The organism is Actinosynnema pretiosum, assembly GCF_024171695.1.
Lineage (GTDB): Bacteria > Actinomycetota > Actinomycetes > Mycobacteriales > Pseudonocardiaceae > Actinosynnema > Actinosynnema pretiosum.
Genome location: NZ_JAMTCF010000032.1, coordinates 1 through 57,671 on the forward strand (window position 1 = coordinate 1; position 57,671 = coordinate 57,671).

Annotated in this window: 52 protein-coding genes; 20 read left to right on the forward strand and 32 right to left on the reverse strand. The window is 74.3% G+C overall.

The window, feature by feature from the left end; genetic code table 11:
• Positions 1-259: 259 nt before the first annotated feature.
• Complete coding sequence (locus LV78_RS38725) at positions 260-409, forward strand: hypothetical protein (RefSeq protein WP_253851171.1); 150 nt, start codon at positions 260-262, stop codon at positions 407-409.
• Between the two features lie 65 nt (positions 410-474).
• Here the strand turns inward: LV78_RS38725 and LV78_RS38730 are convergent, their stop codons facing one another.
• The 5 genes from LV78_RS38730 to LV78_RS38750 form a co-directional block, all read right to left on the reverse strand.
• Entirely contained in the window at positions 475-1,647 is a 1,173-nt protein-coding gene (locus LV78_RS38730) for an ROK family transcriptional regulator (protein ID WP_253851172.1), read from the reverse strand.
• 195 nt (positions 1,648-1,842) lie between these two features.
• Positions 1,843-2,802: an NAD(+) diphosphatase gene (nudC, locus tag LV78_RS38735; RefSeq protein ID WP_253851173.1), complete on the reverse strand. Its 960-nt coding sequence runs from the start codon at positions 2,800-2,802 to the stop codon at positions 1,843-1,845.
• On the reverse strand, positions 2,799-4,187 hold the full coding sequence (locus LV78_RS38740) for a M16 family metallopeptidase (protein ID WP_253851174.1): 1,389 nt from the start codon (positions 4,185-4,187) through the stop codon (positions 2,799-2,801). Before LV78_RS38740 ends, nudC begins: the two co-directional genes overlap by 4 nt.
• Complete coding sequence (locus LV78_RS38745; RefSeq protein WP_253851175.1) at positions 4,184-5,470, reverse strand: M16 family metallopeptidase; 1,287 nt, start codon at positions 5,468-5,470, stop codon at positions 4,184-4,186. The genes LV78_RS38740 and LV78_RS38745 overlap by 4 nt, the downstream gene beginning before the upstream one ends.
• 224 nt (positions 5,471-5,694) lie before the next feature.
• Positions 5,695-6,570, reverse strand: coding sequence for an alpha/beta fold hydrolase (locus tag LV78_RS38750; protein WP_253851176.1), 876 nt, complete (start codon positions 6,568-6,570; stop codon positions 5,695-5,697).
• 82 nt (positions 6,571-6,652) lie between these two features.
• Between LV78_RS38750 and LV78_RS38755 the strand changes: the two genes are divergently transcribed.
• Positions 6,653-7,198 carry a CGNR zinc finger domain-containing protein gene (locus LV78_RS38755; RefSeq protein WP_253851177.1) on the forward strand — a complete coding sequence of 182 codons (546 nt, stop codon included), beginning with the start codon at positions 6,653-6,655 and terminating at the stop codon, positions 7,196-7,198.
• A 163-nt stretch (positions 7,199-7,361) separates the two neighbouring features.
• A complete protein-coding gene (locus LV78_RS38760) occupies positions 7,362-7,640 on the forward strand; it encodes an HU family DNA-binding protein (RefSeq protein WP_253851178.1) in 279 nt (92 codons plus the stop codon).
• Positions 7,641-7,708: 68 nt separating this feature from the next.
• Here LV78_RS38760 and LV78_RS38765 read toward each other — a convergent pair whose 3' ends face one another.
• Positions 7,709-9,346, reverse strand: a complete 1,638-nt coding sequence (locus tag LV78_RS38765; protein ID WP_253851179.1) for a DUF2207 domain-containing protein — start codon at positions 9,344-9,346, stop codon at positions 7,709-7,711.
• Positions 9,347-9,778: 432 nt separating this feature from the next.
• Here LV78_RS38765 and LV78_RS38770 point away from each other — a divergent pair, with 432 nt between their 5' ends.
• Complete coding sequence (locus LV78_RS38770; protein WP_253851227.1) at positions 9,779-10,738, forward strand: neutral zinc metallopeptidase; 960 nt, start codon at positions 9,779-9,781, stop codon at positions 10,736-10,738.
• 29 nt (positions 10,739-10,767) lie between these two features.
• The gene (locus LV78_RS38775; RefSeq protein WP_253851180.1) at positions 10,768-11,676 is read left to right on the forward strand and encodes a neutral zinc metallopeptidase; all 909 of its coding nucleotides are present in this window, start codon (positions 10,768-10,770) and stop codon (positions 11,674-11,676) included.
• Between the two features lie 48 nt (positions 11,677-11,724).
• Here LV78_RS38775 and LV78_RS38780 read toward each other — a convergent pair whose 3' ends face one another.
• Entirely contained in the window at positions 11,725-12,612 is an 888-nt protein-coding gene (locus LV78_RS38780; RefSeq protein WP_253851181.1) for a LysR family transcriptional regulator, read from the reverse strand.
• Between the two features lie 99 nt (positions 12,613-12,711).
• Here LV78_RS38780 and LV78_RS38785 point away from each other — a divergent pair, with 99 nt between their 5' ends.
• The gene (locus LV78_RS38785) at positions 12,712-13,443 is read left to right on the forward strand and encodes an SDR family oxidoreductase (RefSeq protein ID WP_253851182.1); all 732 of its coding nucleotides are present in this window, start codon (positions 12,712-12,714) and stop codon (positions 13,441-13,443) included.
• A gap of 85 nt (positions 13,444-13,528) precedes the next feature.
• Positions 13,529-13,897, forward strand: a complete 369-nt coding sequence (locus tag LV78_RS38790) for a tetratricopeptide repeat protein (protein WP_253851183.1) — start codon at positions 13,529-13,531, stop codon at positions 13,895-13,897.
• A 69-nt stretch (positions 13,898-13,966) separates the two neighbouring features.
• Here the strand turns inward: LV78_RS38790 and LV78_RS38795 are convergent, their stop codons facing one another.
• Positions 13,967-14,296, reverse strand: a complete 330-nt coding sequence (locus LV78_RS38795; RefSeq protein ID WP_253851184.1) for an MGMT family protein — start codon at positions 14,294-14,296, stop codon at positions 13,967-13,969.
• A 132-nt stretch (positions 14,297-14,428) separates the two neighbouring features.
• Here LV78_RS38795 and LV78_RS38800 point away from each other — a divergent pair, with 132 nt between their 5' ends.
• On the forward strand, positions 14,429-17,581 hold the full coding sequence (locus LV78_RS38800; protein WP_253851185.1) for an ATP-dependent helicase: 3,153 nt from the start codon (positions 14,429-14,431) through the stop codon (positions 17,579-17,581).
• 916 nt (positions 17,582-18,497) lie between these two features.
• Entirely contained in the window at positions 18,498-22,610 is a 4,113-nt protein-coding gene (locus LV78_RS38805) for a UvrD-helicase domain-containing protein (RefSeq protein WP_253851186.1), read from the forward strand.
• A 9-nt stretch (positions 22,611-22,619) separates the two neighbouring features.
• Here the strand turns inward: LV78_RS38805 and LV78_RS38810 are convergent, their stop codons facing one another.
• Together LV78_RS38810 and LV78_RS38815 are read right to left on the reverse strand one after the other, a co-directional pair.
• Entirely contained in the window at positions 22,620-23,165 is a 546-nt protein-coding gene (locus LV78_RS38810; protein ID WP_253851187.1) for a hypothetical protein, read from the reverse strand.
• A gap of 80 nt (positions 23,166-23,245) precedes the next feature.
• Positions 23,246-23,629, reverse strand: coding sequence for a DoxX family protein (locus LV78_RS38815; protein ID WP_253851188.1), 384 nt, complete (start codon positions 23,627-23,629; stop codon positions 23,246-23,248).
• 59 nt (positions 23,630-23,688) lie between these two features.
• On the opposite strand from LV78_RS38815, the gene LV78_RS38820 reads away from it, so the two are divergent.
• The 3 genes from LV78_RS38820 (at position 23,689) to LV78_RS38830 (ending at position 26,636) form a co-directional block, all read left to right on the forward strand.
• Positions 23,689-25,128, forward strand: coding sequence for a M20/M25/M40 family metallo-hydrolase (locus LV78_RS38820; protein ID WP_253851189.1), 1,440 nt, complete (start codon positions 23,689-23,691; stop codon positions 25,126-25,128).
• On the forward strand, positions 25,128-26,207 hold the full coding sequence (locus tag LV78_RS38825) for a potassium channel family protein (protein WP_253851228.1): 1,080 nt from the start codon (positions 25,128-25,130) through the stop codon (positions 26,205-26,207). Before LV78_RS38820 ends, LV78_RS38825 begins: the two co-directional genes overlap by 1 nt.
• A 105-nt stretch (positions 26,208-26,312) precedes the next feature.
• A complete protein-coding gene (locus LV78_RS38830) occupies positions 26,313-26,636 on the forward strand; it encodes a hypothetical protein (protein WP_253851190.1) in 324 nt (107 codons plus the stop codon).
• A gap of 7 nt (positions 26,637-26,643) precedes the next feature.
• Here LV78_RS38830 and LV78_RS38835 read toward each other — a convergent pair whose 3' ends face one another.
• Together LV78_RS38835 and LV78_RS38840 are read right to left on the reverse strand one after the other, a co-directional pair.
• Positions 26,644-28,038 carry a sensor histidine kinase gene (locus LV78_RS38835; protein ID WP_253851191.1) on the reverse strand — a complete coding sequence of 465 codons (1,395 nt, stop codon included), beginning with the start codon at positions 28,036-28,038 and terminating at the stop codon, positions 26,644-26,646.
• Positions 28,035-28,712 carry a response regulator transcription factor gene (locus LV78_RS38840; RefSeq protein WP_096491580.1) on the reverse strand — a complete coding sequence of 226 codons (678 nt, stop codon included), beginning with the start codon at positions 28,710-28,712 and terminating at the stop codon, positions 28,035-28,037. The genes LV78_RS38835 and LV78_RS38840 overlap by 4 nt, the downstream gene beginning before the upstream one ends.
• A gap of 112 nt (positions 28,713-28,824) precedes the next feature.
• Here LV78_RS38840 and LV78_RS38845 point away from each other — a divergent pair, with 112 nt between their 5' ends.
• Both LV78_RS38845 and LV78_RS38850 read left to right on the forward strand, forming a co-directional pair.
• Positions 28,825-29,295 carry a hypothetical protein gene (locus LV78_RS38845; RefSeq protein WP_253851192.1) on the forward strand — a complete coding sequence of 157 codons (471 nt, stop codon included), beginning with the start codon at positions 28,825-28,827 and terminating at the stop codon, positions 29,293-29,295.
• A gap of 738 nt (positions 29,296-30,033) precedes the next feature.
• A complete protein-coding gene (locus LV78_RS38850) occupies positions 30,034-30,324 on the forward strand; it encodes a hypothetical protein (RefSeq protein ID WP_253851193.1) in 291 nt (96 codons plus the stop codon).
• 109 nt (positions 30,325-30,433) lie between these two features.
• Here the strand turns inward: LV78_RS38850 and LV78_RS38855 are convergent, their stop codons facing one another.
• From LV78_RS38855 to LV78_RS38905, 11 genes are all read right to left on the reverse strand, one after another.
• The gene (locus LV78_RS38855) at positions 30,434-31,180 is read right to left on the reverse strand and encodes a sirohydrochlorin chelatase (RefSeq protein ID WP_372495047.1); all 747 of its coding nucleotides are present in this window, start codon (positions 31,178-31,180) and stop codon (positions 30,434-30,436) included.
• Positions 31,159-32,346: a uroporphyrinogen-III synthase gene (locus LV78_RS38860; RefSeq protein ID WP_372495049.1), complete on the reverse strand. Its 1,188-nt coding sequence runs from the start codon at positions 32,344-32,346 to the stop codon at positions 31,159-31,161. Before LV78_RS38860 ends, LV78_RS38855 begins: the two co-directional genes overlap by 22 nt.
• Positions 32,343-32,663 carry a nitrite reductase small subunit NirD gene (gene nirD / locus LV78_RS38865; RefSeq protein ID WP_308208809.1) on the reverse strand — a complete coding sequence of 107 codons (321 nt, stop codon included), beginning with the start codon at positions 32,661-32,663 and terminating at the stop codon, positions 32,343-32,345. The genes LV78_RS38860 and nirD overlap by 4 nt, the downstream gene beginning before the upstream one ends.
• Before the next feature lie 14 nt (positions 32,664-32,677).
• Positions 32,678-35,182: a nitrite reductase large subunit NirB gene (nirB, locus tag LV78_RS38870; RefSeq protein ID WP_253851197.1), complete on the reverse strand. Its 2,505-nt coding sequence runs from the start codon at positions 35,180-35,182 to the stop codon at positions 32,678-32,680.
• A gap of 351 nt (positions 35,183-35,533) precedes the next feature.
• On the reverse strand, positions 35,534-36,886 hold the full coding sequence (locus LV78_RS38875) for an MFS transporter (RefSeq protein WP_253851198.1): 1,353 nt from the start codon (positions 36,884-36,886) through the stop codon (positions 35,534-35,536).
• A gap of 165 nt (positions 36,887-37,051) precedes the next feature.
• Positions 37,052-38,488, reverse strand: a complete 1,437-nt coding sequence (locus tag LV78_RS38880) for an FAD-dependent oxidoreductase (protein ID WP_253851199.1) — start codon at positions 38,486-38,488, stop codon at positions 37,052-37,054.
• Between the two features lie 282 nt (positions 38,489-38,770).
• Positions 38,771-40,804: a molybdopterin oxidoreductase family protein gene (locus tag LV78_RS38885; RefSeq protein ID WP_344621322.1), complete on the reverse strand. Its 2,034-nt coding sequence runs from the start codon at positions 40,802-40,804 to the stop codon at positions 38,771-38,773.
• 143 nt (positions 40,805-40,947) lie between these two features.
• Positions 40,948-41,745: a TIGR02569 family protein gene (locus LV78_RS38890; protein ID WP_253851200.1), complete on the reverse strand. Its 798-nt coding sequence runs from the start codon at positions 41,743-41,745 to the stop codon at positions 40,948-40,950.
• Between the two features lie 477 nt (positions 41,746-42,222).
• Positions 42,223-43,395, reverse strand: coding sequence for an adenylyltransferase/sulfurtransferase MoeZ (gene moeZ, locus LV78_RS38895; protein WP_253851201.1), 1,173 nt, complete (start codon positions 43,393-43,395; stop codon positions 42,223-42,225).
• Positions 43,396-43,525: 130 nt separating this feature from the next.
• Positions 43,526-44,560 carry a DUF3152 domain-containing protein gene (locus LV78_RS41915; protein WP_253851202.1) on the reverse strand — a complete coding sequence of 345 codons (1,035 nt, stop codon included), beginning with the start codon at positions 44,558-44,560 and terminating at the stop codon, positions 43,526-43,528.
• Positions 44,561-44,630: 70 nt separating this feature from the next.
• Entirely contained in the window at positions 44,631-45,608 is a 978-nt protein-coding gene (locus tag LV78_RS38905; protein ID WP_253851203.1) for an alpha/beta fold hydrolase, read from the reverse strand.
• A gap of 168 nt (positions 45,609-45,776) precedes the next feature.
• Here LV78_RS38905 and LV78_RS38910 point away from each other — a divergent pair, with 168 nt between their 5' ends.
• Positions 45,777-46,421: a TetR/AcrR family transcriptional regulator gene (locus LV78_RS38910; RefSeq protein ID WP_253851204.1), complete on the forward strand. Its 645-nt coding sequence runs from the start codon at positions 45,777-45,779 to the stop codon at positions 46,419-46,421.
• 130 nt (positions 46,422-46,551) lie between these two features.
• On the opposite strand, the gene LV78_RS38915 is transcribed toward LV78_RS38910, so the two are convergent.
• Positions 46,552-47,451, reverse strand: coding sequence for an AurF N-oxygenase family protein (locus tag LV78_RS38915; protein WP_253851206.1), 900 nt, complete (start codon positions 47,449-47,451; stop codon positions 46,552-46,554).
• Between the two features lie 61 nt (positions 47,452-47,512).
• On the opposite strand from LV78_RS38915, the gene LV78_RS38920 reads away from it, so the two are divergent.
• Both LV78_RS38920 and LV78_RS38925 read left to right on the forward strand, forming a co-directional pair.
• A complete protein-coding gene (locus tag LV78_RS38920) occupies positions 47,513-48,292 on the forward strand; it encodes a TetR/AcrR family transcriptional regulator (RefSeq protein ID WP_253851208.1) in 780 nt (259 codons plus the stop codon).
• Positions 48,289-48,618, forward strand: coding sequence for a DUF4873 domain-containing protein (locus LV78_RS38925; protein ID WP_253851209.1), 330 nt, complete (start codon positions 48,289-48,291; stop codon positions 48,616-48,618). Before LV78_RS38920 ends, LV78_RS38925 begins: the two co-directional genes overlap by 4 nt.
• Before the next feature lie 180 nt (positions 48,619-48,798).
• Here the strand turns inward: LV78_RS38925 and LV78_RS38930 are convergent, their stop codons facing one another.
• On the reverse strand, positions 48,799-49,026 hold the full coding sequence (locus LV78_RS38930; protein WP_253851210.1) for a DUF3107 domain-containing protein: 228 nt from the start codon (positions 49,024-49,026) through the stop codon (positions 48,799-48,801).
• 42 nt (positions 49,027-49,068) lie between these two features.
• Positions 49,069-49,746: a ferritin-like fold-containing protein gene (locus LV78_RS38935; RefSeq protein WP_253851212.1), complete on the reverse strand. Its 678-nt coding sequence runs from the start codon at positions 49,744-49,746 to the stop codon at positions 49,069-49,071.
• A 332-nt stretch (positions 49,747-50,078) separates the two neighbouring features.
• Here LV78_RS38935 and LV78_RS38940 point away from each other — a divergent pair, with 332 nt between their 5' ends.
• From LV78_RS38940 to LV78_RS38950, 3 genes are read left to right on the forward strand one after another with little or no spacing between them, the layout of a single operon-like run.
• On the forward strand, positions 50,079-51,830 hold the full coding sequence (locus LV78_RS38940; protein WP_253851213.1) for a DEAD/DEAH box helicase: 1,752 nt from the start codon (positions 50,079-50,081) through the stop codon (positions 51,828-51,830).
• 40 nt (positions 51,831-51,870) lie between these two features.
• Positions 51,871-53,214: an Rv3212 family protein gene (locus LV78_RS38945; protein WP_253851215.1), complete on the forward strand. Its 1,344-nt coding sequence runs from the start codon at positions 51,871-51,873 to the stop codon at positions 53,212-53,214.
• Between the two features lie 15 nt (positions 53,215-53,229).
• Positions 53,230-54,105 carry an alpha/beta fold hydrolase gene (locus LV78_RS38950; RefSeq protein WP_253851217.1) on the forward strand — a complete coding sequence of 292 codons (876 nt, stop codon included), beginning with the start codon at positions 53,230-53,232 and terminating at the stop codon, positions 54,103-54,105.
• A 112-nt stretch (positions 54,106-54,217) separates the two neighbouring features.
• On the opposite strand, the gene LV78_RS41370 is transcribed toward LV78_RS38950, so the two are convergent.
• The 6 genes from LV78_RS41370 to LV78_RS38975 all read right to left on the reverse strand — a co-directional run bounded on the left by LV78_RS41370 (position 54,218) and on the right by LV78_RS38975 (position 57,340).
• A complete protein-coding gene (locus tag LV78_RS41370) occupies positions 54,218-54,340 on the reverse strand; it encodes a hypothetical protein (protein WP_301308210.1) in 123 nt (40 codons plus the stop codon).
• Positions 54,337-54,681, reverse strand: a complete 345-nt coding sequence (locus tag LV78_RS38955) for a hypothetical protein (RefSeq protein WP_253851219.1) — start codon at positions 54,679-54,681, stop codon at positions 54,337-54,339. The genes LV78_RS41370 and LV78_RS38955 overlap by 4 nt, the downstream gene beginning before the upstream one ends.
• 61 nt (positions 54,682-54,742) lie before the next feature.
• Positions 54,743-55,582 (reverse strand): RecB family exonuclease, encoded by an 840-nt coding sequence (locus LV78_RS38960; RefSeq protein WP_253851221.1) that lies wholly within the window; start codon positions 55,580-55,582, stop codon positions 54,743-54,745.
• A gap of 114 nt (positions 55,583-55,696) precedes the next feature.
• Positions 55,697-56,554: a PHP domain-containing protein gene (locus LV78_RS38965; RefSeq protein WP_253851222.1), complete on the reverse strand. Its 858-nt coding sequence runs from the start codon at positions 56,552-56,554 to the stop codon at positions 55,697-55,699.
• 17 nt (positions 56,555-56,571) lie between these two features.
• A complete protein-coding gene (locus LV78_RS38970; protein ID WP_012783442.1) occupies positions 56,572-57,132 on the reverse strand; it encodes a PH domain-containing protein in 561 nt (186 codons plus the stop codon).
• A gap of 49 nt (positions 57,133-57,181) precedes the next feature.
• Entirely contained in the window at positions 57,182-57,340 is a 159-nt protein-coding gene (locus tag LV78_RS38975) for a hypothetical protein (protein WP_012783441.1), read from the reverse strand.
• Between the last annotated feature and the right edge of the window lie 331 nt (positions 57,341-57,671).

A 57,671-nucleotide genomic window follows, 5' to 3' on the forward strand; every position in this document is an offset into this window, starting at 1 on the left:
GGGCCAGGTGCCTGGCCAGTGCGTGGGGGACGTCGAGGATGGCAGGATGGGGGATCACAGGGAGTCTTTCCTGGACGGGGTCTTCGCAAATCCAGTCCTACCGGAAGGCTCCCTGTGCCATGCCCGCGGGACCTGACCAGCACAGACCTCACTGAGATCACCTCACCTGTGCTCGGGCTTCGCCAGGCCAAACGGAGACGAGGGACGCGGGTGGCTGTGCTGCGGGCTCGCTGCGCTCGCCCCGCAGCCCGCGAGTGCGGTGAGGCTGCTGGTGCGGGTGCTGGGACGGGCGGTGGCGCGCGGGGAGGCCGATCCGGCGGCGGTCACGCCTCGGGTGGCCGCCGTGGGGACCTGGGTGGTGATCGTGGAGCACGACCACCGGGGCCCGGTGTCGGTGGCCGAGGTCTAGGCGATCGTGGACGAGGTGCTGCTCCCGCTGGCCGCGCCTAGGGCGGGCGGGGGCGGCGGGCGGGGCTAGCGGGTGGGGACGCCGCCGTTCGCCAGGAAGTCGGCCACCGGCAGGGTCGCGGCGCCCAGGGCCACAGACTCGGCACCCAGTTCGCCCAGGACGACCTCCACCTGCTCGAACGAGCGGCGCAGGGCGTGGTGGGCGGCCTCCTTCCTGATCTCGGGCAGGTGGCGCTCGCCCAGCAGGAGGCCCGCCCAGCCGCCCACGACGACCCTGGTCGGGTTCATCAGGTTGATCAGGTTGCCGATGCCCAGGCCCGCGTAGCGGACGGCCTCGGCGAGGATCCGCTCCGACTCCGGGGTTCGGGCGGCCAGGAGGGAGCGGAAGGCGCGTTCCTGGTCGTCGTCCGCGTCCGGGGTCAGGGTTCGGTAGCGCTCTACCAGGGCGCCCGCGCCCAGGTAGGCCTCCAGGCAGCCGTCGGCGCCGCAGCGGCAGCGGGCGCCGTCCAGGGCGACGGTGGTGTGGCCCCACTCGCCCGCGCCGCCGAACGCGCCCCGGTACGGGGTCCCGTTGACCACGACGCTCGCCCCCACGCCGGAGCCGATCAGGGCGACCACGACGGTGGGCGCGCCTCGGCCCGCGCCGAACCAGGCCTCGGCCTGGCCCAGGGTGTTGGCGCCGTTGTCCAGGTGCAGGGGGGCGTCCAGGCCCGCCCTGAGCAGGCGCTCCAGGGGGGCGCCGTGCCAGCCGATGGTCTGGGCGTGCACCGTCCCGCCGTCGACGGAGCCGGGGACGCCGATGCCCACGCCGAGGACGGGGGCGTGGGCGCGCGCGTCGTCCAGGACGCGGCGGACGCCGCGCAGGACGCAGGTGGCGGCGGCCTCGGGGGTCAGGGGGCGGGGTGCGGGGAGCTCGATGCCCGCCAGGCGTTCGAGGGTGAGGTCGAAGGCCTCCACCAGGACGTGCGTCTCGCCCACGTCCACGCCGACCACGACGCCGCGCGCGGGGTTGACGCGCAGGAGGACGCGGGGGCGACCGCCGTCCGACTCGACCTGGCCCGCCTCGACGACGGTGCCCTCGGCGATCAGCTCGCCCACGACGGTGCTGACGGAGGCCTGGCTCAGGCCGGTGAGGGTGGCGATCTCCTGCCTGCTGCGCGGGCGGTCGAAGTACAGGGTGCGCAGGACCCGCGCCCGGTTGCCCGCGCGCAGGTCGCGCACGGTCAACTTGCGTTGCACGGCTGGCCCCTTTCGGCAGTGGGCAGAACGGTACCGGCAAACGCGGGGTGATCACGCCATCGGAGGTCGTGGTCCAGACCTATCGCGAGGTGGGGCGGGGCGGCCCGGAAAAGCCGGAGCCGCCCCGTCCCACCTGGGACGGGGCGGCTCCGGCAGTCCGGGCGCGGCGCGGGGCGGCTGGTGCTGGGAGCGCTCTCAGCTCCCGGCGGCCACCCAGGACTGGATCATCCGGTAGGCGATCGACGCGCCGGGGGCCAGCAGGAGCTCCGGGTCGCTGTTCGGCTCGGCCAGCGCCTTCGCCACGACCGAGCGCTCGACCCACTTCGCCTCGGCGATCTCGCCGTCGGCGGGCGCCAGCGGCGTGGTCGGGTCGGCCACGGCGTGGAAGGCCACCATCAGCGACCTCGGGAACGGCCACGGCTGGCTGCCCAGGTAGCGGATGTCGGACACCTCCACCCCGACCTCCTCCAGCACCTCGCGGGCCACGCACGACTCCAGCGACTCGCCCGCTTCGACGAAGCCCGCGAGCACCGAGTACCGCCCCTCGGGCCAGCCCTCGCCCCTGGCCAGCAGGACGCGGTCCGCGCCGTCGTGCACCAGGCAGATCACCGCCGCGTCGGTGCGCGGGTACTCCTCGCGACCGCACGCCGAGCACTCGCGCGCCCAGCCCGCCTTCGCCGACTCGGTGGTGCCGCCGCACACCGCGCAGAACCGCGCGGAGCGGTGCCAGTGGAACAGCGCCACCGCCGAGGTGAACAGGCCGGCGCCGGTGTCGTCGAGCAGGGCGCCCACGGCGCGCAGGTCGAGCCACTCCGGCTCCTCGCCCAGCTCGGCCGGGAACCACGACCGGCCGCGCGTGGCGGGCGCCGAGACGTCGGTCTCGTCGTCGGCCAGCGGCACCGCCCAGTGCGCGACGCCGTCCTCCTCGCCGAGGAAGACCGCGTCGTCCGGCGGGGTGTCGCCGAACTCCGGCGCGGGCCGCCGCACCAGCAGCTTCCCGCGCCCGCCGACCTTCGCCCGCCCCTTGCGGTCGATCACGAGCACCTTCGCCTGCGGCCACCCGGCGCGCAGCCGCTCGGCGTCGCCGCGCAGCGGCTCCGACCGGTCGACCGTGAACCGGGACAGCGAGGGCAGCTCGACCAGCTCGAACGTCACGGGAGGACGACCCCGCCCAGCGCGCGCAGCTTGGGGGCGAGCAGCTCGGCGTCGCCGACGACGACGCCGGTGAACGCGCTCGGGCTGTAGAAGTCCAGCGCCGCCTGCGCGACCTGCTCGGTGGTGACGGCCGCCAACCGCTCCGGGTGGCCCGCGAACCACTCGATGTCCAGGTCCATGCCCGCGAGGTTCACCAGGAACGACGCGAGGCCGCCCTGCGAGGACGTGGCGGTGAGCAGCGACCCGACGGCGTACCGGCGGGCCGTGTCGACCTCCTCGTCGGTCGGCGGCACCATGCCGAGCTTGGCCAGCTCGTAGCGGGTCTCCATCAGCGCGGCGGCGGTGACCTCGCTGGCGGTGTCCGCGTCGACCAGCAGCGTCGCGCCGCCGGGGGTGAACTCGGGGTGCGAGCGGGCGCTGTAGGTGTAGCCCTTGTCCTCGCGGATGTTCTCCACCAGCCGGGAGGAGAAGAAGCCGCCGAAGACCAGGTTGGCCAGCTGGAGCGCCGGGTAGCGCTCGTCGGTGCGGGTGACGCCGCGCCCGGCGAGCCGGATCTGCGACTGCACGGCGCCCGGCCGGTGCACGAACTTCACGTCGCCGCCCACGACCTCGGGCAGCGGGCGCAGCCGCACGGCCTCGCCCTCGCCGGTCCAGCCGGACAGGGCCTGCGCCACGGCGGCCACGGTGGCGTCCGGGTCCAGGTCGCCGACCAGCACGAGCGCCGAGCCGCGCGGCAGGACGGCGCGGGCGTGCAGCTCGCGGACCTGCTCGGGGGTGACCGCCTCGACCTCGGCGACCTCGGGCATCTCCTTGGCGAACGGGTGGTCGCCGTACAGGTGCTGCTGGAGCGCCTCGCGGGCGATCACGTTCGGCTGGGAGCGGGCCAGCCGGATGCGCTCGACCAGGCGGGCGCGCTCGCGGGCCACTTCCTCCTCGGGGTGGGTGGCGCCGGTGAGCACGTCGGCCAGCACGTCCAGGAGGGTGTCCAGGCCGGAGACCAGGGCGTTGCCGCTGATCGCGAGCCGCTCCGGGTCCACGACGGCGTCCAGCTCGCCGCCGACCAGGGCCAGCTCGGTGTCCACGTCGAGCCTGCCGCGCCGGGCGGTGCCGGTGAGCAGCGTGTTCGCCAGCACCTCGGCGACGGCGCAGTGGGTGGAGCCGACCGAGCTGTCGGCCGGGTCGGCGAACGGCACGCGCAGGCGCAGCTCGACCACGGGCACCGAGGCGCGGCGCACGGCGATCACGCGCAGGCCGCTGGGCAGCGTGGTGTCGGCGCTGGCGAGGTCGGCGGCGGCCCGGTGCTCGCCCAGCTCCGGCAGCGGCCTTGGACCGCGCTCGGTGCGGCCGATCTCCTCGGCGCTGCGGTGGGACGTCGGGGCGCTCACTCGGAACCTCCAGCGGCGGGCTTGACGGTCAGGACGGCGCGCGAGTCGGCTCGCAGCGCCTTGGCGGCGGCGGCGACCTGGTCCGCGGTGACCGCGGCCAGCTTGCCCGGCAGTTCGTACAGCAGCTCGGCGCGCCCGAACAGCAGCTCGGAGGCGCCGAGGCCGAGGGTGCGGCTGGTGAGCCGGTCGTGCTCGCGGTGCATCCCGGCGACCCAGCGGGCGGTCACCTTGGCCAGCTCCTCCTCGGAGGGGCCCTCCTCGGCGAGCCTGGCCAGCTCCTCGTCCACCGCGGCGACGACCTTGTCGACGCCGTGCTCGGCCGGGTGGATGGCGGTGACCGTGAAGACGTCGGGGTCGCGGGCCTCCAGGGGCCCGAACAGGCCGCAGCCCGCGCCGACGTCCACGACCAGCGCGTCCTTGTGCACCAGGCGCTGCTGGAGGCGCGAGCCGTCGCCGTCGGTCAGCACGCCCGCGAGCACCGGGTAGACCAGGTACGCGTCCAGGTCGTGCACCGGGTCGGGGATGCGGTAGCCCAGCGCGACGGCGGGCATGGGGGCGTGCGCGTCGACGTGCTCGGAGCGCAGCTCGCCCTTCGGGGCGGGCTCGGCGAACGAGGGCCGCTCCGGGACCGGGCGGGCCGGGACGTCGCCGAAGTGCTTCTCCACCAACGACTTCGTCTCGTCGACGGTGATGTCACCGGCGACGGTGAGCACCGCGTTGCCCGGCGCGTAGTAGGTGTCGAAGAACGCGGCGCAGTCGTCGACGGTGGCGTTCTCCAGGTCGGTGAAGTCGCCGTACCCGTTGTGGGCGTTGGGGAAGGTCTGGAACAGCAGCGCGGGCAGCAGGATCCAGGGGAAGCCGCCGTACGGCCGGTTGAGCACGTTGAGGCGGATCTCCTCCTTCACCACGTCGATCTGGTTGCGCAGGTTCTCCTCGGTGAGCTTGGGCGCGCGCATCCGGTCGGCTTCCAGGAACAGCGCGCGCTCCAGGGCCGCCGAGGGCAGGACCTGGTAGTAGTCCGTGTAGTCCGGGTGGGTCGACCCGTTGAAGGTGCCGCCGGAGGACTGGACGTGGCGGAAGTGCGCCAGCTTCTCCAGGCTCTCGCTGCCCTGGAACATCAGGTGCTCGAAGAGGTGCGCGAACCCGGTGCGCCCCTCCGGCTCCGACCGGAAGCCGACGTCGTAGTGGACGCTCACCCCGATGACCGGGGCGCTGGGATCGGGGGCGAGCACCACCCGGAGTCCGTTGGGGAGGGTGAACCTGTGCAGTTCGGGTAGCGCCATGGCTCGCAGCCTACGGGTTCGGGCGCGCCCCGGTCGGGAGCGCGCCGCGTTTCCGCCGAGGGAGGAAGGAGGGTAGGTGAGGAGGGAGGGAGGAGGGAGGAAGCGGGGCGGGTGACGGCGCTGTCACCGCTCCCCGCAACCCTGCGGTCGGGGGGTCGGCGCGGGGTCGGGGGGTCGGCGCGGGTCGGGCGGCGGCGCGGGGCGGCGGTCAGGCGGGTCGGCGGTCAGGCCGGGACGCGCTCGGCGAGGAAGCGCAGGACCAGGGGCGCGACCTCGTCCGCCGCGGTCTCCAGCAGGAAGTGGCCGCCGTCGAGCAGGTGGACCTCGGCGTCCGGCAGGTCGGCGGTGAACGCGCGGGCGCCCGCCGGGCCGAAGATCTCGTCGTGGCGCCCCCACACCGCCAGCAGCGGGACCTGCGTCTCGCGGAACACCTCGTGCAGCCGGGGGTACAGGGCGACGTTGGTGGTGTAGTCGCCGAACAGGGCCAGCTGCGCCAGGTCGTTGCCGGGGCGGGAGACGAGGGCGTGGTCGCGCTGCCAGGTGGCCGGGTCGACCAGGGTCTCGTCGGGCGCGCCGGTGAGGTACTGCCAGCGGATGGCCTCCTCGGTGAGCGCGGCCCGCACGCCCGCCTCGGCCTCCGGGGTGCGCTCGCGCCAGTAGGCGGCGACCGGGCCCCAGAACTCCGGGACCAGGCCCTCCTCGTAGGCGTTGCCGTTCTGGGTGACGACGGCGGTGATCGCGCTCGGGTCGCGCAGCAGCAGCCGCCAGCCGATCGGCGCGCCGTAGTCCTGCACGGCGATGGCGTACCGGGTGAGGCCCAGTTCGGCGAGCAGGGCGGCGGTGAGGTCGGCGAGGGCGTCGAAGGTGTAGTCGAACTCGGTGACCGGCGGGGCGTCGGACAGGCCGAAGCCGAGGTGGTCGGGGGCGATCACGTGGTGGTGGGCGGCGAGCCTCGGGATCAGGTCGCGGTACATGGACGAGCTGGTCGGGAAGCCGTGCAGGAGCACGATCGCGGGCTTGGCCGGGTCGCCCGCCTCCCGGTAGAAGAGCCGCTTCCCGTCGACGGTGGCGTAGCGGTGGTGGACTCGGGTGTCGGTCATTTCTAACCTCCTAAAGTTGTTTTAGATGGTTAGAGCTAAGCGCGGGTATTCTCACCTGTCAAGAGGGTTTCGGAGGTTAGACATGCGGGTGGACGGCGAGGCGCTGCTGTTGTCGCTGCTCAACAGCACGCCGGTGGTGGCGGGGCGGCCGACCGACGAGCTGGGGGACGACGGGCGCGCGGGGCCGTGGTTCGCGGCCAACGGGGTGCCGGACGGGGACGCGGACCGGCGGGAGGTGCGGCGGGCGCGCGACCTGCTCCAGGCCGTGGTGCGGGGCGCCGAGCCGCCGAGCGCGCTGGGGCCGGTGCTGGCCGGGGTGGTGTCGCGGGCGTCGGTGGACGACTCCGGGGTGACCTGGGAGGTCGACGCGGACGGGGCGCGCGGCGCGGTCGTGGCGGCGGTGCTGGCCTGGGACGCGGTGCGCCGGGGGCGGCCGGGGCGGCTGCGGGCGTGCGCGAACGACGAGTGCGCGCGGTTCCTGCTGGACCGGAGCAAGTCCAACAACGCCCGGTGGTGCTCGATGGCGGCGTGCGGGAACAAGCTCAAGGCCCGGCGGCACTACCGGCGGGTGCGCGAGGGCGCGGGCGAGGGGAGCACGGGCGACGGGAGCGCGGGCGCGGCCGGGTGACCATGACGGAATGAACCCGGCGGAACCGGACACAGCGGGTGCGCCGGACTTCCCCGTTCCGGTGGATCTCCCGGAGCGGGGTGTGTCGGTGCTGCGGGTTGGGCGCGGGGCTGGTGGGCTGCGGGGCGCGGCACGACCGAGACCGCGGAACAGGAGCAGGACCGTGAACAAGGCCGAACTGGTCAGTGCGATCGCCGAGACCGCAGAGGTGGAGAAGTCGGTGGCCACCCGCGCGCTCGACGCGGCGATCGAGACGATCACCAAGGCGCTGGTGGACGGCGACGCCGTGAACCTGCCGGGCTTCGGCAACTTCACCGTCAAGGACCGCGCCGCGCGGACCGGCCGGAACCCGCAGACCGGCGAGTCCATCGAGATCGCGGCCAGCAAGGCGGTGGGCTTCAGCGCGGGCAAGGGCCTCAAGGACGCGGTGAACGGGAAGTAGCGCTCCGGGCGGGCGGCCCGCCGGGACGACCGGCGGGCCCCGCCCGCGAGGCGGGGCGGGGCGGCCGATCAGCCCAGCGAGCGCAGGTGCCCGGCCTGGGCCAGCACCCCGTCCAGCGCCCGCAGGAAGCCGGGGAAGCGCTGCGCGAACCGGGTCAGGTCGCCGGTCCGGCGCTCCTCGCCGAACCAGTGCAGCTCGGTCCGCGTCCCGGCGAACGCCGCCAGCCAGCGCTCGGTCTCGCCGAGCACCACGGCGTACGGCAGCGACCGGGAGAACACCACCTGCCGGTCGGCCTCGGGCACGTCGGACGGCCCGGCCGCGTGCAGGTAGCCGCGCAGCCCCCGGACCTGCCCGAGCAGCGCGCTGCCCCTGCTGGTCCGCGCGGGCATCCAGCGCGAGCCCCAGGCCAGCGCGCCGCCCGCGATCACCACCACCAGGCCGAGCAGCGCGGGCCCGCCGAGCAGCGCGAACGCCACCGTCAGCGCCGCGCCGAGCACCGCTAGGCCGATCCCGGCCCACCACCACAGGGTGCGCTCGGCGTCGGGGCGGCGGGCGAACCAGTCGCGGGCGACCACGTCGGCGTACAGCTCGGCGCGCACCGCAGCCAGGTCCACGCCGCGCGAGCGCAGCTCGGACAGCAGCACCGCGTCCACCCCGTCCGGCAGCAGCGCCCGGTACACCTCGCGCTCGTAGCCGGACAGCGCGGCGTCGGCCGGGTTGCGGCGCACGATCCGCCAGTCGACGTCGCCGACCTCCTCGATCCACAGGTAGTTGCGCACGGCCAGGTCGACGGCGGTGGCGGTGACGTCGACCACGTCCACGTGCTCGTCCACGACGGTGCCGACCTGGCCGGGCAGCACGCCGTCCGGCGAGGCGAACGCCACCCGTCCCTGCGCGTCGGTGACCAGCACCTCCACCGGGCCGACCGCGCCCTCCAGCGCCCGCGCGTCCCGGCCGCGCAGCACCCACAGCAGGGTGGCGCCGCCCGCGAGCAGCAGGGACAGCACGACCAGTCCGGTGATCGAGGACGGGGTGAGCGCGAACGCGGCGGCCAGCCCGCCGCTCGCGGCGAAGACGGCGTTGGGCGGCGCGGCCCCGCCCTCCAGGCCGAACGTGAGGTCGACCCGCTCGCCGGGGGCGAGGGTCAGCTCGGTGGCGCGCGAGCCCCGGCCGTCGCCCAGCTCGGCGCTGGTGCACGGGGTGGAGCTCTCCGGCGGGCCGGACAGGCAGGTGATGGACCGGGGCGGCTCGGGGGCGATCACCGACATGGTGATCTTGTCGATCGGCACGTCCCAGCCGCTGACCGGGCGCCAGCGCACCTCCAGCACGTCGCCGGACTCGGCGACCGCGCCGACGACGCGGTAGGTGACCGTCGAGGTGCCCGCCCGGAGGGTGTACCTGAGCTCGTCCTCGGTGGCCTCGGCGGTGCCCGGACCGTCCACCGCGGCATCGGTGACCTGGAACAGCCGGTCCCGCTCACCACCCATGGCCACCCGCAGCGGGAGCACGCGCTGGGCTGTCATCCCATCGGGTACGGTGACGACGTCGGTGACGCTGAGTGCTCCATCACGTTCCAGCTTGAGGCGCACCTCGGACGCCACCGAACCGGGCAGCGCGCCGGTGCTGCCCGGTTGCGCGACCGCCGTGCCGGTGGCCGAGCACAGCGCGACGAAGCAGAGCGCGACCGCTGCCCAATTTCTCAACACGGCCGCGGACAATAGCGGACCCCGCCTATGCTCCATGGCCGGTTCGGCTATCCGTGACATGGGGGATCACCAGCTATGACGCAACCGCCGCCACCGAACGGGTGGCCGCCGCCACGCGCTGTCGCGCCTCCTCCGGCGCAGGCGCCGCTGCCCCCGACGGGCGGTTGGGGCGGCGCTCGGGGCGTCCCCCAGGGCGGTCACTGGCAGCAACAGCCCCCTCCCCCTCAGCAACCGCAGCAGCAGCCCTGGCCCGGCTACCAGGGCCCCCCGCCGCCCTCGGCGCCGCCGATCCCGCCCCCCGCCGCCTGGCATCCCCCGTCCGGGCCACCCCGGTCGGGGCAACCCCCGCTGGGGAATCCCTGGCAGGCCCAGCCGCAGCAGTGGCCGCAGTACCACCCCTACCCGGCGCCCCGGCGCAAGAGCAACGCGGGCGTGGTCGCGTTCGCGGTGATCAGCGGCGTGCTGGTGCTCGGGGTCGGGCTGGTCGGGATGGTCGCCTCGGCGCTCGGCGGCTCGGGGAGCAGCACCTACTCCGGGCAGTCGACGTACAGCTACACGCCGCTGCCGAGCTACACGTACACGCAGCGGAGCCCCGCCCCCACGACGACCACGTCCAGGGCCGCCGCGCCGCCCAGCACGCCCCGGCCCCAGTCGACCGGCGCGCAGAACGCGCCGAAGGCCGTGTTCAAGCTCGGCGACCACCCGCTGCACCGCCCCGACGTGGGCGCGTTCGACATCCAGGGGTGCTCGCTGCCCGGCATGGACTACTCCCCCGCCGGGCAGGAGCGGTTCCTGCGGGCGGCGCTGCCGTGCGTCGAGGCGGCCTGGAAGCCGACCTTCCAGCGGACGAACCTGCCGTACCAGCCGGTGGAGCTGGCCGTCGTCACGTCGCGGATGACCAACTCGTGCGGGACGGTCGAGCCGAACGCGACCGCCCGGTACTGCAACGGGACGATCTTCTGGACGCCCGCCTACTACTCCGCCGAGCAGGGGCAGGCGAACGCGAACCACCCCGGCAAGTACCTGGGGCAGCTCGCGCACGAGTACGGGCACCACGTGCAGTGGCTCGCGGGCATCCTGAAGGCCGCCGGGCAGGCGCAGTACGACCGGGGCGGCTGGGACACCCCCGCCGGGTTGGACCTGAACCGGCGGCTGGAGCTCCAGGCGACCTGCTTCGGCGGGATGACGCTGGCCCCGTTCTCGCACGGCGCGATCCCCACCGACGTGATCCAGCACGCGCTGACCGACGCGAGCAACCGGGGCGACAACCCGAACCTGAACCGCGACCACGGTTCAACCCAGAGCAACTCGAACTGGGTGAACCATGGGTTCAAGAACAACAGCACCAGCGCGTGCAACACTTGGGCGGCCGACGCGAACGCCGTCAGCTAGCCCAAGGCGCTACCCCTGTCGGGAGGATCGTGGACACGCCCGAGCGGCGGGGCAACAGCCCCTTGGCGGTGGTCTCGGTGTTCGCGGTCGTCGTCGCGGGCGCGCTGGGACTGGCCGTGGCCCCCAGGCTGGAGCTGACCAGGCAGGTGGAGGGGCGCGCGGTCGCCGCCGCCCCGATCGAGGCCGACCCGGCCTCCGGCGAGCCCGAGGGGAACCGGCCCCGGTCGGTCTACCGGTTGGGCGACCACCCGCTGCTGACCTCGGACCGCAGGCTCGCGGCGGTGACCTGCGAGCTGCCCGCCTTCGGGACCGGTGACGAGGAGCTCGCCGCGTTCTACCGGGCCGGGGTGGTCTGCCTGGACCGGGCCTGGGAGCCGGTGCTCGCCGAGGCGGGGCTGCCGTTCGCGACGCCCGAGCTGAACACCGGGCCGGAGCTGGCGGACGGGCCCTGCGGGGCCGCGCCGTCGGCGGACGAGGCGGTGGCCTACTACTGCGGGAGCAACCGGACGGTGTACATGCCGACCGCGCGGTTGCGCGCCCCCGGCGGTGGCGGGGACCGGGCCTCGTCGCACCTGGCGACGCTGGCGCACGAGTACGGGCACCACGTGCAGGCGCTGGCCGGGGTGCTGCGGGCCGGGAACCGGCGGATCGCCGAGGCCGGGGAGACCGATCCCGCCGGGCTGGAGATGTCCCGGCGGCTGGAGCTCCAGGCCAACTGCTTCGCCGGGCTGTTCCTGGCCGCCGCGAGCGGGCGGGGGTCGGTCGGGACCGGGTTGGCCGAGGACGCGGTGGACGACTTCCGGTACGCGATCGCCGAGCCGCCCGAGCGCAACAGCCACGGCAGTCCGGGGAACCAGGACGCCTGGGCGCGCGCCGGGTTCGGCGGGGGCACCTCGGCGTGCAACACGTTCACGGCGGGCGCGGCCGAGGTCGGGTGACCGGCGGCCGGTCCGCCGACCGAACGGCGGCCCGGCGGGCGGCCCTGGCTACGAGGCGCGCCGGTCCGGGGACGTGAGCGCGGGGCGCCTGCCGCGGTCGAGCCCCGTCGCGACCCGCACCAGGTCCGCCACCGCGCGCGAGCGGCTGTGCGGGGGCCAGGCGATCACCGTGGTCACCTTCGGCGCGTCGGGCACCGGCACGGCCACCAGGTCCGAGCCCAGGCTGCTGCGGCACGTGTCCGGCAGGATCGCGGCGGCGCGGCCCAGCGCGATGAGCTGGAGCAGCTGCAGGTGGTCGCGCACGGCGGGGCCGGGGCCGTCCGGGTAGCTGCCGTCGCGGTTCGGCCACCTCGGCAGCGGCAGGTCGGGCAGGGCCTCCACCTCGGCCACCGCCAGCTCCTCGCGCGTCGCGAGCGCGTGCCAGGCGGGCAGGACGACGACCTGGTCGTGCGTCACCAGGTGCTCCGTGTCCAGGCCGACCGTGGAGTCGAACGGCAGGTGCAGCAGGGCCACGTCCGCCCGGCCGTCGCGCAGGTACCACTCCTGCTCGCCGATGCCCGACAGGACCACGTCGACCGCCACCGAGCCGGGCAGCTCCGCGTACGCGGCGAGCAGGTCGGGCAGGACGTCGTTCGACGCGCCCGCCTTCGACACCAGGACGACCTTCGGGTCCTCGACGCCCGCCCGCCTGGTGCGCCGCTCCGCCGCCGCCACCGCGTCCAGCGCCGCCCTGGCCTCGGCCAGCAGGACCGCGCCCGCGCCGGTCAGCGCCACGCCCCTCGGGTTCCGGTCCAGGAGCTGGGTGCCGAGCCTGCGCTCCAGCTGGCTGACCGCCCGCGACAGCGGCGGCTGCGCGATGCCCAGCCTGGTCGCCGCGCGGCCGAAGTGCAGCTCCTCGGCGACCGCGACGAAGTACCTCAGCTCCCTGGTCTCCACCGCGACCAGGGTACCCACCTGCGGCGATACCCGGCCAGTATCGCCGGTTACCCAGACGGTGTTGGCGGTGCGGGCGGGGTCGGCCGCAGGGTTGGAGGCATGAGTGAGAAGCCAGTCGCGCTGGTCACCGGCGCCAACAAGGGGATCGGCTACGAGATCGCGGCGGGGCTGGGCGGCCTCGGCTGGGCCGTCGGGGTCGGGGCGCGGGACGACGTCCGCCGGGAGGAGGCCGTGGCGAAGCTGCGGGCCGCCGGGGTGGACGCGTTCGGGGTGCCGCTCGACGTCACCGACGAGGGCTCGGTCGCCTCGGCCGCCGAGCTGGTCGAGCGGGAGCGCGGGCGGCTCGACTCGCTGGTCAACAACGCCGGGATCACCGGCGGGATGCCGCAGGAGCCCACGCTGGTCGACCCGGACACCGTCCGGACCGTCGTGGAGACCAACGTCATCGGCGTCCTGCGGGTCACCAACGCGTTCCTGCCGCTGCTGCGCCGGTCCGGCTCGCCCCGGATCGTCAACGTCTCCAGCAGCGTCGGGTCGCTGACCTACCAGTCGAGCACGTCGGCCGACACCAAGGTCGGGCCGATCGCCGCCGCCTACTCGCCGTCCAAGACGTTCCTCAACGCGATCACCCTGCAGTACGCCAGGGAGCTGGCGGGCACCGGGATCCTGATCAACTCCTGCTGCCCCGGTCACGTGGCCACCGACCTGAACGGGTTCCGGGGCCACCGCACGCCCGAGCAGGGCGCGGCAGCCGCGATCCGGCTCGCCACGCTGGCCGACGGCGGGCCGACCGGGAAGTTCTTCGACGACGAGGGCGAGGTGCCCTGGTGAGGCCGTCCCACAGCGTGGAATAGATCTTCCTCCCGGTGGGTTCTGGTGGACGTCGGAACCGCGCCAGCAGACAAGGGGAGCTGCCATGACCGACGTCCAAGCCCTGCTCCGCCAAGGCCGGATCTTCCGGGGCGCGGGGAACCCGAGCACCGCCGCCAGGCACTTCGCGCAGGCGGCCGAGCTGGTCCCCGACGACCGGACCGTGCTGACCGAGCTGGCGCTCGCGCACTTCCAGTCCGCCGCGCTGCCGCGCGCCGAGGAGGTGCTGCTGCGCCTGGTCGAGCTGGACCCGTCCGACGGGTACGCCCGGCTGCTGCTCGGCCGCACGCTCAGCAGGCAGAGCAGGCACGCCGAGGCGCTGCCGCAGCTGAAGCTGGCCGCCGCGCTGACCGGCGACCCCGAGGTCGCCGCCGAGGTCGGGCGCGTCCGGGAGCGGCTCGTCCCGCAGGCGTGAGATCCGAGCGCGGGGCGGTGGGGGTTCCCCGCCGCCCCGCGCTCGCGCGTCAGCGCCCCTGGGCCGCCGTCACCACAGGCCGCCCTGGGGTTCCGGCGCGGGCTCGTCCACGGCGTCCTCCCAGCGGTAGCTGCGCATGTCCACCTTCCCGCCGACCGGCACGACGCCCTCCTCGCGCAGCAGCTGCAGCTGCTCCTCGGCGATGTGCGGCGCGCAGGTCCCGTCCGCCTTGAGCACCCGGTGCCACGGCAGGTCGCGCCCGTCCTGGTTGAGCACCTGCCCGACCAGCCGGGCGGACGGCGCGCGGGACAGCTTCGCCACGTCCCCGTAGCTGGCCACCCGGCCCTCCGGGATCGCGCGCACCGTCTCGCGGATCAGCTCGTGCAACTCTTCGTCCACCCGCGCAGTTTTCCACGGCCGCTACGCACCGTGACCCACCCGCGCCCCCGTGTCGCCCGGAGTCCCGCGCGGGTTGGCCCGCGCGCACCAGCGGCGCTGGTTCTGTCGGTGCAACGTGGTTCTATCGTCGCCGTGGCTCCCAACAGGACCCCCCTCCTGGTCCGAGGCCCTTCGGACCCCCGGCCCGTCCCCACCTGGGACGCGGCCTCCCGCCGCGTGCTCGAGCACCCCGGCGGGCCGCTGCGCGTGCTGGGCGGTCCAGGCACCGGCAAGACGACGCTGATCGCCGAGACCGCCGCCCGCAGGGTGCGCGCGGGCGCGGCGCCGGAGAGCGTGCTGGTGCTGACCGCGAACCGGCGGGCCGCCGAGGCGATGCGCGCCCACCTCACCGCGCTGATCCGCCGCACCCCGGACGGCGAGGAGCTGCCGGTGGTGCGCGAACCGCTGGTGCGCACGGTGCACTCGTACGCGTTCGCGGTGCTGCGGGCGCGCGCGGTGCGCGACGGCGACCCGCCGCCCCGGCTGCTGGCCGGGCCCGAGCAGGACGCCGTGGTGCGCGAGCTGATCACCGGCGACGTCGAGGCGGGCGCGCGGCACTGGCCGGAGCGGCTGCGGCCCGCGCTGACCCTGCCCGGTTTCGCGGCCGAGCTGCGGGACCTGCTGCTGCGCGCCGTCGAGCGCGGGCTGGCCCCCGAGGACCTGGTGGCGCTGGGCGAGGGCCACGGGCGCGCCGAGTGGGTGGCGGCCGGGCTGTTCGGCGAGCAGTACGAGCAGGTGTCGCTGCTGGCCTCGCAGGGCCTCGCGCCCGCCTACGACGCGGCCGAGCTGGTCGACAACGCGCTGCTGGCGTTCGAGAACGACGAGGTGCTGCTGTCCGGCGAGCGGGCCCGCGTGCGGCACGTGTACGTGGACGACGCCCAGCACCTTGACCCGCTCCAGCACGCGCTGATCCGCGCGGTCGGGTCGGCGGCGGACGAGTTCCTGCTGTTCGGCGACCCGGACCAGGCGGTGTTCTCGTTCCGGGGCGCCGACCCGAGGCTGCTGGTGGACGGCGACAGCCCGCAGGTCGTGCTCTCCCGCAGCCACCGGCTGTCCTCGGCGGTGCGCGCGGCCACGGCCGGGCTCGCGTCCCGGCTGCCCGGCGCCTCGCCCGCGCGCGAGGTGACCCCGGTCGGCGAGGGCGGCACGACGCAGGTGCGGCTGTTCGCGTCCGAGGCGCAGGAGGCGTCCTGGGTGGCGGACCGGCTGCGCCGCGCGCACCTGGTCGACGGGGTGCCGTGGTCGCGGATGGCGGTGGTGGTGCGGTCGGCGACCAGGTCGCTGCCGGTGATCCAGCGCGCCCTGCTCGCGGCGGGCGTGCCCGTCGCGGTGCCGGGCACGGACCTGCCGCTGGCCCGCCAGCCCGCCGTGACGCCGCTGCTGGCGCTGCTGCGCTGCGCGGCCGTGCCGGGATCGCTGGACGAGGACACCGCCGCGATGCTGCTGTCCTCGCCGCTCGGCGGGGCCGACCCGCTGGCGCTGCGCCGGTTGCGGCGGGGCCTGCGCAGGCTGGAGATCGCGGCGGGCCGGGACCGGCCCAGCGGCGAGCTGCTGGTGGAGGTGATCGAGGACCGGGACCGGCTGGTCGCGCTGGAGGACGCCGAGTCCGCGCCCGCCCGGCGGGTGGCCCGGCTGCTGCGCACCGCCCGCGACAGCATCAGGCGCGGGTCCAGCGTCGAGGTCGTGCTGTGGGACCTGTGGCAGGACACCGGGTTGCAGGACCGGTGGGTGGCGATGTCCTCGCGGCACGGCACCACCGGGATGCAGGCCGACCGGGACCTGGACGCGATCGTGGCGCTGTTCGAGACCGCCGCGAAGTACGTGGACCGGTTGCCCGGCGCGTCGCCGGACGGGTTCGCCGACTACCTGGAGGCGCAGCACATCGTCGGCGACACGCTCGCCGCCGCCGCGCCGGTCGGCGAGGCCGTGGCGGTGCTGACCGCGCACGCGTCGGCCGGGCAGGAGTGGGAGGTCGTCGCGGTGCCGGGCGTGCAGGAGGGCGCCTGGCCGGACCTGCGGCTGCGCGGGTCGCTGCTGGGCGTGGAGCGGTTGGTCGACCTGGTGTCCGGGGTCGGCGCGGGCGCGTCCGCCGTGGCGCCGCTGCTCGCCGAGGAGCGCAGGCTGCTGCTCGTGGCGACCAGCCGGGCGCGGCGGGTGCTGCTGGTCAGCGCGGTGCGCGGCGAGGACGCCCAGCCGTCCCGGTTCCTGGACGAGCTGGAGGACGCGGGCGACGGCGAGACCGAGCGGCGCATCACCCCGCCGGAGCGGGGGCTGGTGCTGGCCGAGCTGGTCGGCGAGCTGCGGCGGGTGGTGTGCGATCCGGGTGAGAGCGCCGACCGCAGGGACCGGGCGGCCACCCAGCTGGCCAGGTTGGCGGCCGACGGGGTGCCGGGCGCGCACCCGGACACCTGGTACGGCCTGGCGCCGGTGACCACCGACGTGCCGCTGTGGACCGAGGAGCACACGGTGTCGGTGTCGCCGTCGACGGTGGAGACGCTGTCGAAGTGCCCGGTGCGGTGGGTGGTCGAGCGGCACGGCGGGCAGGACCCGGCGGAGCTGGCGTCGATCACCGGCACGCTCGTGCACGCGCTGGCGCAGGCCGCCGCGTCCGGGGCGGGCGAGGCGGAGCTGAAGGAGAAGCTGGACGAGGCGTGGACGGCGGTGGACGCGGGCGCGCCGTGGTTCTCGCGGCGCGAGCGGATGCGGGTGGAGCGGATGCTCGACGCGTTCCTGGCGTGGCTGTCGGCGAGCCGGGGGCAGCTGACGCAGGTGTCGGTGGAGGAGGAGATCTCCGTCGACCTGCCGAAGGCGGAGGGCGGTCCGAGGCTGAAGGTGCGCGGCCGGGTGGACCGCCTGGAGACCGACCGCGACGGCAGGCCGGTCGTGGTGGACATCAAGACGGCGAAGACGCCGGTGAGCAAGAAGGACGCGCAGGAGCACCCGCAGCTGGCGGTGTACCAGCTGGCGTCGGCGCTGGGCGGGTTCACCCACCTGGGCCTGGCGACCGATCCGGGTGGGGCGGCGCTGCTGTACGTGGCGAAGGAGAACAAGAAGACCGGCGCCGCGCAGCTGGAGCAGACGCCGCTGGACGAGCAGGGGGTGCGGGTCTGGTTGGAGAAGGTGCAGGAGGCGGCGGGGTCGAGCGTGGGGCCGGGGTACCGGGCGGAGGAGAACGCGGACTGCGACCGGTGCCCGGCGCGGACCTCGTGCCCGGTGCACGCCTCCGGGCGGCAGTTGGGGAAGTGAGCGGGGTGGGGGCGGGGTGAGGGGGTAGGCGCGGGCAGGGGCGAGCGGGGGCGGGGATGAGCGGGGAACGGACGGCCTGGGGGCGGGGTCGGCCGCTGGACACGCGCGGGGGTGACGCGGGCTGGGGCAGCGCGGGCGGGCTTGACGCAGGCGGGCTTGACGCAGGCTGGGACGGCGCGCGCGAGGGCGGCGCGGCCGGGATCGGACTTGGCGCGGACGGGCTCGGGCTTGGCGCGGGCACGCGCGGGATTGGCCCAGGCAGGCGCGGAGTGGGCGCGGACGGACGCGGAGTGGGCGCGGGCAAGGTGAGCGCGCCCCTGGGCGGGGTTGGCGCGGCCGGGTTCGGGGTTGGCGCGGGCACGCGCGGGGTTCGCGCGGCCAGCTCGCTGCTGCCCGGCTTCCACGTGCCTGTCCCGGCTTCACCCCTGGTACGCGCCTGCCCTCCGGCTGCCGCGCGCACCTCTGCCCCCTCTCGCGCTCGTGCCCTCAGGCGTGCCTGCACGCGCGCCCGGACCCGCGCCCGCGCCCGTGTCCGCGCACGCGCTTGGGCCCGCCCCCAGCCCCACGCCCACTCCTGCCTACAGGCCCATGCCTGGGCCTGCGCCCGCCCGCTCGCCCGCGCCCACCTCCTCGCCCGTCCCCACCTCAGCCGCCCCCACCCACTCCCCGCGATGCGCCCGACGTGCCGCACGCACCCACCGCACCCACCACACCCGCCACGCCCGGTTCCCCAGGTGTGCTCCCCCGGCGCGTCGGGTACCGCCCCCACCGTGCCCCCACCCCCCGTTCGGCGTCGCCCCCGTGGTGACGGCGCTCACCCGCCCACCCCCGCGCGCCCCGCTGACCGGCCCCGTTGCAGTGGATCTTCCACTCCCCCCGGCCCGCCGACCGGGGTGGTTCGCGGATGACGTGGACAATGCCCAACGTGGTAGCGGCGGGTGGTGTCCAGCAAGGGGGTGCGGTGTCGCACGCGTCGCCCGCCGACATCGCCGACGCCCTCGGGCTGCACCCGCCGACGCCCGAGCAGGCCGCCGTCATCGCCTCGCCCACCGCCCCCTCGCTGGTCGTGGCGGGCGCGGGCGCGGGCAAGACCGAGACCATGGCCGCGCGGGTCGTCTACCTGGTCGCGAACGGCGTCGTCACGCCCGACCGGGTCCTCGGCCTCACCTTCACCCGCAAGGCCGCGCGGCAGCTCGGCGAGCGGGTGCGCGGTCGGCTGCGCCGCCTGGCCGGGTCGCCGCTGCTCGACCGGCTCGACCCGTCCGGCCGCCGCCGCGCCGCCGTGCTCACCACCGAACCGGTCGTGCTCACCTACCACGCGTACGCGGGCCGCCTGGTCGGCGAGCACGGGCTGCGGCTGCCCGTGGAGCCCGGCGTGCGGCTGCTCACCGAGACCGCGTCGTGGCAGCTCGCGCACCGCGTGGTGTCGTCGTGGACCCAGGACCTGGACACCGACAAGATCCCCACCACGATCACCTCCTACCTGCTCTCCCTCGCGGGCGAGCTGGGCGAGCACCTGGTCGAGCCCGAGCAGCTCCTCGCGCACGCCGAGCACCTGTGCGCGCTGATCGAGCACGCCCCCAAGGCGCCGAGGCAGAAGGACGCCCTGCCCGAGAAGCTCCAGGACATCGTGGACGCCCAGCGCCTGCGCGTGGCCCTGCTGCCGCTGCTCGACGCCTACCGGGCCCGCAAGCGCCGCGACGCCGTCCTGGACTTCGCCGACCAGATGAGCCTCGCCGCCCGCCTGGCCGCCGAGCACCCGGAGGTGGTCGCGGGCGAGCGCGAGCGGTACGGGGCCGTGCTGCTCGACGAGTACCAGGACACCGGCCACGCCCAGCGCGTGCTGCTGCGCGCCCTGTTCGGCGACGGCGACCCGATGCCGGTCACCTCGGTCGGCGACCCCGCCCAGGCCATCTACGGCTGGCGCGGCGCGAGCGCGGCCAACCTGCCCCGGTTCCGCGAGGACTTCCCGCCCGCCGACAAGTACGAGCTGCTCACCAGCTTCCGCAACCCGCCCGAGGTGCTGCACCTGGCGAACGCCGTGTCCGGTCCGCTGCGCGCGGCGGGCCTGGACGTCGCCCCGCTGCGGCACCGCGAGGGCGTCGAGCCAGGCGACGTGCGGATCGGGCTGTTCGCCGACGTGCGCGCCGAGCTGGACTGGCTGGCCGACACCATCGCCGAGCAGTGGCGCGCCCACGTCGACACCAGCGACGAGCCGCCGACCGCCGCCGTGCTGGTGCGCCGCCGCTCGGACATGCCCGCGATCGCCGCCGTGCTGCGCGACCGGGGGCTGCCGGTGGAGGTCGTGGGACTGGGCGGGCTGCTGGACGAGCCGGAGGTGCGCGACCTGACCAGCGCCCTGCGCGTCCTGGTCGACCCGCTCGCGGGCAGCGCGGCGGCCCGGCTGCTCACCGGTTCCCGCTGGCGGATCGCCGCGTTCGACCTGGCCGCGATGTGGCAGCGCGCCCGCGACCTGGCGGGCGCGCCCGCGCGCAAGTCCCCGGACGACAACCCGCTGTCCGTGCTGGCCGACGCGCTGCCGGGCGAGCACGCCGAGCAGGCCGGGCTCGCGGACGCGCTCGACGACCCCGGCGACCCGTCCGCCTACTCGGCCGAGGGCTACCGCCGCATCCGGCGGCTCGGCGCGGAGCTGGCCGCGCTGCGCAGGCGGTTGACCCAGCCGCTGGCCGAGCTGGTCGCGGACGTGGAGCGGACGCTGCTGCTGGACATCGAGGCGGTCGCCCGGCCGGGCGGGGTGGGGCGGGCGCACCTGGACGCGTTCGCGGACGTGGTGTCGGACTTCGCGGCGGCCAGCCCGGCGGCGACCCTGCCCGCGCTGCTGGACTACCTGCGCACCGCCGAGCACGCCGAGGACGGCCTGGCGCCCGGCGAGGTCGAGGTGGTCGACAACCGGGTGCAGCTGGTGACGATGCACTCGGCCAAGGGTCTGGAGTGGCGGATCGTCGCCGTGCCGCACGTGGTGAAGGACGTCTTCCCCGGTCGGCGGAAGTCGGCGTCGTGGCTGAAGTCGGTGACCGAGCTGCCCGCCGCGCTGCGCGGCGACGCCCAGGACCTGCCCGAGCTGCGGATCCCCGGCGGGGCGAACCGCAAGGAGGTCGAGGAGGCGCTCGACCGGCACGCGGACGAGTTCGAGGAGCGGCGGCTGGTCGAGGAGCGGCGGCTGCTGTACGTGGCGCTGACCAGGTCCGAGCACAGCCTGCTGGTGTCGGGGCACTGGTGGGGCGAGACGGGCGCGAGCCCGAAGGGCCCGTCGGCGTTCCTGACCGAGCTGCGCGAGGTCGTGGCGGGCGCGGAGCACCCGCCCGCCGACGTGGTGCACTGGGCGCAGGCGCCGGGCGTGGAGGACGAGAACCCCCTCGCGGCGCAGGCGAAGACGGCCCAGTGGCCCGCCGACCCGCTGGGCTCGCGGCGCGACGCGGTGTCCGAGGGCGCGGCCCTGGTGGTCGCCGCCCTGGACCGGCTGCGCGAGACCGCCGCCGCCACCGCTGAGCGCTCGGCGGACGAGGGCGCGGCGGGCGGGGACGACGAGCCCGCCGCGACCGGACCCGAGGACGGGACGGCCGACGCGGACGAGGAGTGGGTGCCGCCGGACGACGAGTGGCTGCCCTCGGACGAGGAGGAACCCCCGCCGCCACCGGAGGACCCGGACGGCGACTGGGCGGAGTGGACGCCCCCGGACGAGCCCTGGGACGACGGCGCACCCTCGGACAACCCCGACCGGGGAGCGACCGCCCCTGACCACGGGCCCGAGCACGGACCCGACTCCGAGGCCGAGTCAGGGCCCACGCCCGAGACCGAACCTGTGGCCGAGGCCGCGCAAGACGCCGCGCCCACGCCCGAGGCCGGACCAGGGGCCGAGGCCGCGCACAACGCTGGCCCCGCGCCCGAACCCGAGGTCACGCACAACGCCGAATCCGCGCCTGCGGCCGAGGCAGCCCACGACGCCGATTCCGCGCCTGCGACCGAGTCCGGGACCGGGCCGGAGTCCGGGCCTGGACCCGGAACCGAGGCCGGGTCAGGGCCCGGCTCCGCGCCTGCGGCCGAGTCCGAGGCCGACTCCACGCCCGCACCCGACCCAGGCACCGGGGCGGTGTCGGCTGCCAGGCTGAGCGCGGGCGGTCGGACCTCCGTCGTGCTGCCCGGTACCGGTACCGGTACCCCGTCGGGGGTCGCCCCCGAAGGTGATTCGGTATCGCCCGAAGGGGCGGATCTCGCGCAGGCGCACCCCGGTACGCCCACCGACGCCGCCCCCCTACCCGAGGACCCCACCGACCTCACCGACCCGGCCGACCCCAACGCCACCGATCCCGACTCGGCCGACCCCGAGGGCTGGGCGCGGGACGTCGACGTGCTGCTCGCCGAGCGGGCCGCCGCCATGGACCGGCGCGAGCGCGTCCTGCTGCCCGAGCACCTGTCGGTCAGCCAGCTGGTCGAGCTGGCCACCGACCCCGACCAGCTGGCCCGCCGCCTGCGCCGCCCGCTGCCGTTCCCGCCGAACCCGCTCGCCCGCCGGGGCACCGCGTTCCACACCTGGCTGGAGCGGCGGTTCGGGGCGGTTCGGCTGCTGGAGCTGGACGAGCTGCCCGGCGCGGCCGACGAGGACGCCGTGCTGGACAGCGAGCTGGGGCGCCTGCAGGACGCGTTCCTCGCCAGCGCCTGGGCCGACCGCACGCCGCACGCCGTCGAGGTGCCCTTCGAGGCCGAGGTGGACGGGCTCGCGGTGCGCGGGCGGATGGACGCCGTGTTCGCCGACCCCGACGGCGGGTGGACCGTCGTCGACTGGAAGACCGGCCGGGTGCCCGACGCCGACCGGCTGCCGCCGCTGTCGGTGCAGCTCGCGGCGTACCGGCTGGCCTGGTCGGCGCTGTCGGGCAGCCCGGTCGAGCTGGTCAGGGCCGCCTTCCACTACGTCCGCGACGACCGCACGCTCCGCCCCGCCGACCTGCTCGACGCCGAGGGGCTGCGCGCCCTCATCCGCACGGTGCCCGATCTCCGCCCGAAGGAGTGAGCCGGGCCCTCAGGAGTTGACCCGAGCGTGGTCGGGGACCTCCTTGAGCACCCGCTCGTACAGCACTTCCAGCAGCCACCGCCCGAACAGCGACGACCCGAACTCCGCCGACCGGTCCTCCGGCGGCACGACCAGCTCGGCCGGGGCGTCCTCGTCCTCGTCGTCGACCGCGACCACCCCGATCCCGTAGTAGTCCAGCTCGATCAGCGGCCAGGCGGCGTCGCGCTGCGCGGCGGGCAGCACGACCGCGCAGGGCGCGAGGGTCATCAGCGTCCCGCAGGCCTGGAGCGCCCGGTCGGCGGTGCACTCCCCCACGAGCACCCCGACCAGCTCGACGGCGGAGACGGGCAGGCGGTCGTGGACGGAGGGCTCGAACCAGGAGCGGAACCAGGACGGGTCGGCGTGCGGCGGCCAGTCGTTCGCGCTCCGCCACCGGTGCACGTCGGCGCGGAGCCGCACGACGGCTGACACCCGCTGGCCGAGTACGGCGACGTCCGGGACCACGATCCCGCGCCACCCGAGTGCCGTGGCGGCACGGTGCAGTAGCGGTTGCACTAGTGCATCCTAGGTCTAGTCGCGATGTGAGCGGCAGGAGCAACAGCCGGCCCGGTCGCCGAGCGGTCGCCTGGCGCGGATCAGCGGGCGTCCCTGCGCACTCTCAACGCCCACAGCACCAACGGCACTTGGAGCGGGAGGCGGCCCCAGGCGAGTGTCCTCGCGCGGGCGGAGTCCCGTCGGTAGTCGTAAGCCATTTTCACATTCGCCGGGAAGACCGCGACGAAGAACCCCGCGGCGAGCAGCGCGCCCGCGCTCCTGGTGCGCGGCGCGGCCACGGCGGCGGCCAGCGCCAGCTCGGCGACGCCGGAGGCGTTCGTCCAGGTCCGGGGGCTGCCGGGCAGCGCGCGCGGCACGATCGAGTCGAACGCCGCAGGCCGGGCGAAGTGCGCGAGCCCGGCCACGCCCAGCAGGCCTGCCAGTGCCAGCGCCCGGACCGACCGGGATCGAGCGGGGTGGTGCATGACCCCCACCCTGTCACGCGTGCCCCGGCTCCGCGCTACCAGGGTTATCCTCCCGCACCGTGAGCGGTGATCCGGAAAATTCCGAACATCCCGAGCCCCCCGAGCGCGCGGCGACGACCGCGCGGGCCGACGAGTTCCTCGCCGGTCTGCGGGACTGGCTCGCCATTCCCTCCATCGGGGTTGACCCGGCCCACCACGGCGACGTCGCCCGGTCGGCCGCCTGGCTCGCCGAGGCGCTGCGCGCCGACGGCTGGCCCGACGTGCGCGTCTGGGACGAGGGGCCCGCCCAGCCCGCCGTCTACGCCCACTGGCCGTCCGCCGACCCGGACGCCCCCGTCGTGCTGATCTACGGCCACCACGACGTGCAACCGGTCGACCCGGTCGAGCGGTGGACCCGTCCCCCGTTCGAGCCGACCCTGGTCGGCGAGGAGCTGTTCGGGCGCGGGGCCAGCGACGACAAGGGCCAGGTCGCCATGCACCTGCTGGGCGTGCGCGCCCACCTGGCCGCGACCGGCCGCAGCACCCCCGCGGTCACGCTCAAGCTGTTCGTCGAGGGCGAGGAGGAGGGCGGCTCGCCGCACATCACCCGCACCCTCGCCGACCACGGCGCCGAGCTGGACTGCGACCTGGTCGTCTTCACCGACACCCCGCTGTACTCGCGCGAGGCCCCGACCGTGTGCACCGGCCAGCGCGGCGTCTACGGCGCCGAGGTCGTCCTCACCGGCGGCGGCGCCGACGTCCACTCCGGACGGGCGGGCGGCAGCATCCCCAACCCGGCCACCGCGCTCGCCAAGCTCGTCGCGGCCCTGCACGACGACGACGGCCGCGTCCAGCTCCCCGGCTTCTACGACCACGTCGTGCTGCCCACGGACGTCGAGCGCGCCGCCTACGCCTCCCTCCCGTTCGACGAGCAGGTGTGGCTGACCAACTCCGGTCGGGCGCGCGGCCTGTCCGGCGAGACCGGCTGGTCCACCCTCGAACGCGTCTGGGTGCGCCCCACCGCCGAGGTCAACGGCCTGGTCGCGGGCTACACCGGTCCCGGCCTGAAGACCGTCGTGCCCGCCGACGCCCGCGTGAAGCTGTCGTTCCGGCTGGTGCCGGGCCAGCGCCCCGAGCACGTGGCGCGGGCGCTGCGCGAGTTCGTCGCCGCGCACACCCCCGACGGCCTGACCGCCGAGATCGTCAGCCGGGGCGACGGGGTCCCGCCGTACGCGGTGGACGTCGCGCACCCGGCGGTCGGCGCGGTCCGCGACGCCCTCGAGGGCGCCCTCGGCAAGCCGGTCCGGTTCAGCCGCACCGGCGGCTCCGGTCCCGCCGCCGTGCTGCACGAGACGCTGGCCGTGCCGGTCGTCTACTTCGGCGTGGCGCTGCCCGACGACAACATCCACGCCCCCGACGAGCGGGTCGTCGTGCCGCTGCTGCTCTCCGGGGCCGAGGCGCTGGCCGTGCTGTGGCGCACCCTGCCCGAGCGGCTCGCGAGCGGGGAGCCACCGGCGTGATGAAGCACCTCATGGGGGAGCCGCTGAGCGAGCGCCCCGGCCACTCCCTCGTGGGCGTCGTCAAGATGCCCGACACGGTGCAGAGCCCGGTCCAGGCGATCATGAAGCGGGTGATCGGCGCGCTGGCCGCGCTGATCGCCGCCGTGCTCATCGTCTACCTGGACCGGGACGGCTACCGCGACGTCAACGGCGACGGCCTGTCGCTGCTCGACGCGGTGTACTACGCGACGGTGTCGCTGTCCACGACCGGCTACGGCGACATCACCCCGGCCAGCTCGTCGGCCAGGCTCATCAACGTGCTCGTGATCACCCCGCTGCGGGTGCTGTTCCTGATCGTCCTGGTCGGCACGACCCTCGAAGTGCTCACCGAGCGCTCCCGCCAGGCCTTGCGCATTCAGAAGTGGAGGACCAAGGTGCGCGACCACGTGGTCGTCATCGGGTACGGGACGAAGGGCCGCTCCGCGGTGAGCGCCCTGCTCGGCGACGGGGCGGACCCCGGCTCGATCGTCGTGGTGGACACCGCCCAGTCGGCGCTGGACGCGGCGTCCGCGATCGGCCTGGTGACCGTGCTCGGCTCGGGGACCAGCAACGACGTGCTGAAGGTCGCCGGGGTGCCGAGGGCGCGGGCGGTGGTGGTCGCGGCGAACCGGGACGACACCGCCGTGCTGGTCACCCTGACCGCGCGCGAACTGGCCCGCGACGGCGCGCAGGTCGTGGCGGCGGTGCGGGAGCGGGAGAACGAGCACCTGCTGCGCCAGTCCGGCGCGGACTCGGTGGTGGTCTCCAGCGAGACGGCCGGGCGGCTGCTCGGCATGGCCACCGCGACGCCGACCGTGGTCGACATGGTGGAGGACCTGCTCACCCCGGACTCGGGGCTGGCGATCGCGGAGCGGGACGTCGAGCCGGAGGAGATCGGCGGGTCGCCGAGGCACCTGTCGGACATCGTGCTGGGCGTGGTGCGGGGCGGGAAGCTGTACCGGATCGACGCGGCCGAGGCGGACGCGGTGGAGGCGGGCGACAAGCTGCTGTACGTGAAGAAGGTGACGCCGCCGGAGGAGGACGAGCTCGTCCGGCGCTGATCCCCCGACCGGGGCCGTCCCGCACGGGGCGGCCCTGGCTCCGGCTCCGGCTCCGGCTCCGGCTGACGTGAATCTCTTTCACTCCCACCGGGTAGCCCGGTCGGCATGAGCGAGGAACCGCAGCAGGACCGGGAGTTAGCCACCGACGCCCCGCGCCCGCCGAAGGGCCACCACGTGATCATCGTGGCCGGGCTGGTCGGTCTCGTGGTGCTCGGTCTGGTGATCCCGAGCATGCGCGCCACCGCGTTCGCGGTGAACGACGACGTGATCTTCTACGTGGCCATGTACGTCCTGACCCTCGGCCCCATGTACGCCGACGACGGCATGGTGGCTGAGATGGCGGCCAAGCAGGCCGCCAGGGACGAGGTCCGGGCCCGCCGTGAGAACGCCGAGCGCGCCGCAGCCGGGGAAGACGCCCACGAGTCCTGACCGGGTGTTAAGCCCGGTCCTCGTCCAAGCGCTCCGGCCCTGCGGGACCCGCCACCACCGCAGGATCACCCGCGCCCGCCTCGGCGGACGGCTCGTCCCCGTCCTCGCGCCCCTCCCCCTCCCCCGCCTCAGCCCCGATCGGCAGCACCACCCGGAACGTCGCCCCGGGTCGCCCCATCTGCGGCGCCAGGCAGGTCAGTTCGCCCCCGTGCGCCCGCACCACGCCCCGCGCGATCGACAACCCCAACCCCGACCCGCCCCGCCGCCGGTCCCGCGACTCGTCGAGCCGCACCAGCCGGTCGAAGATCCGCTCCCGCTCCAGCAGCGGCACGCCCGGCCCGTTGTCCGACACCGTCAACCAGGCCCGGTCCCCGGCCCGCCACACCCGCAGCCGCACCACGCCCTCCGGCCCGGTGGCCTGCCGCGCGTTGTCCACCAAATTCACCAGCACCTGCGCCAACCGCTCCGCGTCCGCCACCACCACGACCCGCTCGCCCTCGGCCTCGACGTCCAGATCCGGCGCCAGCAACCGGCTCCGCGCCACCTCCGCCTCGGCCAGCCCGAGCAGGTCCACCGACCCCACCTGCAGCTCCAGCCCCGCGTCTATCCGCGCCAGCTGCAACAAATCGTCCACCAGCCGCCCGGCCCGCCGCGCCTCCCGCACCAGCAGCAGGTTGAACTGCTCCCGCTCCTCCGCCGACGAGCTCTGCACCAGCGCCTCGGCCACCGCCTGCACCCCGGCGATCGGGGTGCGCAGCTCGTGCGCCGCGTCCGCCACGAACCGCTTGGTCCGCTGCTCCGACCCCTCCAGCGAGTCGAGCATGTCGTCGAACGCCGCCGCAGCCCGCCCCAGCTCGTTCTCCACCCGCGACGGGTTGAGCCGGTGCCCGCGCCGCCCGGCCGCGATCGAGCGGGCCAGCGTCGTCATCGCGTCCAGCGGCGCCAGCGCCCGGCGCACCACCCACACCAGCGCCACCACCGCCCCGCCGATGGCCGCGAGCCCACCCGTCACCAGCACGCTCCGCAGCCGCGACTGCGCCGCAGACAGCACGCTCGTGTCCGCGTACAGCGTCACCGTGGACCCGTCCGCGAGGTTCCGGGTCACCTCCCGCCGCACGTCCCCGCTGGGCTCCTGCCCGAACTTCAGCCCGGTCGGCAGCTCCACCAGCACCCGGACGCCCCGGTTCTCCAGCCGGTTCACCAGCTCCGCGCCCCGCACCCGCTGCTTCACGAACTGCTGCGCCGCGCGCGCCTTGTCCTGGAGCACCGCGTCCATGTCCCGCCGCGACTGGGCCTCGAACTGCGAGTCCACCAGCAGCACCAGCCCGAGCACGACCACCGCCAGCACCGCCGCCGACGACACCGTGACCCGGCGCCGCAGCGAGACCGTGCGCAGGCTCACGAGTCCTCCGCGCGCAGCACGTACCCCAGTCCCCGGACGGTGTGCAGCAGCCGGGGCCCGTGCTCCTCCAGCTTCCGGCGCAGGGCGCTGACGTGCACCTCGACCAGGTTCGGGTCGTAGTCCTCGTACCCCCACACCGCCGTGAGGATCTGCGTCTTGCCGACGACCCGCCCCCGCTGCGCCGCCAGGTACCGCAGCAGCCGCAGCTCGGTGGCCGTCAGCTCGACCTGCGCGTTCCCCCGCACGACCACGGCCGAGTCCGCGTCGACGACCAGATCCCCGATCTGCACCGTCGACGGCGTGCGCCCCAGCCGCCGCAGCACCGCGCTCACCCGAGCCACGACCTCGGCGAGCACGAACGGCTTGGTCACGTAGTCGTCGGCCCCCCGGTCCAGCCCGCGCAGCCGGTCCTGCACCCCGTCCCGAGCAGTGAGCATCACCACACCGGCCCCGCTCCCCCGCCGGATCACCTCCAGCAGCGCGAACCCGTCACGCCCTGGAAGCATCACGTCCAGCACGACGAGGTCAGGCCGGAACCGCGTCAACTCCCCTTCCAGATCACGCCCGTCGGGCCGAACCCGCACCTGGTAACCCTGCTCGCGCAGGGCCGAGCCCACCGCGGCCCCGATAGCCTCCGCGTCCTCGATCACCAGCACCCTGGCAGCAGTTGGCACGGTCCCATTCTGCGACCGATCGCCCTCCCGCGTCCGCCGACCTTCAGCCCACGCTCAGCTGCACACCCGAGCCCCCACGACAACCCGACACGCCGTCTGCCAACATCCACCCGTGGCGCTTCGGCTCAACCCCGTCCGGTGGGCGCTCGTGCTCCTCGTCGTCGGCCTCGCCGCGATAGCGGTGGTGGTCGCCCTGTCCTGGCCGGAAGGCACAGCGGAGGGCGCGCTGACCGAGGCCACCGTGACCACCCCGGCCCCGTGCAGCGGCCCGGAGGCCTTCGACCGAGTCGCCTACGACCTGGACGGCACCCGCCACGAGGCCAAGCTGGACGGCTGCGGCCACAGCGAGAACGAGGTCGTGCGCGTGATCGTGCGGGCGGGCGCGACGGCGGACACCCTGCTCCAGTCGGCGAGCACCGTGCCGGACGACACCGTGCCGTTGGCGGGCCGCCTGAGCGGAATGCTGGTCTGCCTGAGCGGCCTGGCGGGAGGCCTCTACGCCTACCTACTGATCCGCCGCAGCACCACCCCACTGCCCACACCACTGCCCGCGCTGATCCCTCGGAACGGGGTCACGCCCTAACCGGACCGGGGTCAGGCCCACCCCCCCTGACCGGAGGGGCGACCGGACGGGACGAACGCTCACCAAACTGCCAACTGTTGACTGCCAACAGTTGACAGCAATCCGCTGACCAGCAGCGACGCACGGCGAGCGAACAATTTGTCCCCAAACTGGTGAACTTTGATGACAGCACACGCAAAGCAGAAGGCAAGGGGGAGGACCGCTCGGGAAGGCAGGAGTAGATGGGGGCGCGTGCAAAACCGAAGGCGAGTGAGCCTGAAGAAGCACGCCAGGTAGAAGGCGCACGCAAGCCGGGCCGGTCGACGTAGGCGCCTCGCGGGCTGCAGGGCGAGCGCAGCGAGCCCGCAGCACCCCGTTCCGCGCGTCCCTCGTCTCCGTTTGGCCTGGCGAAGCCCGAGCGCAGGTGTCAAGACGCCGCCGCACCGCCCGGCAGACCACACGAGTCAAACGGCGTCTTGACGCCTGTGCTTGCCTGAAAGGAGGCCAAACGGAGACGAGGGACCCCACCCACCGCAGTCCTTCGCCGTAAACCGGACCACCAACAAAACGGCCACCGGCCGGCAGAGCCCGTCCCTCTCGTTTTTGGAGGCCTGCCCCGCCGGCGAGGCGAGCCCTTCAGCTCTTGATCTTGCAACTCGCCAAGCAGCGAAGATCACCAGAAATATTCGCCGGCGACGCTCCTCGCCGAGTCTCTATGTTGGACAGCTCTCAACTCAGCCGAAGGAGCAGATCCACAGCATGGCGAAGTACACCCCTGGGATGACCGTGATGTTCAAGCACCAGAAGCACGTGGTCCTCAAGACGAACCTGAAGGCCGACGGCAAGGACGCGCTGATGATCACGCCGCTGCACAAGGACAAGCCGTCCGGCGACGCCTCCTACATCAGGGCGAACACCAGTTGGGACTACCGCTGGTTCCAGCTCGGTCATGGAACGGTCGTCGAGACCGCCACGGTCTCCAACACCGGCAGCTTCCCGTTCTCCCTCAACGGAGAGACGCTGAAGACCCTCCTGAAGGCGCTGAACTAGGTCCTCCAGCGCTCTAGGGACGTCCCCGCGCCCACTTGCCCCACCGGTACGCCGCACTGCGGCACCTGAGGCACGCGGGGGAGGGAGGAGCCCCGTCCGCCGCCGCTCCTCAAGCCGCCCAACGCGAACAACGTCCCTGGTAATACCTCAACAAAACCGCCTCAACCACCCGCTCATGCGCCCCGATCGGCTCAGACACGACCTCGGCGCCACACTCCCGCATCCCCCGGTGGAAAACCCCAGGCGCCAACAACCACGACGCCACCGCAACCCGCCCACCGCTACCACCAGCACCAGCCGCGACCTCAGCCACCACATCCCCAATCCGAGGCGAAGCAGTAGCCGCATACCCCACCCGAACCGGCCCCCCAACCCGCCGCGCCAGCACCTCCGCGACCTCCCGAACCTCCCCCAACGCCCGAGCGTCCGAAGACCCAGCCGCCCCGAGCACAACCGGGTCCCCCTCCCGCCACCCGGCTTCCCGCAACCGCTCCACCACCGCAGGCACCACCGCCGCCCCGATCGGCTCCGTGATCACCACATCCCGGTGCCCGGACGCCACGACCTGCGCAGGCACGTCAACCCGCACGTGGTACCCCGCCGCCAAGAACGCGGGCACCACCACCGCCGCCCCCCGAACCTCCCGCAGCACCGCGGTCACATCAGGCTGCCGCACATCCGCGTACGCGACCCGAACGTCGACCCCACCCCGCTCCCGCACCAACCGCGCGATCTCCTCGACGACCACACCCCCACCCGGATGCCGAGTCCCGTGCGCCACCAGAACCAGCACGTCGCCCGCTCCACCCGCGCCGCTCACACCGCTCACGCCGCTCACACCGCCACCCCACCGCACTCGAACCGCGAAGGCTCCACCGCCAACCGGTACCCCCGCTTCACCACGGTGGCCACCACCCCCGGATCGCCCAACGCAGTCCGCAACCGCCCCACCGCCGTCTCCACCGCGTGCTCCTCCCCACCCCCTGGCAACGCCGCCAACAACTCCCGCCGCGACACCACCCGCCCCCGCGCCTCCACCAACGCCCGCAGCACCGCCATCGGCGCAGGCGCGACAGGCCGCAACTCCCCGTCCACCAGCACCCCCTGCCCCCGCAGCTCGATCTCCCGCCCCTCCACGGGAACCCGAACCGCCCGAGCAGGCAGCTCCACCACGACCTCCCGAGCCAACGCCCCCATCCGCGCCCGCCCCGGCTGCACAACGGGAATCCCCACCGCCACCAGCGGCCCGGCCGCGATCGCCCCCACGCACACCACCAGCACCCGCCGCAACGCCGCGAGCACCTCCTCGTACCGCCCCATCTGCCGAGCCACGTCCAACACCGACGCCGCCGCCGGGGCCGACGTGAACGTCATCGCGTCCACCTGCCCCGACAGCACCCCCTCCAACAACCGCTCCAGCGGTCCGGGATCAGCGGGCCCGGTCCACCGGTACACCGGCACCTCGACCACCTCCGCCCCGGCGTCCCGCAGCGCCCCGGTGAACTCCGGCAGCGGAATCCCGTGCAACTGCACCGCGATCCGCTTCCCCGCCACCCCCAACCCCAGCAGGTGCTCCAGCAGCTCCGCGTTGGACTCGCTCGACGGCGACCAGTCCTCCACCAACCCGGCGGCCCGCACCGCGCCCCGGGCCTTCGGCCCGCGCGCCAGCAGCAACCCGTCCCCGAGCGCCGCCAGCAACCGAGCCCCGAGCCCCCACCCCTCGGCAGCCTCGACCCACCCCCGGAACCCGATCCCGGTGGTCGCCACCACCGCGTCGACCGGCCGGGCGAGCACCAGCTCCGTGGCCTCCAACAACTTCGCGTCGTCGTGCAGCGGCACGATCCGGATCGCCGGCCCGTGCAGCACCGCGGCGCCCTTGCGCTCCAGCAGCGCCACCAGCTCCTCCGCGCGCCGAGCGGCCGTGACCCCCACGGTGAACCCCGCGAGCGGACCGACCCCACCCCCAGCCCCACCACCCGCAGCCCCAGCCCCCCCGCCCCCGACGCCCTCGCCCCCGGTCACGGCGCGCCCACCCGCACGACGCCGTCCACCACGCTGACCGGGTACGACGCCACCAGCACCGACGGGTCGTCCAAGCACTTCCCGGTGCTCAGCTCGAACGCCTGCTTGTACAGCGGCGAGATCACCACGGGCACCCCGCCCCGGTCCCCGACGATGCCGCGCGAGAGCACGGCCGCGCCGCTGAACGGGTCGACGTTGCCGAGCGCGTGCAGCTCCCCGTCGCTGGTGAGGAACAGCGCCACCTGCGTCCCGTCGGGCAGCAGGGCGGCGACGCCGCGCTCGGGCTGCAGCGCGCTCAGCTCGCACACTGGAGTCATGGGGCACACTCCTGTCATCGGGCCACCTCAGGGATTCCGAGCACGACCGGCACGCGCTGGCCCCGCTCCTCGCGGAAGGAGATCGTGGGGTCGGGCGCTCCCGGCGCGTTCACGAACGACGTGAACCGCGCCAGCTTCTCCGGGTCGTCGAGCACTCCCCGCCACTCGTCGGCGTAGGAGTCGACGTGCTTGGCCATCGCGGCTTCCAGGTCAGCGCAGATGCCGAGGCTGTCGTGCACGATCACGTCGCGCAGGTGGTCGAGCCCGCCCTCCATGGACTCGATCCACGGCGCCGTGCGCTGGAGCTTGTCGGCGGTGCGGATGTAGAACACCAGGAACCGGTCGATGATCTTGATCAACGTCTCCGTGTCCACGTCGGACACTAGGAGCTCGGCGTGCCGGGGCGTGAACCCGCCGTTGCCGCCGACGTACAGGTTCCACCCGTTCTCCGTCGCGATGACCCCGAAGTCCTTGCCGCGCGCCTCCGCGCACTCGCGCGCGCACCCCGACACCGCCGACTTGAACTTGTGCGGCGACCGCAGCCCCCGGTAGCGCAGCTCCAGCTCGATCGCGAGCCCCACCGAGTCCTGCACGCCGAAGCGGCACCAGGTCGACCCGACGCAGGACTTCACCGTGCGCAGCGACTTCCCGTAGGCGTGCCCGGACTCGAACCCCGCGTCCACCAACCGCCGCCAGATGTGCGGCAGCTGGTCCACGGTCGCCCCGAACAGGTCGATCCGCTGCCCGCCGGTGATCTTCGTGTAGAGCCCGTAGTCCCGCGCCACCTCGCCGATCACGATCAGCTTCTCCGGCGTGATCTCGCCGCCGGGGATGCGCGGCACCACCGAGTAGGTGCCGTTGCGCTGGATGTTCGCCAGGAACCGGTCGTTGGTGTCCTGGAGCGTGACCTGCTCGCCGCCCAGGATGTGCCCGTTCTCCAGCGAGGCCAGGATCGAGGCGACGGCGGGCTTGCACAGGTCGCACCCCCGCCCGCTGCCGTACCTGGCGACCAGCTCGCTGAACGTCCCGATCCCGGTGGAGCGGACGATCTCGAACAGCTCGGCGCGGGACTGCGGGAAGTGCTCGCACAGCGCGCGGGACTGCTCGACCCCGCACTCCGCCAACAACTTCTTCAGCATCGGCACGCACGAGCCGCAGCCGGTGCCCGCCTTGGTGCAGGCCTTGATGCCCGGCACGTCCACGGCCTGACCGCTGGTGATCACGTCGGTGATCTGCTGCTTGGTGACCGCGTGGCAGGAGCACACCTGCGCGTCCGCGGGCAGCGCCAGCTCGACCGCCGCCGCGCCGATGAGGGACACCGGGTCGCCGGGCACCGGGCGGCCGACGAGCGGGCGCAGCGCCGCGTACCTGGAGGCGTCGCCGACGAGCACGCCGCCGAGGAGGGTCTTGGCGTCGTCGGAGACGACGACCTTGGCGTACGTGCCCGCCACGGCGTCGTTGACCACGACCTCCAGCGCGCCGGGCGCGGTCGCGTGCGCGTCGCCGAACGAGGCGACGTCGACGCCGAGCAGCTTGAGCTTGGTGGAGGTGTCCGCGCCGGGGAACTCCGCCGCCCCGCCGAGCAGCCGGTCCGCGACCACCTCGGCCATCGCGTAGCCGGGCGCGACCAGCCCGTACACCGCGCCGCCGACGAGCGCGCACTCGCCGATGGCGTACACGTCCGGGTCGGAGGTGCGGCAGCCGCCGTCCACGACGACGCCGCCGCGCGGGCCGACGTCGAGCCCGGCCGCGCGGGCCAGCTCGTCGCGGGGCCGGATGCCCGCCGAGAACACCACGACGTCCAGGTCCAGCTCGCGGCCGTCGGACAGGGTGGCGGCGAGCCGGTCGCCGTCGCGGGTGACGGCTGCGGCCGAGACCCCGGTGTGGACGGTCAGGCCGAGCTTCTCGACCATGCGCTTGAGCAGCGCGCCGCCGCCCTCGTCGACCTGGATCGGCATCAGGCGCGGGCCCAGCTCGACCACGTGCGGGGAGATCCCCATGCCGCGCAGGGCGTTCGCGGCCTCCAGGCCGAGCAGCCCGCCGCCGAGGACCATGCCCGCGCGGCGGCCGACGCCCCGGTGCCCCGCGCCCCGGCGTTTCGCTGCCTCGACGGTCGCCCGGATCGCGTCCAGGTCGTCGATGGTGCGGTAGACGTGGCAGCCGGGCAGGTCGCGGCCGGGGACCGGCGGCACGAACGCGCTGGAGCCGGTGGCCAGCACGAGCGCGTCGTAGGCCAGCTCGGCCCCGGCGGAGGTGCGCACGCGCTTGGCCGCGCGGTCGACCTCGGTGACCGACTCGCCGAGGCGCAGCTCCACCGCGTCGTCGTGCGGCTCCAGCGCGAGGGTCGTCGCGTCCCAGGTGTCGACGTAGCTGGAGAGCGCGACCCGGTCGTACGCGGCCCTGGGCTCCTCGGCCAGGACCACCACGCGCCAGGTCCCGTCGACGTCCCTCTCCCGCACCGCCTGGACCAGGCGGTGCCCGACCATGCCGTGACCGACGACCAGAAGCGTCCGCGTCATCGAAACCAACCTCCTCCGACCCGGAGAAATGCTTACCGGGAACGGTATCGCTGGAAAGACGTGCGAGTTTCGCGAGCGTTAAAGCACGCTCACGCCGCACGTCAGGGGCTTGTGCGCGGGGTCCGCGCTTCCGGTGGGCGGCTTGTCGGCCTTACCACGCGGTCGGGCGTTTCTGCCGTACGAACGTTCGTTTTCCAATGGTTCCGACCATTCCGGAAAACCCCGGAATTCAACGGCCGACCTGCGCGGTCAGCGGTTCCGCGACGCTGCGGGACCGGACCGCTCCTCACCCCTCCGGGGGTCTTTTTTGTGGCCGTGCTCACACGTTCTTGATCAATTCGGACGCGCGGCTCAGATCCCCGCGTGCGCCAGGCTGGGCGCCCGGCCGAACGAGGCGCGGCGCAGGTAGAACCACCACGTGGTGACCACGCACAGCGCGTAGAACCCGAGGAACGCCGTCAGCGCGGGCGCGATGGTCTGGCCGCCCTCCAGGGAGAACTTGAGCACCAGGTTGACCAGCACCCCGCCGAACGCCCCCACCGCGCCCGCGATGCCGACCACGGCGGCGGCCTGCCGCTTGGCCGACGCGGTGTCCGCGACCTGCGTCGCGAAGATCGCCGGGATCATCCGGTAGGTCGAGCCGTTCCCCAGGCCGGTCAGCACGAACAGCGCGATGAACGAGCCGAAGAACAGCGGGAAGCTGCCCGCCTCCACGCTCACCAGCACGCCGACGCACCCCAGCGCGAGCCCGGTGAACACGCCGACGGTGACCCGCGCGCCGCCGAGCCGGTCCGCCAGCCAGCCGCCGAGCGGCCGGGTCACCGAGCCGATGAGCGCGCCGAGGAACGCCAGCGCCACGAAGCCCTTCTGCTCGACGAAGCTGATCTTGATCAGCGACGGGAAGGCGAACGAGAAGCCGATGAACGAGCCGAACGTGCCGATGTAGAGCAGCGACATGACCCAGGTGTGCCGGTTGGTCAGCGCCAGCCGGTAGGAGGTGCCGTCCGGCTTGGCCTCGGTGAGGCTGTCCATGAACAGCCACGCGCAGGCCGTGGACACGACCACGAACGGCATCCACACCAGCGCCGCGTAGGCCAGGTTCAGCCCGGTGCCCCAGGTGATCACGATCGGCACGACCAGCTGCACCATCGCCACGCCGAGGTTGCCGCCCGCCGCGTTCAGGCCGAGCGCGAGGCCCTTCCTGCCCTCCGGGTAGAAGAACGAGATGTTCGCCATCGACGAGGAGAAGTTCCCGCCGCCGAACCCGGTCGTCGCGGCGGTGAGCAGGAAGAACCAGTACGGCGTCCCCGGCGTGCTGACCGCGTGGGCCAGCATCGCGCACGGGATCAGCAGCATCCCCGCGCTGAACGCCGTCCACGCCCGACCGCCGAAGCGCGGCACCGCGAACGTGTAGGGCACCCGCAGCACCGCGCCCACCAGGTTGGGCACGATCAGCAGCCAGAAGGTCTGCCCCACCGAGAACGCGAACCCGACCTGGCCGAGGCTGACCACGACGATGCTCATCAGGCTCCACACCGTGAAGCCGAGGTTCTCCGCGAGGATGGAGAACACCAGGTTCTTGCGCGCGACCCTCCTGCCATCGCGCGCCCAGAACTCCGGGTCCTCGGGCTCCCACCGGTCGATCCACCGCCCACCGCGCCCGCTCCGCGCGACCGCGACCCGATCCGCCCGCACCGTGCTCATCGAGACCTCCAGAACCGCCGATCGCTTGGGGGGCAACCTAAGGAGCCGCGGTTACCCCGGCGTGCGATCGCGTGTCGTGCCGGGCAATTCCCCCGCACAGCCGGTGATGGGGGGTTGTGAGGGAAGAGCGCGGGGGTCACCGGGCAGCGCCGGACGACCCCGCGCTCACTCTGCGGCGGCCAACCACTCCGCGATCCCGCACACCGCGTCCCGGCACCCGCCGCACCCGGTGCTCGCGCGGGTCGCCTCCACCAGCCCCGGCACCGAGCGCGCACCGGCCCGCCAGGCGTTCACCAGCTGCCCCTTGCTGACCGTGTTGCACCGGCACACCACCGCACCGGCGGGCAGGTCGGCCGGACTGGCCTCGGCGGTGGCCCCGGCGGGCAGCGCGCGCCCCAGCAGCAGCCCGAGCCGGTCCGAGGGCGCGGGCAGCCCCCGGTCGTACAGCTGGGTCACCGCAGCAGCCGCGTCCGGGACGCCCAGCAGGATCGCCCCGGCAACCCGCTCGTCGCGCAGCACGAGCTTCGCGTACCGCCCGCGCGCCGGGTCAGCCAGCGCCAGCACCTCGGCCCGCTCGTCGTCCACGTCCACGTGCACCTCGCCCAGCGCCACCAGGTCGACGTCCCGCGCCTTGAGCCGGGTGACCGCGCCGCCGCCCCGGTACCGGGCGGCCGGGTCGGTCCCGGTGAGCCGGTCGGCGAGCACGGCGGCCTGCTCCCACGCGGGCTGCACCAGCCCGGTCGGGGCGCCCTCGTGCTGGGCGCAGTCGCCGATGGCGTGCACCCTCGGGTCGTCGGTGCGCAGCGCGTCGTCCACCAGCACGCCCCGGTCGACGGCGATCCCGGCCTGCGCGGCCAGCTCCACCGAGGGCCGCACGCCCGCCGCCACCACGAGCAGGTCGGCGGCCAGCCGCGTCCCGTCCGCCAGCCGCAGCCCTTCGCCGGGCTCGTACCGCTCGGCGACCGCGCCGAGCCGGAACTCCACCCCCAGCCCGGTGAGCGCCCTGGCGAGCACCCGCCCGGCGCCCGCGTCGAGCTGCCGCTCCATCAGGTGCGCCCGGTGGTGCACGACGGTGACCAGGCACCCGCGCGCCGCCAGCCCGCGCGCGGCCTCCAGCCCGAGCAGCCCGCCGCCGAGCACCACGACGGGCGCGCCGGGCCGGGCCGCCGAGGTGATGGCGGCGCAGTCGTCCAGGGTCCGGAACGCGACCGCGCCGGGCGCGAGCACCCCGTCCACCCCGACCAGTCCGGGCACCGGCGGCAGCCACGGCCGGGCGCCGGTGGCGAGCACGAGCGCGTCGTAGGGCACCTCGTCGTCGTCCACCTGCACGACCCGCCGCACCCGGTCGACCTTGCCGACCGACGCGCCCAGCCGCAGGTCCACCCCGGACCTCTCCGCCCAGTCGGGTGCGTGCAACCGCACCGACCCCGGCGGCAGCGACCCGGCGACGACGCTGGAGAGCAGCACCCGGTTGTACGCGGGGTGGCTCTCCGCGCCGAGCAGGGTGAGCCCGACCCGCTCCCCGCCGGGGTCGCGCCGCAGCACCTCCTCGGCGAACCTGGCGCCCGCCATGCCATGTCCCACAACGACAACGCGCCTCATGCTGGTGTCCCCCCACCCGCGCCAGCGGGTGGGAACCACCCACCGCGACACGAAAACCCTCGGCACCACACCACAACCCGACCACCAACCAACCGGAAGCGCGGCGCGAACGAAACCCCGCACGACAGCGATCGCCTTGTCACACCCGCTCCCCCACCCTCGCCAGTGGGTGGGAACCCACCCCACCGCGACACGAAGTCCCCAGGCCCCACACCAGAACCGGCCCACCAACCAACCGGGAGCGCCGCACCGACGAACCCCCGCACGGCAGCCGCTGCCACGTCACACCCGCTCCAACCGAACCGCGCACACCTTGAACTCCGGCATCCGGCTGACCGGGTCCAGCGCCGGGTTGGTCAGCAGGTTCGCGCGCCCGTCGCCGGGGAAGTGGAACGGCAGGAACACCAGGTCCACCCGCATCGACGCCACGCACCGCACCCGCGCGACCGCGCGCCCCCGCCGGGACACCACCGCCGCCATGCCGCCGTGCGCGAGCCCGGCCCGCCCTGCGGTGTCCGGGTGCACCTCCACGTACGCCTCCGGCTCCGCCGCGACCAGCTCGGCCACGAGCCGGGTCTGCGCCCCCGACTGGTAGTGCTGGAGCACCCGCCCGGTGGTGGCCTGCAGCGGGTACTCGGCGTCCGGCGGCTCGGCCGGTCCCCGGTGGTCGACGGCGGCGAACCTGGCCAGCCCGTCCGGGTGCGCGAACCGGTCGAGGAACAGCCGGGGCGTGCTGTCCGGCACGACCGGCCAGTGCAGCGCCTCACCGGCCGCGAGCCGCTCGTAGGTCACCCCGGAGTAGTCGGCGAGCCCACCGGCGGAGGCGCGCCGCAGCTCCTCGAACACCACCTCGGGCTCCACCGGGAACCGCTCCCCCGGCTGCCCGAGCCGCTCGGCGAGCCCGCGCAGCACCTCCAGGTCGCTGCGCACCCCGTCCGGCGGACGCACGGCCCGCCGCCGCAGCAGCACCCGCCCCTCCAGGTTCGTCATGGTGCCGCTCTCCTCGGCCCACTGGGTCACCGGCAGCACCACGTCCGCGACCGCCGCCGTCTCGGACAGCACCAGGTCGGCCACCACGAGCAGGTCGAGCGCGGCCAACCGGTCGGCGACGTGCCCGGCGCGCGGCGCGGACACAACGACGTTGCTGCCGAACACCAGCAGCGCCTTGGGCCCGCCCGGTTCGCCGAGGGCGTCGAGCAGCTCGTAGGCGGACCGGCCTGGCCCCGGCAGCTCGTCCACGCCCCACACCCGCTGGACGTGCTCGCGCGCCGCCGGGTCGGTGATCTTGCGGTAGCCGGGCAGCTGGTCGGCCTTCTGGCCGTGCTCGCGCCCGCCCTGCCCGTTGCCCTGGCCGGTGAGGCAGCCGTACCCGGAGCCGGGCGCGCCGGGCAGGCCGAGCGCGAGGGCGAGGTTGATCCACGCCGACACCGCGTCCGCGCCGCTGGCGTGCTGCTCGGTGCCGCGCCCGGTGAGCACGTGGGCGCGGTCGGCCTCGGCGAGCAGCCGCACCGCCGCGCGCTGGTCGGCGACCGGCACCCCGGTGACCCGCTCGACCCGCTCCGGCCACCAGGTCGCGGCGATCCGCCAGGCGTCGTCGAACCCGGTGGTGCGCTCGGCGACGTAGGTCTCGTCCAGGTGCCCGTCGGCGACGGCGACGTGCAGCAGGCCGAGCGCGAGGGCCAGGTCGGTGCCCGGCGCGGGCGCGAGGTGGACGGCGGCCAGCTCGGCGGTGGCGGTGCGCCGGGGGTCCACGACGACGAGCGCCGCGCCGCGCAGGTGCTGGACGAACGGCGGCATGGTCTCGGCCGGGTTGCCGCCCGCCAGCAGGACGGCCCCCGAGTCGTCCAGGTCGGTGACCGGGAACGGCATCCCCCGGTCGAGCCCGAACGCGCGCGTCCCGGCCGCCGCCGCGCTGGACATGCAGAACCGGCCGTTGTAGTCGATCTGCGAGGTGCCGAGGGCGACGCGGGCGAACTTGCCGAGCAGGTACGACTTCTCGTTGGTGAGCCCGCCGCCGCCGAACACGCCCACCGAGTCGGGCCCGTGGTCGCGGCGCAGCGCGGCGAGGCGGTCCGCGACGAGGTCCAGCGCCTCGTCCCAGGACGCCGGTCTCAGCTCGCCGCGCGACCCGTCCGGCGACCGGTCGCGCACGAGCGGGGTGGTCAGCCGGGCGGGCGAGGTGAGCAGCGCGGCGGACGTCCAGCCCTTCTGGCACAGCCCGCCCCGGTTGGTCGGGAACTCGCGGGGCGACACCTCGCCGTCGACGATCGTCATCGCGCACTGGAGCGCGCAGTACGGGCAGTGGGTGTCGGTCACCCGGACGACGGTAGGAACCGGCTGTTAACTCAGCGCAGTGCTGTGTTTCGGGCAGGCGAACTTGCCTGCGCAGCGGCGGTCCGGGCGCGGTGAGGAGTCACCGGACGGGTGTGGAACGGCGGGTCCCCGGCCTGCCGGACGGCTCAGAGCAGCTCGACCACGGTGCCCGCCGCCCGCTCCAGCCCCACCAGCGAACGGGCGCTGGACTGGGGGTGCAGCGCGTGCACCGCGAGGCGGAACAGGAGCGCGCGCAGCAGGACCTGCGGCCACTCCTCGAGGTGCGACCAGCGCTGGACCAGGCCCCGGTCGGCGCCGCCCCAGGAGAGCGCGTCCACGACCACGACGGCCGCGCCGTACGGGGCGGGGCGCCAGTAGGCGGCGAAGTCGATGATGGCGGGCGGGGCGTCGCCCGCGAACAGCACGTTCCCGAACAGGTCGCCGTGCACGACCTGCGGCTTCGCCGTGATCGGCTTGCGGTAGGAGGTCATCAGCTCGAACAGCCTGCCGCCCAGCTCGGGCCGCAGCGCGGTGCGCTCGTCGTCCCACGCGCACCGGTCCGCGAGGGCGAACAGGTCGGTCCTGGCGTCGAGGAAGCGGGGCTTGGTCAGGCCCGCCGTGGCCTCGTGGAGCCGCACGGCCACGTCGACCACGTCGTCGTGCCGGGGCTCGGCGCGGCCGGAGAGGTACTTGGTCGCGGCCCAGCCGCCGACGACGTAGCGCCCGTCGGTGGACCGCAGCGGTCTGGCCACCCGCAGGCCGTCGACGTCGAGCGCGTCCAGCGTCTTGGCGACCCAGGTGGCCTCGGCGGGCTTGCCCGCCGGCCGGATGGCGGCGTCACCGCACCGCCAGGCGGGGCCGCCGTCGATCAACTCCGGCTCGACGTCCCGCGCGCCGAACGCGGCGCGCACGTGCGACGGGGGAGGCTCCGGGGTCGGCGTCACGGAACCGCACGCTACCTGCAACAGCGCTCCGTGTGGTGGACCCCGGCCAGGCTCGTGTTGGTGTGGCACATCTCGTCACAAGCCGCACCAGTGCGGTTCCAACCGGTCAAACCGCCTACGCACAGCGACGAGCGCCGCGCAGCGGGGTGAACGCCCACCCCGAGCGGTCGAGCACGACGAGGTCCGGACGACCCGCACGGGCGCGGTCTCCGCAGCTCAACGGCGGTTCCACGGGGTGCATACCACCCGTCGCGCGATGGCGCCAGGGGTGCGACCGAAGCCACGTGGGACGGGCGGCCGAACCCCGGACTTGAGCTGCCAACTGTTGACAGTTGACAGCTCAAGTCGATCCCGTGACCGTCGAACGAGCCACCGCCCCACCCCCACCAGCGGACACGACTCCGCCCCGGACCCTGATCGGGTCCGGGGTGGAGGTCGACGTCACCCGGTCGGCGCCCGAGGGGGCAGCCGAGCCGGTCAGTACGTCGGCAGGCTCTGGTCGATCTGCCGCGCCCAGGCCAGCACCCCGCCGCCCACGTGCACGGCGTCCGCGAACCCGGCCCGGTGCAGCGCCGCCAGCGCCTCCGCCGAGCGCGCGCCCGACTTGCAGTGCAGCACGATCGGCTTGTCCTGCGGCAGCTCGGCCAGCGCCTCGCCGGACAGGATGCGGTCCTTCGGGATGAGCACCGACCCCGGAATCCGGACGATCTCGTACTCGTGCGGCTCCCGCACGTCGATCAGCACGAAGTCGTCCCCGGCGTCCTGCTTCTGCTTGAGCTCCAGCGGCGTGATGGTGCGCCCCGCCGCGGCCTGCTGCGCCTCGTCCGAGACGACCCCGCAGAACGCCTCGTAGTCGATCAGCTCGGTGATCTTCGGGCTCTCCGGGTCCTTGCGGATGCGGATCGTCCGGTACGACATCTCCAGCGCGTCGTACACCATCAGCCTGCCCAGCAGCGGGTCGCCGATGCCGGTCAGCAGCTTGATCGCCTCGGTCACCATGATCGAGCCGATCGACGCGCACAGCACGCCCAGCACCCCGCCCTCGGCGCACGACGGCACCATGCCGGGCGGCGGCGGCTCGGGGTAGAGGTCGCGGTAGTTCAGGCCCTGGCCGTTCGGGGCGTCCTCCCAGAAGACGCTCACCTGGCCCTCGAACCGGAAGATCGAGCCCCACACGTACGGCTTGCCCAGCAGCACGGCGGCGTCGTTGACCAGGTACCTGGTGGCGAAGTTGTCCGTGCCGTCCAGGATCAGGTCGTAGTCCCGGAAGACGTCCAGCGCGTTCTCCGAGGTGAGCTGCGCCTGGTGCAGCACGACCTTGACGAACGGGTTGATCTCCGCGACGGACTCGCGCGCCGACTCGGCCTTGGGCTTGCCGATGTCGGACTGGCCGTGGATGACCTGGCGCTGGAGGTTCGACTCGTCCACGACGTCGAAGTCCACGACGCCGAGCGTGCCGACCCCGGCGGCGGCCAGGTAGAGCAGCGCGGGGCTGCCGAGGCCACCCGCGCCGACCACGAGGACCTTCGCGTTCTTCAGCCGCTTCTGACCGTCGACGCCCACGTCGGGGATGATCAGGTGGCGGCTGTACCGCGCCACTTCTTCCTTGGTCAGCTCCGCTGCGGGCTCCACGAGCGGCGGAAGCGCCATGCTGCTCCTCCTCGACGTACACGTCCTGGCACCACTGGACAACACCAGACTCCCCCACCGTCTTCCCGCGTGGAAAACCGTCCCACCCAGTGGGCGGGCGGCGGTGGGCGGAACGGCGGCCTTCCGGGCCCTACTGGGGCGCGACCGGGAAGGCGTTCGGCGTGCAGACCTTGCCGTCGGCGGGCACCGCGCCCCGGTTGCTGGCGTCCACCTCGTTCAGCTTGGCCACGTAGTCGTTGGCCACCCCGAACGTCTGCTGCATCATCACCGGCGCGGGCCGACCGTCGTCCTTGCACGCCTCGTGCCCCTTGCCGAGCGCGTGCCCGACCTCGTGGTTGATGGCGTACTGCCGGTAGTTCGCGATGTCGTTGCTGAAGGCCTTCGCCCCGCGCACCCACCGCGACACGTTGATGACGACCTTGTCCCGGTCCGGGTTGTAGCAGGACGACTCGTACTGGATCTGGTTGCCGCACAGCCCGTGCGTGGTCTTCACGCTGGTCAGGCTGACCGAGAAGTCCTCGGACCCGTCGTCGACCCGCTGCATGGCCACGCTGCCCGTGCCGACCCAGCTGCGGTTGTCCGCGAGGTAGGCGTCGACGGTCCTGGCGAACGTGTCCGCGTCACCGCCGTAGTCGATCGGGTTGATCCCGTCCTCGATCTCGATGGCGTACTTGCGCAGCACGCCCTCCCCGACCTTCTCGGTCCGACCGGACACGGTCTTCCAGGTGCCCGCGCCCTGCTCCGTGTAGGAGGGGCCGTCGGGCAGCACGGCGGTCGGGATGTCGATCAGGGCGGTGTTGGCGGGCGGCGTCTCGTTGACCGTCGGCTGGTCGGCGTCCTCGTCCGAGCGCTCCTGGCCGAGCCCGCCGCCCTGCTGGGCGGTGGTGGTCCCGTCACCGTCCTGGGCGGCCGTGTCGAGCACGACCAGCGCGGTGAGCACGACCAGGACCGGCACGGCGTAGATCCGCCAGCCGTAGTTGCCGATGAGGTTCTTGATGCTCCGCTTGCGCTTGCGCGGCTTCGCGCCGTCCGGTTCCCACGCCGCCGCGAGCGGCTCGCCCGCCGTGCGGCGCGCCCCCCTGCGGTAGCGGTCCTCGGTGAGCGACGACCGGGCGGGAGCTGGGGAGGGAGCCGGTCCGCGCCGTTCCCCTGACGTCCGGTTCACGGGGCACAGGGTGCCACAAGCGGGCTCCCCCGGTTGATCCCACCACGACCGGAAAGGGTGAGGCGGGCGCTCACCAGCGGTCCCCCGCCTCCCACAGCCCGGCGACCGCGCGGGCGACCAGGACGGGGCGCTCCATCTGCGCCACGTGCCCGGTGCGCGGCAGCACGAGCATCCGCCCGCGCGGCAGCGCCCTGGTCAGCCGGGGCCCCTTGCGCACGCTCACCAGCCGGTCGTCCGCACCCCACACGACCAGCGTGGGGGCGGTCACCTTCGGCGGCAGCAGCCACAGCGAGCTGGGCCCGCGCAGCAGCCACGAGCGCACCAGCTCGGTGGTGCTGCGGCCGAGCGCGGCGGACGCCCACGCCTGGGTGGCCCGCTCGGCGACCTCGCGCCCGCTCTCGGCGATCCGGTTGTCCGGCACGATCGACGGGTCGCTGAAGCACAGCCGCACCGTCTGCCTCGCCCGCTCCTCGTGGCTGACCTGCGCCAACCGCTTGCGCGCCGTCCGCCCGACCAGGGGAAGGTAGGCCAGCGCGATGAGCGGGTCGGCCATCCGGCTGGTCGACAGGCGCAGGTCGGGCATGGCGGGGGAGACGAGCACCAGCGACTTCACCAGTTCGGGGCGGGTCGCGGCGATGACGAGCGAGATCGCCCCGCCCATGGAGTTGCCGAACAGGTGAACGGGCCTGCCGAGCGACTCCAGGTAGCGGGTGACCGCCCGCGCGTGCGCCGCGATGCTGTACGTGTACCCGTCGACGGGCTCGGAGCGCCCGAAGCCGGGCAGGTCGACCGCGAGGCCCTGGACGTGGCCCGCGAGCTGCCCGGACAGGTCGGTCCAGTTGGTCGACGACCCGCCGAGGCCGTGCACGTAGACGGCGGTGTCGGCGCCCTCGGGGCCGGGGGTGCGCCGGACGTGCAGCCGGTGCCCCTCGACCTGCACCTGCTCGCCGGGCCACGGCGGGATGGCGGTGTCGAGCGGCGGCAGCGGCGCGGTGGACAGGGGGACGCGGGTGAGGGCGGTTCGGCTCGCCTCCTGCAGCTGGGTCACCCCTCCAGGATGCCTGCGCCGCGGAAGCGTGAAACGAGCCGTGCGGGGGAAGCTCACGGGCGAGGCTCCTACCAGCGAGTAAGGTTGACGGGTGGCCGAACGGTTCCAGCCCGCCCGCGGGCACGACGAGGATCGGCGCGCGGACCGGTGCGCCAGGAGGACACGCTGATGACGGAGACGGCCCAGACGGTCGGGCAGAACGGTGGCTCCGCCGGGCGCGGCGTGCGCTTGCCGCGGACCGCGCGGCGCGCCCAGTTGCTGGCCGCGGCGCAGGACGTGTTCGTGTCGAACGGCTACCACGCGGCGGCGATGGACGAGATCGCCGAGCGCGCCGGGGTGAGCAAGCCGGTCCTGTACCAGCACTTCCCCGGCAAGCTGGAGCTGTACATGGCGCTGCTGGAGTCGCACGTCGACGGGCTGGTGGCGCGGGTGCGCGGCGCGATCGAGTCGACCACGGACAACAAGCAGCGGGTGCGCGCGGCGGTGGCCGCGTTCTACGACTTCGTGGACGACCAGGGCCAGGCGTTCCGGATGGTGTTCGAGTCGGACCTGCGCGGCGAGCCCGCCGTGGCGTCGGCGGTCGAGCGGGCGACGGCGGACAGCGTGGACGCGATCACCGCGACGATCACCTCGGACGCGGGCCTCGACGAGCACCGGGCGCGCCTGCTGGCCACCGGACTGGTCGGGCTGAGCCAGGTCACGGCCCGCTCGTGGCTCGCCGGTGACCGGGCGATCCCCAAGGAGGACGCGGTGACGCTGATCTCCAACCTGGCCTGGAAGGGCATCGGCGGCGGGTTCCCCTTGCAGCACTGAGGTGCTGCAAGAACCAGGTCGCTCGTGCAGCACGAGGGCGACGGGCAGCACGCCACAACCGGACCACCGCCGCGTCGCGAGCGCGACGCGGACCGGATCGGCGTGGGAGCCGTCGCCCTCGTGCAACACCTCACCCCAGTAAGAACGACCTGCGCCACGCGTACCCGCCCGGCGCCCCGACGAGCCCGACCTCGTCCAGGAACGCCACCACCCGCTCCCCCGCCCACCGGATCGTCTCGCGCCACTGCGGGTTGCCCGCCGCCGCGCGCGCGGCCTCCACCGGGTCCAGCCCCACCGCCCGGTACGCCTCGGGGTGGATCAGCGACCGGGTGATGTGCATGGCCACCACCGCCAGCAGCCACCGCTGGTAGGGCAGCTCGGCCCGGCTCAGCCCGCGCATCCCGCGCACCACCTCCTCGCGGGCGAACCGCACGTGGCGCGCCTCCTCCAGCACGTGGATGCGGTTGACCATGCGCACCAGCGGCTGCACGCCCTCGTCGGCGGTCATCTCCCGCTGCAACCGGTCCAGCACCTCCTCGGCCACCAGGATCGCCCCGTAGACGGCCGGCCCGTAGCCGATCACCGGCAGCAGCCTGCCCAGCCGGTGCACCCGCCTGCCCGGCCCGTACGCGGGGCAGCCGATCCGCTCGACCATGCGGGCGAACATCGTGGAGTGCCTGGTCTCGTCGCCGATCTCGGTGAGGGCGTACTGCACGTGCCTGCTGGTCGGGTCGCCCGAGTAGACGTCCTTGAGCAGCAACCGCATCAGCAGCACCTCGAACCACAGGCCGACGCTGGCGACGCTGGCCAGCTCGTGCCGCCCCAGCTCGATCCGCTGCTCGCGGTCGAGCCCGGCCCACAGCTCGGTGCCGTAGAGCGAGGTCCGGTGCTCGGGCAGGTAGCGCAGGCCGTCCACCAGCGGGGCCGCCCAGTCGATGTCCACCTCGGGGTCGTAGGACCTGGCCGCCGAGGAGTTCAGCAGGCGTTCCGCCGTCTTCTCCCGGTCGGTGACCTTCAGCTCCCTCGCCACTGCGCCCTCCCCAAAATATGTGTTACCCGAAGTAACGGTTACCTCTGGTAGCGTGCGCCGCATGGTGCGGACTGTCAAGGGCGGGACGGACGCGCGGCGGGAGCGCTGGAAGGGCCACCGCGAGGCGCGCAGGGCCGAGTTCGTCGAGGCCACGATCCGGGCGGTGGCCAGGCACGGGGCCGACGTGGGCATGGACGAGATCGCGGGCGAGGCCGGGGTGAGCAAGCCCGTCCTGTACCGGCACTTCGCCGACAAGGCCGACCTGTACCTGGCCGTGGGCAGCCGGGCGACCGAGCTGCTGATGGACCGCCTCGGGCCCGCGATCGAGGGCGACGGGTCGCTGCGGGCCCGGATCACCCGGATCGTCGACGCCTACCTGTCGGTGATCGAGGAGCACCCGCACCTGTACCGGTTCGTGGTGCGCGCGGCGTTCGCCGAGCGACCGGTCGAGCAGGACGTGGTCGGCGAGGACAAGGCGATGATCGCCACCGCGCTGACCAGGCTGTTCGGCGACTTCCTGCGGGCCAACGGGATGGACTCGGGCGGGGCCGAGCCGTGGGCGCACGCGCTGGTCGGCATGGTGCAGAACGCCGGTGACTGGTGGCTGGACCGCCAGTCGATGTCGCGGGCCAGCCTGGGCGACTACCTGAGCACGATCATCTGGCACGCCCTGGACGGGCTGCTGCGGTCGGCCGGGGTCGTGCTGGACCCGGACGAGCCGATCGGGGCCCGGATCACCGCGCCCGCCGGTCCGGCGGGGGCGGGCCCTGCGGGCGGGCAGGCCGATCCGGGCGCGGCGGGCTCGGCCGGGCTGCGGCTGGTGGGCGGTGAGCAGCCGTGACGGGCGCGGCGGCGGGGCCCGGCGGCCCCGAGGGGGAGCACGGGGACCACGAGGGCTACTCCGGCCCGGCGGTGCTGCTCATCGGCGACCGCGAGGTGCCGGTGGAGGTGGACCTGCGCGGGTTCTTCCAGCCGATCGACGGCCGGTACCACTGGTACGGCCGGATCGCGGCGGACCCGCTGGTCACCGAGCTGGTGGCGGCGGGCGCGCGCACCGCCGGGCTGCGCACCCCGACCGGAACGGCGACCGGCTCGCTCGGCGACGAGGACCCGTGGGGCCGCTACCGCGTCGCGGGCACCGGCGCGCCCCCGTTCCCCACGGCCTGAGCGCTCGACCCGCAGGATTCCCGAACCACCGGCCCGCGAGCGCCGAAGTCCCCGCCCGCCCCCGCCCCGGTCCGGCGCCCCCGCCCTCACCCGGACGCGCCGAGGGGGTGGCACCGGTCCGGCGCCACCCCCTCGGGTGAAACTCGTGCGGCTCAGCCGGTCGTGGACCGGCGGCCCGGCTCAGCTCGCCGCGAAGCCGACCTTCCGGCCGTCCGCCGGGCCGATCTCCACGTACGCGACGCGCGCGGCGGGCACGACGAAGCGGGTGCCCTTCTGGTCGACCAGCGTGAGCAGACCGCTGCCCGCCTTCAGCGCGTCACCGACCTGGGACTCGACCTCTTCGGGGGTGAGTGCGCTCGACACGACCAGTTCCCGAGGGCTGTCCACAACGCCGACCCTGACCTCCACGCTGACCTCCGTGCGCGAGTTGATGGCTAACCGATCGCAACCCTAGCCGAGTCCGAGCGCCGCCATGCGCCTCGTGTGGCTCTGCTGGAGCCTGCGGAACAGCGCCGCGATGCCCGCGAGGTCACCCGATCCGCGCACGATGAGCTCGGCGAGCCCGTCCCGCTCGGCCACCACGTACTGGGCCTGCGTCAACGCCTCGCCGAGGAGCCTGCGCCCCCACAGGGTGAGCCGGTCGCGCAGCGCCGGGTCGCTCTCGCAGGCCGCCCGGACTTCGCGCTCGGCGAACGCCGAGTGCCCCGTGTCGGCCAGCACGGCGAGCACGAGCGGCTTCGCCGAGTCGTCCAGCCACTCGGCGACCTCGCGGTAGAAGTCGGCCGCCAGCCCGTCGCCGACGTACACCTTGACCAGCGACTCCAGCCAGGTCCTCGGCGCGGTGGACGCGTGGAACCCGTCGAAGCCCTTCACGAACGGGGTCATCGCGTCCTCGACCGAGTGATTCCGCTCGGCGAGGTACTTCTCCAGGAGCGCGAAGTGCCCCATCTCGGCCGCCGCCATCTGCGCCAGCGCCGCCCGGCCGGTCAGCGTGGGCGCGGCCTTCGCGTCCTCGGCGAGCCGCTCGAACGCCGACAGCTCCCCGTACGCCAGCGCGCCGAGCAGGTCGACGACCCCCTCCGCGAACTGGTCAGACCCGACCGCCCCAGCGGCCACAGCGTCGCTCATGCGAGCGAGCCTAGTCGGCCCGGTGAGGCGCGACGCACGCGCGGACCGCGCGGCTTTCCAGCACGAACGGACTGGTCACCGGGTACAGTTTCCCCTTGACGCCCGGCGCACGACGCCGCCGCGCCCCAAGAAGGGGTCCCCGAAGCGGGGTCCCCGAGCGGGGTCCTCCCGGACTCCGGGGAGCGGTGCGCTGCAGACGGGTGGATCACGGCGGCACCCTGCCGCCTGGTGTGAGGGTGCGCGCACAAACCTCGCAGGCCCTCCCGCGCCACGCCCGGTCCCCGAGCGGACCGCCCAGAGCGGACGGCGCGGTCGAGCGGCCCGTACAGGCCGTGCGCGCTGGTACGAGAGAGGCGATCATCCTGACCGCGACGAACGAGGACACGCACGTGGACCCGGTGGAGCTGGAGCACAGCGAAGCGGGTCTGCCCGACACCGACGACTCCCGCCCGCTGGAGGCGAACGCCCCGGTCCAGCCGGAGGCCCCCACGTTCGCCGAGCTGGGCGTGCGCGAGGAGATAGTCCGCGCGCTGGGCGAGGCGGGCATCGAGCGCGCCTTCGCCATCCAGGAGCTCACGCTGCCGCTCGCGCTGGCGGGCGAGGACGTGATCGGCCAGGCCCGCACGGGCACCGGCAAGACGCTGGGCTTCGGGATCCCGCTGCTCCAGCGGGTGACCACGCCCGGCGACGGGACCCCGCAGGCCCTGGTGGTCGTGCCCACCCGCGAGCTGTGCCTCCAGGTGACGCACGACCTGACCGACGCGTCCAAGCACATGGACGTCCGGGTGCTGGCGATCTACGGCGGCAGGCCGTACGAGCCGCAGATCGCCGCGCTGCGCAAGGGCGTGGACGTGGTGGTCGGCACGCCCGGCCGCCTGCTCGACCTGGCCGAGCAGCGCCACCTGGTGCTGGGCAAGGTCCGCAGCCTGGTGCTGGACGAGGCCGACGAGATGCTCGACCTGGGCTTCCTGCCCGACATCGAGCGGGTGCTGCGGATGGTGCCCGACGAGCGGCAGACCATGCTGTTCTCGGCGACCATGCCGGGCCCGATCATCACGCTGGCCCGCACGTTCCTGAACCAGCCGACGCACGTGCGCGCCGAGGAGAACGACGCGGGCGCGGTGCACGAGCGCACCGAGCAGTTCATCTACCGGGCGCACGCGCTGGACAAGGTGGAGCTGCTGGCCCGCGTGCTCCAGGCGCGCGACCGGGGCCTGTCGATGATCTTCACGCGGACCAAGCGGACCGCGCAGAAGGTCGCCGACGACATGGCCGAGCGCGGGTTCGCGGTGGCCGCCGTGCACGGCGACCTGGGCCAGGGCGCGCGCGAGCAGGCGCTGCGGGCGTTCCGCTCCGGCAAGATCGACGTGCTGGTCGCGACCGACGTGGCCGCGCGCGGCATCGACGTCGAGGGCGTCACGCACGTGGTCAACTACCAGTGCCCCGAGGACGAGAAGACCTACGTGCACCGGATCGGCCGCACCGGCCGCGCGGGCCGCACGGGCGTCGCGGTGACCCTGGTGGACTGGGACGAGATCCCCCGCTGGCAGATGATCAGCGACGCGCTGAACCTGGACAAGCGCGACCCGGTGGAGACCTACTCGACCTCGGACCACCTGTTCGCCGAGCTGGGCATCCCGGCCGGGTCGAACGGCAGGCTGCCGCTGGGGCTGCGCACCCGCGCGGGCCTGGACGCGGAGCCCGAGGAGAACCTGAAGGGCGACAAGAAGCCCGCCAAGGGCCGTCGCCGCGCGGGTCGCTCCGGCCGCTCCGGCGAGGGCGAGGCCGCGTCGAGCGCCCCGCAGACCGCGCAGGCGGGCGAGCCGGGCGAGGAGAAGTCGACCAGGCCGAGGCGCAGGCGCCGCAGCCGGGGCGGCGTGGCGTCGGCCGAGGCGTCCGGCGACGGCTCGGGCGGCACGTCGACGTCCGCGCAGGTCGGCGGCGGCGAGTCGGTCCCGGCGACCGGTCCGGCGCAGGAGCCGAAGGGCGAGGCGTCCGGTGACGCCAAGCCGCGCAGGCGCAGGCGCCGCCGCCCCGCCGGGGAGGCCGGTGCTACCACCGAGTCGGCTCCCTCGGCAGACTGAGGCACGACAGCGATCAAGCCGAGCACTCGGGAGCCGGGCAGTGGTCCAGCCGGAACAGGCGGAGTCGGACGGGCGCGTCGTGCCGGGGGCGCCGGAGGAGGACGTGCTCCGGGCACCGGTCGGGCCGGAGCACCCCGGCGACGGGGTGGTGGACGAACCGGTGCCACCGCCCTCCGCGCACCCGTGGCGCACCCGCCGCGACTACGCGGCGGTGGCGCTGATCGTGGTGGGCGCGCTGCTCGGCGGCCTGCTGGTCTGGCTGACCAGCGACGTGCGCGCCACCACGTCGCAGACCGGGCCGAGCGAGCTGCCCGCGCTGCCGGAGGCGACGGCGCTGCCGCCGTCGCTGTCCGAGGTGTGGCGGGCGGCCAGCCCGGCCACGCCGGAGCCGGTGGTGGCGAACGGGGTCGTGGTGACCGGCGAGGGCGGCGAGGTCGTCGGCCGGGACCCGCTGACCGGTGACGTGCGCTGGCGCTACGCCAGGGACCTGCCGCTGTGCACGGTGTCCACGGCCTGGAACCGGCCGTTCGCCGTGCACACCAAGGGCGAGAACTGCTCGGAGGTCACGTCGCTGGACGCGGCCTCCGGCGCGCGCGGCCCGCAGCGCGACGGCGACGCCGAGACCGGCACCCGGCTGCTGAACGAGGGCTCGCACGTGGTGGTCACCGGCGAGCGGTACTTCGAGGTGTACCGGCGCGACGACCTGGTGCGGTCGATGGAGTACGGCAGGCTCAGGGCGATCGTGAACCCGAACAAGCAGCCGCGCACGAACTGCACGTACGGCTCCTTCGCGGTGACCGGCGGCAAGATCGCGGTGCTGGAGCGCTGCCCCGACCTGGAGTCGGGCGACCGGGTGACCGTGCTCAAGCCGAACCCGGAGAAGTCGGACGAGCCGGGCGTCATCACCACGGTGAGCGTCGGTGCCACGGGCACGCGGGTGGTCGCGGTGACGGCGAACCGGGTGGCGGTGGCCGCGCCGGGCAAGCTGGTGCTGTTCGACTCGCAGACCGGTGGGCTGATCTCCGAGATCCCGGTGGAGGTCACCGAGGCCGAGCTGGCGGGCGACCCGCCGGGCCGGGTGACGCCGACCTACCACAGCACCGCGAACGTCTACTGGCACACCGGGTCGCGCACGATCGCGCTGTCCCTGGAGGACCTGACGCCGCGCTGGACCAGGGAGGGCACGGTCGGGGCGGGCACCACGCTCGCCGGGAAGGCCCTGCTGCCGGTGGCGGACGGGCTGGTCGTGCTGGACCAGGTGACCGGCGAGGAGATCGGGACGATCCCGGTGAACCGGGGCGGGTACGGCGGTGACGTGGTGATGGCGACCAACGGTCCGGTGGTGCTGGAGCAGCGCGGTCCCGAGCTGGTCGCGCTGCGGTAGGGCAGACTCGGCGGGGTGGAGAAGTCGCAGCTCACCCCGCACCGGGCGCTCCGCGTGGACCTGCCGTCGCGGCACGGCCACCTGGCCGCGCTGAGGGCGCCCGCGATCGGCGTCGACCTCGGCGCGACGGCGCTGCTGCTGCCGGGGTTCACCGGCGGCAAGGAGGACTTCGCGCCGCTGCTGGACCCGATCGCCGACGCCGGGTTCGAGGTGGTGTCGGTGGACCTGCCGGGGCAGCACGAGTCGCCGGGGTCCGAGGTGGAGCGGGACCACCGGCCGCAGGCGCTGGGGGCGGTGGTCGCGGAGCTGGTGGGCAAGCTGGCCGCCGAGGGCAGGCGCGTGCTGCTGCTGGGGCACTCGTTCGGCGGGCTGGTGGCGCGCGGGGCGGTGCTGGCCGGGGCGCGGGTCAGCGGGCTGACGCTGCTGTCGTCGGGGCCGTCGGAGCTGCCGCAGGGGGCGCGGCGGACGGCGCTGGAGGCGGGCGAGCGGCTGGTGCGCGAGCGGGGGCTGGAAGCGGCTTACGCGGTGGTCGAGGCCAGGAGGCTGGCCGATCCGCTGCGGGGGCCCGCGTCGGCCGAGCTGGTGGAGCTCTGGCGGACCAGGTACCTGCGGTCGGGGACGGCGGCGATGCTCGGGATGGGCGAGGGCCTGCGGGTCGAGCCGGACCTGGTGGCGAAGCTGGCGCGGGCCCTGCGGGTGTCAGGGACGCCCGCGCTGGTGGTGTGCGGGGACCTGGACGACGCCTGGTCGCCGATCGCGCAGCGGGACATGGCCGAGCGGTTGGACGCGGACTTCGGGGTGCTGCCGGGGGTGGGGCACTCGCCGAACACCGAGGCGCCGGAGGAGCTGCTGGGGGTGCTGCTGCCCACCTGGCGGTCCTGGCTGGGGTAGGGAGCGGGCCGCGAGCGCTCGGGGGGCGCGGCCTCGCCGCACCGCTGCGGGCACTGACGCGCCCGCCGTCGGGTCTGCGGTCGTCGAGCCCGCCGCCGTCGGTCTGCGGTCGTCAGTCCACGCTCATCGGGCCCGTGGCCGTCCGGGCTGCGGCCGTCGCGCCCACCGCTGTCAGGTCCACCGCTGTCAGGTCCACCGCCGTCCCGTCCACGCTCATCGGGCCCGTGGTCGTCACGCCCACCAGAGGAACCACAGGGCCAGCGCGGTCACCAGCACCACCGCCGTCGCCAGTGCGGCCGACGTCCAGCCCCGCGCGCGGTCCGCGACCAGCTGCCCCGCCACCGCCAGCGCCGCCGCGACGGCGTGGCCGGTGACCACTCCGGCGCCGGGACCCGGCACGGCGTGGTCCGAGGCCCAGAACTGCACGACCAGCTCCACCACCAGCAGCAGGACCAGCCCGGCCGCCAGGGAGCCGCTGAAGCCGCGCCACAGGCGCAGCGGCGTCGGGTCCGGGCGCTGCGGGCTGTGCACGCGCGCGGGTCGCGCCGGGAACTCGACGGTCGCCGCGTCACTCATCGCCATTGTTTCCCCATCGTCGGTTGCGCCCTCGTCGTTCCACCAGCGGGGCGGTGGGTGGTCAGGGTGCGAGGAGCGCCCACGGTTCGAGCGGGGGCGCGGCCTCCTGGCCCTCGGGGCAGTGCCGCCGGAAGTCGCACCACGAGCACTGCCTGCCCACCCTCGGCGGGTACACCTCGTCGCGGTCCGCGCCCGCCGCCAGGGTGCTCTCGGCGAGCACGATGTCGTCGGCGGACTCCTCGGCGCGCGCCACGTGCCTGCCGAGGCTCTCCTCGGTGTGCTCCCACACCGCGACCGAGCCGGTCGGCAGGTGGTGCAGCTCCACCCGCGCGCACGGCTTGCGCAGGGTGCGGCGGGCGGCGACCGCGTAGAGGGCGAGCGCCTGGGAGCCGCGCGCGTCGTCGGTGGACAGCGCGTGCTTGCCGGTCTTGTAGTCGACGATCACCAGCTCGCCGCCGCGCAGGTCGATGCGGTCGACCCGGCCCTCGGCGACGATCGTGCCGGTGGGCGCGGACACCCAGCGCTCCACGCCGATCGGGTCGACCGAGGTGTCCAGGCCCTCGACGTAGTCGCGCACCCAGCCCGCGGCCCGGTCCCGGTACTTCCAGGACTGCTCGGCGTCCTGGAAGCCGTCCGACTTCCAGGCGCGGTGGAGCAGCGCGACCGAGCGGTCCGGCGAGCGCTGGGCGGGCGGCAGGTCGAACAGGGCCTTGAGCGCGTTGTGCACGGCCGCGCCCATGGCGCTGTGCGCCCACGGGCCGCCGCGACCGGGGCTCGGCCGGTCGACGTAGGTCATGCGGAACCGACGCGGGCAGTCGGCCCACGTGGCCAGCTTGGCGGGGGTGACCCGGACGAGCTTGCGCGGAGGCGCGCCGAAGTCCAGGCCTAGCTGCTCCTGCACGGGGACAACGCTACCGAGGACCACCGACAGCGCGCACCGAGCACCACCCCTAGCGGGCGGGTTCCCGCGTCGGCCGGGGTCCGCGACCGCTCGCGGACCTACGCCCGGCCCCGGCTACCCGGTGAGGACCTTGCAGCCGGTCGCCCGGTCGGCCAGCTCGTCCAGCACCTCCGGCGCGGTCGTCTCCGCGCCGATCCGGACCGTCTTGTTGGTGCCGTGGTAGTCGCTGGACCCGGTGGTGAGCAGCCCCAGCTCGCGGGCGAGGCCGCGCACCCGGACGCGGGTCGCCGGGTCGTGGTCGGGGTGGTCGACCTCGACGCCCGCGAGGCCCTGCTCGGCCAGCGAGGCCAGCACGGCCTCGCTGATCACCGGGCCGCGCGAGACCGCGAACGGGTGGGCGAGCACGGTCACGCCGCCCGCGTCCTCGATCATCTGGATGGCGCGGGAGACCGGGGTGTCGGTGCGGGGCACGTAGTAGCGGCCCGAGGTGAGGTAGCGGGCGAACGCCTCGTCCACGCTGCCCACGACGCCGCCCCTGATCAGCGCCATCGCCAGGTGGGGGCGTCCGGCGGGCGCGTCGGCGGGCATGGCCGCCATCATCTCGTCGGGGTCGACGGGGAAGCCGTCCTCGCGCATCAGCTCGGCCATCACCCGCAAGCGCTGCCTGCGCTCCAGGCGCAGCCGCTGCTGCTCCTCGACGAGGGCCTGCGAGGTGGGGTCGTAGAGGTAGGCGAGCAGGTGGACGGTGATCACCCTGCCCCGGCCGTCGTCGGAGGCGCAGGAGAGCTCGGCGCCGCGCACCAGGCTCATCCCGGCGGGCAGCGCCGCCGCGGCCTCAGCCCAGCCCGCCGCGGTGTCGTGATCGGTGATCGCGATCGCGTGCAGGCCGGCGTCAGCCGCGGCGGCCACCAGTCCAGCGGGTGTGTCGGTGCCGTCCGACTCGGTCGAGTGGGTGTGCAGGTCGATGCGCACCCGCCCAGTCTGAACTACTAGGGGACCATCTTCTTACCTCGGGCCGCCCGCTGGGCCTTGATCATGGAGAAGCGCTCGGCCTGCGCCTTCTTGTCACCGAAGGTCAGCTCGGAGATGGCGTCGTACACCTCTTCCGGGTTGGGCAGGAACTCCAGGCGGTTGAGCGCCTGGATCTGCCCGGCCGACTCCACGACGAGCGTGCCGAAGCCGAACATGCGTCCGACGAAGGTGCGCTCGTAGGTGAGGTCGGTGACCTTGGAGATCGGCATCATGGCGACCTTGGTGTCGAAGACGCCCGAGGTCAGCATGAACCGCTTGTCGGTGACGACGATCCGCTCCACCCACCACTCGATCACGAGGTAGGCCAGCCTGAGCACCACGATCAGCGACGCGTACCAGAGGATGTTCTGGACGAAGCCGAGGCTCTGGGGCAGCAGCGAGGAAATGATCATGCAGCCCGCGAGCAGCGCGAAGGCCTCCAGGAGGTCTCCCAGGAGCACTGACCAGTGCCTGCGGACCCTGATGACCCTCCGCTCCGTCGACAGCAGGTACTCGTCGGGGTCTCGTGGTGCGAACATGCGTTGACCCTCCGCGCCGGTGGGGGTGGAGCCGGTGAGCCGGGTTGGATCAGAAGAGCTGCTTCACGAAGGTGATGAGCGCCTCAGCCGCTTCCCGGAGCGTGTTCAGGATGTTCGTCACCGTCTGGGCCGCCTGGGTCGGCTCCGCGATGAGGAAGAACAAGAGCAAGCCGACTCCGGCGAAGGTGAGGATCTTCTTCAGGTTCACGATGATCAACCCCGTTCGCTACCGCACCCGTTTGGCGCCAGTGAGACCCGTTGTACCGCACCGGGCAGCGCGTTGGGAGCTTTGTCCCGCACATGGGTCAGCGCGGAGCACCGCCGATCCGGTGCCACAACGGAGAGTAGCCGTAACGCCGGGCACGCGCGACACGATGCGCCGCTCCGGGCCCGCCGGGACCGGCACCGACCGCAGCCCGCCACCTGCTGCGCAGCCCCGATCCCCCAGGTGAGGGAAGGACCGCGACGGGCCGTCGTCCGTTCGGCCCCCTCGGGGCCGATCACCGGAGCTTGATCGTCCGAATGTCCGCAAAACAAAT

Excerpts from the sequence above, each read along its gene's own strand:
- LV78_RS38745 (WP_253851175.1), bottom strand. The coding sequence starts at position 5,470 with ATGGCGCTACCCGAACTGCACAGGTTCACCCTCCCCAACGGACTCCGG.
- nirB (WP_253851197.1), bottom strand. The coding sequence starts at position 35,182 with ATGACGCGGACGCTTCTGGTCGTCGGTCACGGCATGGTCGGGCACCGC.
- LV78_RS38815 (WP_253851188.1), bottom strand. The coding sequence starts at position 23,629 with ATGCACCACCCCGCTCGATCCCGGTCGGTCCGGGCGCTGGCACTGGCA.
- LV78_RS38850 (WP_253851193.1), top strand. The coding sequence starts at position 30,034 with ATGGCGAAGTACACCCCTGGGATGACCGTGATGTTCAAGCACCAGAAG.
- LV78_RS38910 (WP_253851204.1), top strand. The coding sequence starts at position 45,777 with ATGACGGAGACGGCCCAGACGGTCGGGCAGAACGGTGGCTCCGCCGGG.
- LV78_RS38875 (WP_253851198.1), bottom strand. The coding sequence starts at position 36,886 with ATGAGCACGGTGCGGGCGGATCGGGTCGCGGTCGCGCGGAGCGGGCGC.
- LV78_RS38955 (WP_253851219.1), bottom strand. The coding sequence starts at position 54,681 with ATGAGTGACGCGGCGACCGTCGAGTTCCCGGCGCGACCCGCGCGCGTG.
- LV78_RS38805 (WP_253851186.1), top strand. The coding sequence starts at position 18,498 with ATGCCCAACGTGGTAGCGGCGGGTGGTGTCCAGCAAGGGGGTGCGGTG.
- LV78_RS38790 (WP_253851183.1), top strand. The coding sequence starts at position 13,529 with ATGACCGACGTCCAAGCCCTGCTCCGCCAAGGCCGGATCTTCCGGGGC.
- LV78_RS38830 (WP_253851190.1), top strand. The coding sequence starts at position 26,313 with ATGAGCGAGGAACCGCAGCAGGACCGGGAGTTAGCCACCGACGCCCCG.
- LV78_RS38755 (WP_253851177.1), top strand. The coding sequence starts at position 6,653 with ATGCGGGTGGACGGCGAGGCGCTGCTGTTGTCGCTGCTCAACAGCACG.
- nirD (WP_308208809.1), bottom strand. The coding sequence starts at position 32,663 with ATGACTCCAGTGTGCGAGCTGAGCGCGCTGCAGCCCGAGCGCGGCGTC.
- LV78_RS38825 (WP_253851228.1), top strand. The coding sequence starts at position 25,128 with ATGAAGCACCTCATGGGGGAGCCGCTGAGCGAGCGCCCCGGCCACTCC.
- LV78_RS38970 (WP_012783442.1), bottom strand. The coding sequence starts at position 57,132 with ATGTTCGCACCACGAGACCCCGACGAGTACCTGCTGTCGACGGAGCGG.
- LV78_RS38920 (WP_253851208.1), top strand. The coding sequence starts at position 47,513 with ATGGTGCGGACTGTCAAGGGCGGGACGGACGCGCGGCGGGAGCGCTGG.
- LV78_RS38880 (WP_253851199.1), bottom strand. The coding sequence starts at position 38,488 with ATGAGGCGCGTTGTCGTTGTGGGACATGGCATGGCGGGCGCCAGGTTC.
- LV78_RS38785 (WP_253851182.1), top strand. The coding sequence starts at position 12,712 with ATGAGTGAGAAGCCAGTCGCGCTGGTCACCGGCGCCAACAAGGGGATC.
- LV78_RS38750 (WP_253851176.1), bottom strand. The coding sequence starts at position 6,570 with ATGACCGACACCCGAGTCCACCACCGCTACGCCACCGTCGACGGGAAG.
- moeZ (WP_253851201.1), bottom strand. The coding sequence starts at position 43,395 with ATGGCGCTTCCGCCGCTCGTGGAGCCCGCAGCGGAGCTGACCAAGGAA.
- LV78_RS38935 (WP_253851212.1), bottom strand. The coding sequence starts at position 49,746 with ATGAGCGACGCTGTGGCCGCTGGGGCGGTCGGGTCTGACCAGTTCGCG.